Consider the following 57,671-nt stretch of genomic DNA (forward strand, 5'->3'; position numbering starts at 1 on the left):
TTCCTCCTAAACTAAAGAAATTATCAATTTCTTTAATCGTTGAAATACCTAAAACTGTTTTCCAAATTTCACGTATACTCGCTTCAATCTCAGATAGTGTAAACTCACTTTTCACTACTACTTCTTCCGTTGAAATACTTTCGTTTTGATTATTTTTTGACTGATTAAAGCGCTCTACTTCGTTCCAAAAACGCTCGCCAAATGGAATTTTAATAACTGGTTTAAGATAATGGACTTGCTCTAAATCAAAACGTGAAATCAGACTCCATTCATAGCCTTTAGTGAAAAATAAGTTCAATGAATTTTGGAAATCTACAAAATCAATTGGAGGTATGGCCGTATCACTCCCAAAATCTTTTTTATCGTCTAGTATTAACGTAAAGTTCATCGTTTTACCGTTGATTCCTTTTTGATTCAAATACCCAGCCATCGAGTCTAAATATTGATTCACAGCGCAGCATTCACTTGCAGATTTTGTACCCATTAAAGAAGAGATTGAAGAAAATAGGATAAAGAAATCTAATGGCTCTGGATTTAATTCCTTTTCCACTAAATAAGTGCCGATTACTCGGTTATGAATACCTTTTTTGAATTGACTAAGCGTTAATTCTTTTATCCATAGATGGTAAAGTTGTTTGACTAACATGAACGCTCCATTGATTTCACCAAAATCTTGTCTAATTTTCGCAAATGTTTCTTTAACAGCATGTTCATCTGTCACATCACACTGCAAGATTGTAACTGTAGAACCTCGACTTTCAATCTCCATAATTGACATCAGTTTATAAATCAACATTTCATCTTCTGGTTGATTATTCTCAATAATCTTTGCCCATTCCATTCGGTCTGGTAATAAATTTCTAGCTAATAAAATTATATTGACATTTTGCTTTTCACTTAAAAACTTCCCTAATTGAACACCTAAATATCCTGTACCACCTGCAATAACATAGTTTCCATTCGCTCTTACTATAATTTCATTGCCATTAAAGTCATCGCTTTGTCTTTCAATAACTTTTGTATATCTTTTTGATTTTCTAAATGCCACTAATTCTGGGCGATGATCTTTATCTTGTTGTAACTCTTTTAATAATTGTGTAGCAATGTCTTGAGAACTTCCGTCTAAATCATGATCGATCGAATAGGATGAAATAGTCGGCTGTTCCTGTGAGATAACTTTCGCTAAGCCAAAAGTTGTTACCCTAGCAGGAATTATTTTTTCATTGTCCTGAACTTGCTCTGTTAATGACGACATGACATTTAATTGAATTGGATGTGTAACTTCAAACTCTAATAACATCTTTGTTATATTGAATAGTGAGAAAATACCTTCTTCTTGGGATTTCTCCATATTTTCTTTTGTTTCCATTGTTTCATCTAAGTGCTTGAATGTGTAAGAATGGATAATCCCTTTTAAATTCCTTAATTCATCCACACCTATATTTTCAAACAGCTTATACATATCTTTTTCGGAATTTATGTCAATACCATATTGTTCCGTTGTATATTTTACAAATTTGTCTGATTCAAGTACTTCAATTATTTTTATACCTAAAGCAGCCATTCTATTTTTTAGCTCAACTATATTTTCATCATCTTTATTCACAAAGAAAAGCCAAGTTGATCCTGCTTTTAATGCTACATCAGTAGTCGTATTATCATAAGGATAATATAACCATTTCTTTTCGAAAAATAGCTCTTTCGTCTGATTTTGGAATGCCTCTTTACTAGATGGCCATATTCTTCTTGTATTAAAAATACTGACTGGCAACGGAAGTAATTGCCCATCTTTAAATAATTCGCGACATTCCTCTGTAACATTGTTACCTTCTAAGTATCGCTGCATTAGCGCTTTATCTGCTGATGATGAAGCGGTAAATTCATCTAGATTTTTAATACTATCAACTTGTGTTTCATGTTCATCAGCTAAAAATATGCCTTGTGTATAAAAATTCTTCGGGACCTTTTCAAATGTTCTTACATTTAATAATCTTTCGACTTTTCGAAGTAGTTCATGACAATCGCTTGCAAAAATACATACTCTAGACTGTTCATGGCTTCTTCTATTATTTAATGTATAGGCTAAATCTTGAATACTGTAATTTTCATTATTTTTAAGATGACTAGCTAAGGTTTTTATTTGATCCCAAAGCGCTCTACGAGTTTTACTTGAAATAAACAACGGTGTCAGTTTTTCAGTTACTTGCTCCTGTTTATGATGTCGATACTCCTCTAGTACCACATGAACATTCGTGCCACTTATGCCTATTGAATTAACACCTGCTCTTAAAATTTTATGCTCATCAAACGTTTTATTTTCTGAGCTGACTTTGAACGGTGTTTCTTTGAAGCTTATTTTAGGATTTTCTGCTACAAAATGATTAAGACCTGGAACTGTTCTTTTTTCGATGGATAGTACAGCTTTTATTAATCCTGCAATACCTGCAGCATCACCCATATGGCCAAAATTCGACTTAATTGAACCTAATTGACATTCAACAGTCTTATTTGATTTTTGTAGATAGGCCTTTTTAAGTCCCTCTACTTCGAGTAAATCACCTACTTGAGTACCTGCGCCATGCGCCTCAACAAAATCAATATCATTAAATGATAACTTTGCATCTTCCAGAGCATCCATGATTGCTTTAGATTGAGCGTCAGGATTCGGAACTTGCATCCCATTTGATGCACCATCGCTACTTATACTTGAACCCTTTAAGACAGTATGAATGTGATTGTTGTCGTTTATAGCATCAGATAATCTCTTTAGAACAATAGCAGCAACCCCTTCACCTCCGATAATTCCATCTGCACTTTCATCAAATGGTGAACATCTATATTTTGTGCTTCTTACAACATAATCAGGCGCTTCCTCTTCCCAATAAGGAAATAAATTCAAATTCACTCCAGCGACTACCGCTAAGTTACAATCCCCCTGCTTAAGCGCATTTTTAGCAACATGAACAGCGGCTAAAGAAGAGGAACAACTCGTATTAATTGTCATAACTGGACCTTTAAGATCGAATGCATATGATAAATGGTAGCCCAGATTAGCAGGTATATTTGAAATAAAAGCCCGCTCATCTTTTTCTTCAAATAAATTTAAATAATCAAATGCAGGATGAGGAGTATGCGCTATAAATACGCCAGTATTTGAATCCTTTAGATGATTTTCCTTGTATCCTGCCATGTACAAGGACTCTAATGCAACCTGTAAAAACAAACGCTCCGCTGGCCCCATAAATTGAGCTTCATGTTCATTCAATCCGAATTGTTCAGGGTCAAACTGTTCAATGTTCGTTAGCCATGAGCCATACGATCTTGGATCATTCGTTAAATTATTTTTCAAATGGTTATACATGTCATGCAATTTAGGGTTAGAATTAACAATTAAATCAAAACGCTCTTTTGAAAATTCAGTCACAAAATCCTTTTTATTTATGAGACCTGTCCATAGATCATCCAGGTTTGAGACATTAGGAAATCTTAAAGACATACCAACAATTGCGAGTGGTTCACTTGTTTCTTTTTCCATTTCATCTAGTAAATTTAATGCTAAATTTGTATCCAACTTATTTTCTTCTACTAAACTTAATATTTTTTTAGACATTGTGCTGTACATCATTTTCTTCTCTCCTATCAAAGTCTTTAATGTATTTTAGTTGAGCGAAAATTGCCACAGTTAATATAATTAAGCCTCCAGCTAGTAAGAGTAGTGTCCCATACACTCCTCGTTCTCCACTACCTAAATAAGGGATAATATTTACGTTTGAGGCAACTAATTTATCAGCAAGTATTCCTCCTAAAATGTAAGCGACGGGTAATGAAATCCAAGCGAATGTTCTAGCAATTGAAAAAACTCTTCCTAATAAATTGGGCTCCGTATGAAGTTGAATTAAAGTTAGTGTACCTGTATTAACCACTGGCAGTAATAACCCTAAACCACCCCAAAAAACGGCAATTAATAGCATATTATTGAATAACCCTGTTAACGTTATAAAAACACCAATACCAAAATTCGAAATTAGTACTAACCATATGATGTGTTTCTTCAATTTGATGAATGACATTAGTATTCCGCCTAATACCATCCCTCCTCCATATATAGAGCTTAGTAAACCAAATTGTTCAACAGTTCCAAAGCTCAATATATACGGCTGTCCAACTACTTGATTGAACCCTAGTGCAAAATTTAAAACCGTAAATAGTAACACTAACGTAAGAAGTGATTTATGCTTGATTAAATAATTGAAACCATCTTTTAGATCACCTAAAATGGAGTTATTTTCATTGCTATCTTCATTGTCACTGTTCTCTTTCACACTTAATTTTGTCCAAAGTATTAAGAGAATAGGAATGGCAATACAATAAGTAACTAGCTCTGCCCCAATGATATAGATAATACTTCCAAATCCCATTATTACACCACCAATAACAGGACCCAGAACATCACTAGTCGACGATGCCATGGAAAATACACCATTAGCTCTAGATAACTTTTCCTTTGGCACTAGGTTAGGTGCTAATGTTTGTAATGCTGGTGTTTGCATAGAGCTAACTATAGAAAGAGATATAGCACCAGCAATTACATGAACCATACTTATATTCCCTAGTAAAAGGGAGGAGAAAATTATTGAAGAAATAATTAGTCCAATAATATCTCCTAGTAATATTAATAATCGTGGACCTTTCCTATCTATCCAAATTCCTATAAAAGGCGATAACACAATTGCTGGTAGAAATCCTGCAACTAAAACGACCGCAAAACTAGATACTTGACCTGTACTTTGGTAAGCCCAGACACCAAGCCCAAACCTTGCAACAGAAGAACCTAATAAAGATATAAAATGAGTAGCTACAACCATTAAAAAGATTGTAAATCCTCTGTTTGTTGGTTTGCTAAAATAAGTTATCATGTACTTTGGGGCTCCTTTGCATTTCCACTACATTCAACCAAAGCTTCTTCAAACTTAGATAAGAGATGTTGAGCTTTTTCATTACTAATCACTTGTGTATCTACCTCTAAGCTTAGATTAAGTTTTCCATCCAAAATAAAGATGTTTATTTCCAAAATATTAGAAAGTTCATTATCAGGATGAATAGCAGGGGCCTGAGGAAGATTTGAGGAGTACTGTAGCACTCCGTTCCCTCCATTTTTACTATTTGTGGAAGTACTAATATCGTTATCAAAATCCCCTAAATAATTGACCAATATTGATGGTTGAATATGCGTAATGTTGTTATTTTCTTTGATCCACCTTGCTATCATAAAGTCCAGTCCACTGCCAATTTCGCTCAATGCTTGTCCAACTGTGTAAAGCATTTCTTCGACAGTATTTATTGTCACCTGTAGCGGATACATCGTAGTAAACCAACCTATTGTTCTACTAAGATCTAATGCTGATTGGCGACTATCTCGTCCATGCCCTTCAAAGTTAAATAACACATCTTTTTGACCAAATATTTGACTAAACGCTTGAGCAAATGTTACGGCAATAAGAACATCAGGTTTATAAATTTCTGAATGTTTTCTAGCATTTAAAAATTGCTTTGTACTTTCCTCACTTAGCGTTTTCGTTACATGATATCGATCCTTAAATAAATAATCTTTTCTGACAGGCTGAATGCATAATGGATGTACATTTTCCACATCTATATTTTCCCAATAAGAATAATTCGTGTGTAATTCTTTTTTATACAATTCTCCTATCCAATCCGAAAATTGCGTCATAGGGAAGCTGATCTTATCTTCACCATTTACAATAGCTACATAATTATTTTCTAATTCCTCTAATAGAACCCTCCATGAAACTCCGTCAACGACTAGATGGTGAATAAAGAATGTTAAAATAGGCTTCTTAGATGTTAGGAACACTACTGCTCCTATTGGTAATACCTTTCCAAAATTAAAGTTATTTTGTAATTGGAATTGAATCTTTTCAATTTCTTCTTTTAACATACTTGGAGGTGTTAATTTTAGATCTTTCACAATTAGCTTAAATTTGTTGACTAAGCTTGGTTCAACAAAAGCCTTTGGTTTGCTCTCGTTCACATCAAACCATGTCAGCAAGCTCTCATTAACTGAAATAATTGATTGGAAAGACTTTTCTAAAGCAGCCACATCCACTTTCTCAGGCAATTCTACTGACATTAATAAGTTCCAATAGTGGGCATGTTTAAATGTTTGTTGGAAGAACCATCTTTGCATTGGAGCAAGTGGAATCTCCTTAGAACTTAATTCCTGCCATTCTTTTTGAATGTCCATTTCTTTAGTAGTGTTCATAGCGATTTTTCGAATACTTCTACAATTAAAGATATGGTCAATTTTCAAATTAATATTTTTTTCCTTTGCCTTTGAGATAAACTTTAATGCCTTGATGGAGTCTCCTCCAATTTTAAAGAAATCAGAATCAATGTTAAATTGACGGTCACTTAAAATCCCTTTTAGTATAGACAGCAACTCTCTTTCAACCTCTGTCAAACTACTAATATCATCTGTCTGAACTATTCTGTCGTCGTATAATTCAGGGCTTGGCAGTGAAAGTCTATCTACTTTTCCACTATTAGCCATTGGAATTTTTTCTATTTTTTGATAATACGTAGGAATTAAAGATTCTGGTAAATATCGTAAAAGGTACTTTTCAATATCTCTTTGATTAATCTCTTGTTGACTGATTAAGTAAGCACACAGCTGTTCACCAGATTCATTTTTATATAATTTAACCACAGCATCTTTAATACTTGGGATTTCTCGCAAATATCTTTCGATTTCTTCTAGCTCCACTCTATGGCCACGAATTTTAACCATATTATCTTTACGTCCATAACAAACGATTTTACCGTTAGGCAATACTTGCCCCAAATCCCCTGTCTTATATAAATAGCCTGAGTGTAAATGATTAATATGATTAGCTATAAACTTAGTTCTAGTTAAATTAGGCTCTCCCAAATAGCCTAGGGCAACACTCTCACCACTTAATACGATTTCACCAACACCATATGAAGGGACTAGCTGATTCTGATTGTTCAAAATGTAAACAGAAGTGTTATGAATCGGTAATCCGATTGGCGCATGGATATAATCTGAATGTAAATCTTCTTCCGTTACTTCATGATAAATCGTTCCAACAGTAGCTTCAGTTGGCCCATATTCATTAATGATACGAGCATAAGGGAATTGATCTCTCAACGTTTTACATAATGATATATCTAAAGCTTCTCCCCCTAGGATGAAGCACTCTACATTTGGTGCAAATCTCTCATCCTCAATTAAATACTGGATCTGTTTAGGTGTGCCTTTTATCGTTATTGTTTCTTTTATTTTGGCTACACTTTCAAAAGCCTGATCGATTTCTCCTTCACAGCATATTATTTTTCCACCCGTTATTAACGGAATAAACATGGAAGTAATCGTTAAATCGACAGATATTGAAGTGAAAAATGGCATATTTAACGATCTTCCAGTAGGTGAATAGTATGCAGTAGCCCAGTTCAAATAATTATTAAGGTTTTTACCTGAAACAACTACACCTTTTGGTTTTCCAGTACTACCGGATGTAAAGAGAATATATGCAGGAGAAGTTTTAGCAAAAGAATTTAACTCAATCTCTACATGCTCGTCTAGATGAATTGCTTCACTTAGCATATTTTTAGAGCTGCTTTGTTTATATTTTGCGCTCTTCTCTTTAACAATGATGACAGCATCAAATCTATATTGATTTAGCTCATTGCTTACAGTGTATGTCTTCTCAGAACATTCAATTTGTATATCAGCACCGATATCACTGAGAAGCTCTTTTAAAATTTCTTCATTAATAAATAAATCTGTATCCCAATCTAATTTAGTATTCTTATCCATATTTTCTTCTTTAAATGCTTGTAAAGAAGAGACAAATTCATCTTTTTTATCGATATTTAATAAATCTCCCAAGAAGATGATTCCGCCCTCTTTTAAAGAGTCAATAGCTTTTTGAAGTACCACCTTTAAATAGCCATAGCTCGGGAAACAATGAATAACACTATTAATGACAACCGCATCTAATGCTGTTTCAAACTTCTTAAAGGCATGAGCCTTGGAAATGTCAAATTGAATATTGTTAAAGTTAGATTTTTGGGCAATCTGTTTATTCCTCTCGATAATGGAGGAAGATAAATCCATAGCTGTATATGTTTTCGTATATGGAGCAAGAGCAAAAGTTGTCAAACCTGAGCCACATCCAAGCTCTAATACATTTGAATCTTGAGGTAAATACTTTCTTATTTTGTTTACTGCATTTTCGGCATACTCTTGCATTTCTAAGGAACTGAAAGCTTCACCTGTATAACTACTATTCCAACCACTAGCCTCTATTTCTGTTTTCTGCCCTTCTGCAAAATAGTTCCACAAAGATTCGTTCATTAATTCACTTGAATCAACAACAGCACACTGATCTAAATCTGTTTCTCCTAACACCATAACCGTTTGAATATTGTCATTTTCAAATAACAGCCTATTACACAATGAATAGAATTTCTTTTCTGAAATAATAACGTTAGCTTGACTTTGTTTGATAATAGATTCAATTCTTGCTTTTGGATTTTTAGGTGATACAGGTATAAATGTGACATTACTCATTAAACAAGATAAAATACCTAAAATGGCTGTTCTATTATTGTCAGAAATAATGACAATATTTTTGATTTCACTGTTGCTGTTCAATAATTTTCTTGCTATTGATTTACTTCTATCTACCAACTCTTGATATGTTAATGAGCCTTCGTTATCTTCTAATGCTGTTTTTTGTGGGTTCTTTTCTGCCATCATTAAAATGGTATTTAAAAAGTTTCTGCCGTCTTCGACAAATTGACCATTTATAACACTTTTACTATTTTCTACATCGGTGTTATTTAATTCATGCTCATGTAAAACCATTTCTAGTATTTGTAAATACGTTTCAATTAATGAATCAATAAATTTAGATGAATATACACCGTCATAATACTCAAGGTTGCAGAATAACTCTCCACTTGGTAATTCAACGAATTCGAATTCAAGATCCCATTTACTAGTTTTGTGTTCAGAAACAATAGGTGTTAATTCTGCATCGTCAAAAGCTGATGTCGTATTTTTAAATTTAAAATTTTGAAGTGCCACGTTTATATTAAATAAAGGTGAACGACTAGTATCTCGAGGTAAATCTAATTTCTCCACTAATAAATCGAAAGGATATTCTTGATGCTTAAAGCTATCCAATAACATGGTCTTGACATTTCTTAATAATGTAAGGAAATCATCCTGTTCTTCATAATTAATCCTTAATGGGATAGTATTTGTGAATAAACCAATAATTTTCTCTAATTCTTCATTCAATCTTCCAGATACTGGTGTCCCGATCACCATATCCGTATCTCCAGTCATCTGATTAATAAGTTTAAATACACTTGAAACTAAAACCATGTATAATGTACTTTCATTTGTATTAGCAAAAGTTCTTAATTGATCTGCTAATGTAGCACTAATATCAAACCTTTTTAGCTTTCCTGTATAGCGGAAAGTACTTGGTCTTAATTTATCGCCTGTGATTTCGGTAATCGGAAGACTTCCGCTTAATGTATGAAGCCAGTAATCTTCATGTTGTTTAAATCTACCACTTTCTATATTTTCACGTTGCCATGCAGCAAAATCTACATACGTATTTTCTATTTGTGGCAATGTTTCATGTATATTATTACTACTATTGTACAAAGTGAAAAGTTCATCCGATAATAGCGATAATGACCAGCCATCTACTATAATATGGTGCATCATTAAAGCAAACAGACTTTTATCTTTTCCTGTTTTATATACAAATACTCTTAAAAGGGGTCCCGTTTCCAAATCATACGGAGTTTCTTTCCAACGATTTATTTGATCCATAGCTTTTGCTTCAGCATTATCTTCTAAATGAAAATCTTTGTATTCAAATAAATAGTTTGGTTTTTGCAGTATTTTCTGTTTATTTCCATTCTCATGCTTTACAAAAACTGTTCTTAACGATTCATGTCTCTGTGAAAGTAAATCGAATGTTTGGCGTAATCTCTCAATGTCAACTAACCCGTTAACTTTAAAAATAAACGGAGTATTGTAAACCATTTTTTGATCTGTTAATTGTTCTATAATGCTTAATCTGTTTTGACCGTATGATAATGGATATTCATGATTTTCTACACTAATTTGAGGTATTTCCTCTGTTGATTTTGAATGATCATTGTTTAATTGTTTACTTAGTTGTTCAAATGTAAGGAATACATCATCTAATACAAAGTCTCTCTTAAATTGTTTTTTCAAACGAGTAATAAATTGTAGCCCTGAAAGAGAATTTCCACCTACTGATATAAAACTATCCGTCTGCTTAATATTCTCTGTTTCTAGGATTATTTCTGCTAAACGAATGATTTCTTCAAGATTTGTTTTTCCTTTTACCTCTATAGCCTTTACGCCAGCCTCACTCTGTAACCAATAAGATTTCTCATCAAAGTAGTATGTAGGTAAAGAAATTTTATGATTCTTCTCATCTTGGAATTGTTTATGCCAACTACATTTTTCACCTGTAATAAAATCTTCTGCCAATTTTTTGATATTGTGATCGTCATGGGTTGTCATATCAATAATTTTTTCCCAATTAGCCATATCAAGATTGATTAAATTTTTACATGCGGCTATTAGATCGTCTATTGTCTCAGCAATAATGGCTACTCTTATTTCATGATGCTCCCTACCTGTACACATCGTATATGCTAAATCACTTATATTAATCATATCCCCAGTTAAATTGGAGAAATGTTCAATAGTCCCTCGCAAAGATAATTCAGATTTAGCAGAAAAAGGAATAACATATGCTTTTTTATTAGGATCTTTCTTATGGATTTCAGTCTTCGTTGGAGCTTCCTCTAATAGTAAATGTACATTTGTACCATTAAAGCCAAAACAACTTACACCAGCTACAATAGGTTCATTTTCTTTTTTATTTTTTTTAATATTAAATGGTAATGTCGGAATAAAAACTGGAGAATTGACAAAATCAATATGTGTATTTGGTTCAACTAAATTTATTGTAGGTGGAACTATTCCTTTTTTTATTACATGTAGCGCTTTGATTACACCCGATAAACCTGCAGCTCCATCAAGTAAGTGGCCAATATTTCCCTTCACAGAACCAATTGGCAAAAATTGTTTATCATTATTACTTCGTTCAACTGCTTCTTGAAGGCCTCGTATTTCAATAGGGTCACCTAAATGAGTACCTGTGCCATGCGCTTCAATATAGTCAATTTGCTCAGGCTTAATGCCAGCTAAATCCCAAGTTTCGGCTAATAAATCTGCATGTGCTTTAGGATTTGGTGCAGTAATACCTGCTGAAGTACCATCATTATTTACTTTAGAGGCAATTATAACAGCGTGGATATTATCATTATCTTCTATTGCTTGATCTAAAGGTTTTAATAACAGCGCTACTGCCCCTTCTCCTCTTCCTATCCCACTTGCTGAGTCGTCAAATGGCTTACACTTTTGTTGCTCAGACATAATACCCGCAGCATTCATAAAAAGTTTTTCACTATTTATTGGATAAGGAAAAATATTAACACCACCGACTAATGCCGTTTCACAATCATTATTCATTAAACCCACACAGGCTTCGTGAATTGCCAACATTGAAGAGGCACAGGTAGCATTCACAACATAAGACGGTCCTTTTAAATTAAAAATATAAGAAATTCTTGAGGCCGTAAAAGCAGGAATATTACCTGGAACACTTAATGGTGTGAATTCAGCCAATCCTTCAGAGTAATTGGTCATAGCTGCTGAAATGTAAACACCTGTATTTGAATTTTTTATACGACTCCCTGCATAACCAGCATCTTCAAAACATTGGTATGCAATTTGAAGGAATCTACGCTGTTGTGGATCCATCACTTTTGCTTCAGCAGCTGAAATATTAAAAAATCCAGCATCAAATTTATCAATTTCATCTAGCCATGCTGCATCCCAAAACGGCTTCTCCTTTGAAATTTTAAGTTTTTCCATATTATTAACAAGGAATCCCTCACACAACGCTTTCCTACTATCACTTAATTCTGTTATTTTGTCCTGTTCATTGCTTAAAACATTCCAAAATTCATCAAAATTTTTAGCACCAGGTAATTCCGCAGAAATTCCGATAATTGCGATCTTTTTATCTACTTTCGGTTTAGACTCACTTTTAATTTCATTCACCGATTCAATGATTTGTTTCGCTGCATTTTTTGTTAGTTCTTTATTTTTAAGAAGATTTAAAACTTGAGGTATTAATTTACTCATAATATTTATCCTCCTCTAATATCAGATTATTCAAAAAATATTTTTCTAAAGCCGAAAACTCTTTTATCTTTAGTTGTTGCTCTGATGGAAATTCATTCATTTTACTGCATACGGAAATTTTATAACCATTAATCAAGTTATATTGCTTGAAATAATAAGGATAAGGACTAATATTTTGTTCAATTGAAATTTCATTATTACTAGTCTCTATGGAGAAAGAATCTAAAGGAATGCTTAAACCTAATCCAATATTTTTCACAAAAGCTTCCTTCAAAGTCCATAAATCATAAAAATGTTCTTTTTTCCTTTCAGTTGGCGTTTGTTTGTACGAAGCGTATTCTATACGTGAAAAATAATTTTTAATTATTTCATCATCGTAATTAGCTTTCATCTCTTCAATATCAATTCCTACATCACAATTGCCAATGACACATATGACCCATTCACCTGAATGAGAAATGTTAAATTCATAATCTCCATTGATACAGTATGGCTTCCCATATGTATTCGTTTGGATATTTATTTCAGAAGGATGACATTTTAAATGCTTCATCAATAAATATTTCATCAACAATTCAGCTATTAAGGATCTATATGCATCTATTTTATTTAAGTAAGCTTCTATTCTTCTTGCTTTTTTTGTACATACAAAATTCATTAGTTCAGAATAATTTGAAATATGTACAGGTACTTTAATTAAACAAATTTCTATCACATATCACGCCCCCAAAATGTTCTCCACAACCCCAGAGTAAAAATTCCTTAAAATTACATTAAAGGATATTTACTTATAAAAACAAATCTATTTTCCAATTACAATATTAAACACCCTGGAATAAATAGTCAATAAATAACCTGCCTTATTTTATAAAAAATACCAATTATGTTATATTTACCATTCGTTGTTCTTAGTCTATGAGTATTTACATAGAGTCTTGTTAGAACTACTAAAAATCACAAAAAAAAAGGATTCTTCCCTATAGAAGTCCTTTTAAAACAAAATTATACTATGTTGATATGTATGTTTATTAGGAAGTTTTCTATACCCAACACATTCAATCACTCAGATTAATTTCCAATACAAATCAGCAGAAGAATATTCTTCATAAAGAAACACAACATACTAAATTGAACAGCTTAAAACATTCCTTCAATCACCTACTTTCAGTATCCTGCTAAAAAACTTGGACAAGTCCAACAATTTTTAAGGAAGCTTCAATTTATTATTCACAGATAACATACGGATGATCACAATCAAAATAACAATGACTGACAATTGAAGTGGGCTGCTCCACCCTGCCCAGATGCAAAGCCCACACAAAAATGTTAAGACAGCATGGATTTCTTCTCTTAGTGCGAGCGGCGTTCTCCCCGCTAACAAATCTCGGATCATGCCACCGCCAACACCAGTAAACATAGAAGCTAGAATAATAATACCTAGATCATGATGGAGGCTTTGCGCTAACAATCCTCCTTGTATTGCAAAGGAAGCAAGGCCAATCGAATCAAAGAAATAGCCCCAGCGGTTCCAGTGATGAATCCAATTCCTTTTGACAAATAAAATAGTCGTCAGCGTGACTAAAACAACTAATAAGGATTGCCGCTCCCATATATCTGATACTGGTATATCCAGTACGACGTTGCGAATAATGGAACCTCCATAAGATGTAGTAAGTCCAAGCACAAATATACCAATAAAAGAATATTTGGCCTGTAACGCAACAAATGCGCCACTTATCGCATAAGCAATAATACCAATGACATGTAATACTGACCAGGTCACATGATTCAACTCCTCTTTTTTATACCTATATACATAAAAAAGCCCATCATAAAATAGTTGCGTGGTTACTACGCAAGCTATTTTATGATGGGCTAATATTCTAGCAGTTTTACCTACTAATTTATCCATCTCACCATATATACGTTCAAAATTCCATAGAAGCTATGCAATATTACTATGACATAACGACCATAAAATTTCCCAGTAAAATTATAATCGATTTCGTTGTTAAACTCAATATAAAATTTTGATTACAGTGTTTCATACATAATTTGGCCCATTTGGGAAATGTCATAATCACCTAATGCAGCCACCTCAGCTTGGAAATCTGGTGCGTTTAAAATTTCCTTCACCGCCTCAATTAGTTGTTGATTTTCAGGCGTTTTTAATAACACAATGTCGTAACGCTCTCTGACAGCGGGTATAAAATCGACAGGGATGAGCTTGGCGATTTTTTCAATCCCAATTCCAACGTCTGCATATCCATTTGCTACAGCAGAGGCAACGTCGAGGTGGCTCATTTCTTCATGGGTATACCCTTTAATCATGGATGGTGCGATTTCATGAATACGCAATTGCTCGTCTAGTAAAGTGCGAGCACCTGAGCCTTTCTCACGATTAATAAATGTAAATGACTTTGTTTTAAAATCTTCAAATGTGTGGATTTGCAATGGATTCCCTTTTTGAACATAAAAACCTGCTCTACGTGATACAACATTGATGAGGACAAAGGCATGACTCACAAAGATTTTTTTTACATAAGGCGTATTATAATCTCCTGTATCTCCATCAAACATATGTAAACTCGCAATATTACAGTCGCCATGATACATCGCCATGACACCATTAAAACTACCTTCATGTGAACGTAATACTTTCATTGTTTGTCTTTTCTCAAGATATTTTGCTACTATATCCAACACTAAATCTTGCCCACTAATAATAATTTTCGACTGATTTTTAGGTGAAGTAGCTACAGGGGACATAGCTGGAGTGGTACCTGTTTTACGTTTTTGTATATAGGCTTGCAAGTCCGCACGATCTACTCGCATTTGCCGCCCCACACGGAAAACTGGCAAATCTCCCTTTTTCACCAAATCATAAATGGTTAATTTCGAAACCTTTAATAATTGTGCAACTTCTTCAATCGTATAGGATTGATCTTGTGACATATAAACATTCTCCTCCTATAAACCTCTCTTTACATGGTAACGCATTTATAGCTTGATGAACATCTTGAAATTTTCTTCCAACACTATCTTTCTTTTTTACTTATAACTGATTATAATTAGCTATGTCTTGTTATAACGAGTTATAAAAGGAGTACAATCATAGTGAAAAAATTTTATAGTTTATTTGCGACACTATTATTACTAGTTGGTCTATTAGTAGGCTGTGGTAACCAAGAAAAAGAGGTGGCAGCAAACAAACCCGTTGAATTAACAATTTCTGCAGCAGCAAGTTTACAGGATGCCTTAGAAGAGCTTAAAACAACTTATGAAGAAGAGCATGATACGATTAAAATCCTCTATAACTTTGGTGGTTCAGGTGCATTGCAACAGCAAATTTTACAGGGTGCTCCTGCAGATCTTTTCTTTTCTGCAGCGGAAGATAAATTCGATGCACTTGTAGAGAAAGAAATGATTGATCAAAAGCAAGGAATGGATCTTTTAGCGAATGAATTAGTCTTAATCGTGCCAAAAGACAATGAAAAACAAATCCAATCCTTCGAAGATTTACAACAAGCAGGGAAAATCGCGCTCGGTACACCTGAAACGGTTCCTGCTGGACAGTATGGTGTGGACACATTAAAGCATATGCAACTTTGGGATTCACTTGAATCTAAAGTGGTGTATACAAAAGACGTACGTCAAGTACTTACGTACACAGAAACAGAAAATGTGGATGCAGGAATCGTCTATAAAACGGATGCCCTAGTATCTGATAAAGTCGATGTCATTGCAACTGCAGATGATGCTACACACGCACCAATTATTTATCCTGTAGGTGTGCTAAAAGCGAGTAAGCATGCGCAAGAAGCAGAAGATTTTTATCACTTTTTACAAAGTGATGAGGCTATGAATGTCTTTAAAAAGTATGGGTTTAAAGGAGCTCAATAAAAAATGAGTACCGATTTCTGGTCTCCACTTAGACTTTCCATTGAGATTGCCTTCGTCGCAGGCATTATCGCGATCATAGCAGGTATTTTCATGGGCAAATGGATGGCAACCCACGATTTTAAAGGCAAGCTAGTACTAGAAACCGTATTATTGTTACCCTTAGTATTACCTCCTACTGTAGTAGGCTTCCTGCTCATCGTCATTTTCGGGAAAAATAGTCTATTAGGAAATTTTATTATTTGGCTATTCGATCAGCCCGTCATGTTCACATGGTGGGCGGCGGTTATCGCTTCTACCATTGTTGCCTTTCCATTAATGTATCAATCGGCTAAAACAGGCTTTGCCTCTGTTGATCGCGATATTGAACATGCGGCACGTGTGGATGGGGCTAATGAACGGCAGGTCTTTCTTTTTGTATCAATTCCTCTTGCATTAAAGGCACTCGTGTCTGGCGGGATTTTAAGCTTCACTCGAGCTTTAGGTGAATTTGGGGCTACCTTAATGTTTGCGGGGAATATTCCAGGGAAAACACAAACAACACCGCTCGCTATTTATATGGCGATTGATGCGGGTAACATGACCCTTGCCTGGACATGGGTTTTGTGCATGATGGCTATTTCCTTCCTTTTGCTACTTAGCATTCATCTTCTAAAAGTATAAAAGAGGTAGTTGGTTCAATCCAACTACCTCTTTTTATAGTGTTGAAAAACAAAATGATCTATAGAATTTTTGTGAAAGGTGAAAATGGATTTCCGTTGCAGGCTACTTGCTTTCCTGTGGGCGAGCGTCGAGCCGCTTCCTCCGCTACCGCTCCGTGCAGGGGCTCGCCTGTCTCGCTATCCCACGGGAGTCAAGTAGCCTTCCACTCCAATCCATAAAAATGTTTCTTTTGAGCAAAGGCAAATAAAGTGAAAGTATTCACTACTCTTTATGGAGGGTGTTGTCACTCATCACTTCTTCACTTTGGAAATAAGGAGCTATCCTTTCTCTCATCAGACAAATAAAGAGCGATTTTGATCGTGACGGCTCGTATGAAAGAGAAGGAAAAGACACTTTTGCCAAATGGTTGATTGGAGTGGAGCCAGCGTCACTCCTAGGGGATTTAGCGTCACAGCTGAGACCCTGGAGCGAACGGAAGTGAGTGAAGCGGCTCAGCGGACGCCCCCTGGAAAGGACGCTGGCGGAACGGAAATCACCCCCTCACCTTGCAAAGGTGCTTTTTCTGCCTTTGACATTATCTTTTTCTCATCCCCCACTGATAGGTGGAATAAAAGCGATTGTGTCACCAGACTTAATGATCGTTGTATCCGTTGCAAATTCCTCATTAATCGCTGTCATCATTTGCTGTAATGATAGCTGTGGATAGTGCTGTTCCATCCACTCTTTCAATTCAGCCACTGTCACATCTGACAGCTCTACAGTTAGCTTAGGCGCACCAACTGCTTCCTGCAAGTGAGCAAATAATAAGATATTAATCACGATTTTCCTCCTTCTGAATGCCTGGTTCCCCTTGCGGATAGGGGACATTTTCTAATTGATCGCCAATCCATTCCGTACCGTCCTCCCAATGCTCTTTTTTCCATATTGGCACAATTTGCTTAATACGGTCAATCGCATACTCATTCGCCATGTAAGCGACTTTACGATGTGGTGATGATACGGCAATGACTACAGCAATATCAGCAATATCTAAATGACCTACACGATGGGTAATGGCTACTTTCGCTTCTGGCCACTGCTCTTGTATTTCCTGCGCAATTTGTTCAAACATTTTAATGGCCATCGCAGGATAAGCTTGATATTCCAAGTGCAATGTTTTTTTACCATTTGTGATTTCACGCACGGTGCCAATGAACAGTGTAATGGCTCCAGCATTTCGACTCAGAACCTTTTGTCTAACTTCCTCTACATCAATGGGTTTATTGATAATTTCAAATAACGCTGTCGTCATGATTCTCTCCTCATTTCCTTCCATAAAAACTCCATATATTGCGCTTCTTCATGTATCGAAAAGGCTGGGACAGTGGGTGAGGAATCCAGTGGATAACTTGGCCAATAGAGCACACAAATGATCTGAGATACTTGCTGTAATAAAGCTTGATCCTGTGCAGTTCGTACAAGCACAACCTTCGGATAATGTTCATTTTTATACCCTTCAACCAGAATGATATCCATTGGAAGGGACGCATAAAGCGCAAGTATTTGAGACAGGTGCCAGCTATTTTGCTGAATACTCATACGTAAAGTACCCTCCCCCTCCACTGCTGTGACACTCGCACCTGCCAGCTCATGTCGACTACTATCCTTCGAAGCTTCTATCATCGGCACACCACCGTGACCATGATGTTTGATGGTTCCTACTCTTAACCCTTCCGTTGTCGCTCTCTTAATCAATTGCTCCATCAATGTCGTCTTACCACTATTTTGATAGCCAACTATCTGTAAGATTTTTCGATGTTGTCCCAAGGCCACTCACTTCCTTGCAAATCTTCTAACAATAAGACCGTTACTGACATGCCTTTTTCATAGCCACGCGAGCCACCTGGTAAGACGATGAACGCATTAGCTGATGCTAAAGAGGAAACTGCACTCGACTTATCAAAACCAGATGGCACAGCCACTAACTGACCTTTTTCATAATAAGCATGTGCTCTTACAAAGCGTGTAAATGGATTAGCCTTTGTGAAATCCTTACCTAAAATAGCTTGCTCTCTACGTAAATGGGGCTGTGAATTACTGTAGGCAGTGCGAATAATCGGACGTACAAAAAGCTCAAAGCCAACATAGCAAGCTGAAGGATTTCCAGAAAGTCCAAATAATAATTGTCCCTCTCGAGCAGCTACTGTAGTCACACTACCTGGGCGCATTGCCACTTTGTTAAACAATACCTTTGCATTTATCGCTTCATAAATGGCTGGTAAGTAATCGTAATCCCCAACGGAAACGCCACCCGTTGTAATTAACATATCAACTTCCTGTAAAGCTTTTTCAACATTCTCAATACATAATTCAAGATCATCGCTAAACTTGCCAAAATATTTAACTTCTGCTCCAGCGCGCTCAATTTGAGCCATCATCATATACGCATTACTATTGCGAATTTTGCCTGGCTGTAAAGGTTCACCGGGATCTAGTAATTCGCTACCAGTGGCCATCACACCAATGACTGTTTTACGAAAAACAGGTACTTGTTCATAACCAAAAGTAGCGAGTAAGGCCATCACCCCTGGATTAATATATTGACCTTTTTCAATGAGAACAGCGCCTTGCTGCACATCTTCCCCTTTATACGAAATATTGGTTCCCGCTTCAAAATTCCGTTTAATCGACATATACATTTGTTGATTTTCTTCGAAAGTATGGGTTAATTCTAGCATGACTACTGCATCACACCCTTGTGGGATTGGCGCACCTGTCATAATGCGGACAGCTTGTCGATCACCAACTACTTCGTCATAGACATAGCCTGCGCCAATTTCCCCCACAACCTGAAAGCGGACTGGATGTTCTGCGGAGGCTTCTTTACTATCAATGGAGCGAATAGCGTAACCATCATAAGGAGAACGATCAAATGCGGGCACATCATGATCAGCTCGAACAGCTTCTGCTATAAAGCGTCCATGGGCCTGTGTTAATGGTACAAGCTCTTTTTTTGCTGGTAAGGCATAGTCCATTACACGATGAACCGCTTCTGCCACAGGGATTGGTTGTCTTTTTTCTATCATTTGGCACACTCCTTTATCCTAATAAACGATAATAAATGCTTTTTGCTTTTTCTATATTTTGTATACCATGTATCACTACGCGCCCATCCTGGAAAATCACAATTCGGTAATCGTCAGCTTGGCAAGAAAGCAAATAAGGATTTACCTGAATTTCACCATAGGGACGAAGCTGATTTGCCAACTGCTCAAACGAATAGTGAATTGGCTTCGGAGGGCGTATTTGTACTGCGTCTCGTCCACAAAGTATCTGTAATTTAGTTTGATTTTCATAGGATAAATAAGGGTATGTTGGTTGATTACCACAAGATGGACAATCAGCTTGCCGTATTTTTTCCACATTGATTTCATAGTGTTGATTTTGCCAAACATCAAACGTTAAATAGCTTTTTCGCAAGGCCTTCTCATCACCAACGAGCAATTTTAAAACCTCTGCCACTTGATAAGCTGCAACGATTTGAACTGTTGGGCTAATAATACCTACCGTATCACAAGTCATTCCTGTATGTGGCATGACATGTAACAAGCAATGCAAACATGGTGTTTTGCCTGGTACAATCGTATAGGTCGCACCATAACTACCAACGCAAGAACCATATACCCAGGGAATACGAGACTTTTGTGCAAGGTCATTCATGAGAAAACGGACATCAAAATTATCAGTTGCATCGACCATCACATCGACATCTTCTAATAATGGCAGCAAGGACTCTGTACAAGCGTCCATAATAGCAGTATTGATTTCTATCTCTGAGTTGATGCTGTGAAGTCTTGTTTTAGCTGCGATGACTTTTGGCATTTTTTCTTGTGCATCTAGCTCTGTATATAATTGCTGTCTTTGTAAATTACTCCACTCTACGTAATCACGATCAATGAGGGTCAGCTTGCCAATACCAGCGCGCACAAGTGCTTCTGCGCTAGCACTCCCTAATGCACCTACACCAATGATTAGGACGTGTTTTTGTTGAATGGACTGCTGCCCTGTTTGTCCGATGGGATGAAATAATTGTTGTCTAGAATATCTATTTTGCATAAGTATGAGGCCTTTCTTTCTTTGAATTTTCGTTTGACCTTTTCATTTATAGCATTATAATAAAAGCAATGTTTTTCAGCAAAATACGTTTGAAGGAGGTCTTTTACTGTGCATCCCACACATCAACAGCAACTAATCCAAGTAGCTGTTTTAACGGTCAGTGATACACGCACTAAAGCAGATGATCATGCTGGTCAACGCATTCAATCCTTACTTCAAGAAGCTACATTTGAAGTAGTCGACTACCAGCTAACAAAGGATGAACCACTGGATATTGCCAATCATATCAAGAAATGGTGCAGTGATCACACAATCAATACCATTATCGTCACGGGTGGAACAGGATTTACACCAAGAGACCAAACCTACGACACCATTCTGCCTCTTTTTGAAAAAGAAATGATGGGGTTTGGTGAATTATTTCGAACTCTCAGCTATGAAGAAATTGGCCCAAAAGCAATGTTTAGTCGAGCCACTGCTGGAAGCCGTCAGCAAACCGCTATTTATGTTTTACCAGGTTCTACAAATGCGGTGACATTGGCTATGACGAAGCTCATTCTTCCTACTGTCCAACATTTTGTCGGTGAGTTGAATCGCCTATGAAAATTGCTGGAGTTGTATTAGCTGGTGGTCAATCCTCTCGCTATGGTCAGCCTAAAATGTTTGAGCTGTTTGCTGGGCAGCCTTTATATAAACATAGTCTCACAGCCTTGCAAAAAAATCGGCTAGATCCTATCATTATTGCTACGAACGCGCACTTACAACAGCAATTTGGGCAGGAAAACGTCCAATGGATCATCGAAAAGCAGCCACATCAAGGCCCACTGTTTGCTTTGCATTCTATCATGACAGCCTACCCTGATGTGGAATGGTTTTTTGTCGTAGCCAGCGATATGCCTTATATGAATACCAATTTTATCAAAAAAATGGTAGGGCTGATTGATGACGCCTATGATGCTATTGTTCCTACGCAAGCGCTACGGGATCAACCATTAGCGGCATTATATCGACGTACAGCTTTACCAAGGGCAAAGCAATTAACGGAACAAAACAAGCGAAGTATGAAAGTGCTGTTAGAGCAAATTCGTGTTTGCTACGTTCCTTTTGATGACAATAGCCCAACATTTGTCAATATCAACGCACAACAAGATTGGTTACAAACGAATAAAAAGGAGTTTAACGATGAATAATTTTACACATTGGAACGAAGAAGGTCGTCCTAAAATGGTCGATATATCCGCAAAAGAAATCACGACACGTACAGCTATTGCTCGCAGTACGATTATTTTATCGGATGCGGTCTATGAAGCCATCCAACAAGGTGGCATTAAAAAAGGTGATCCGACGCAAGTTGCTCAAATTGCAGGGATTATGGGTGCTAAAAAAACGGCCGATATCATTCCTATGTGCCACCCTATCATGCTACAGGGCACAGATTTCCAGTTTGACTATGAAAAAGCGGAGAATGGCTATGAGCTCCATATTCAAGCCACTGTCAAATGTAGTGGAAAAACTGGTGTTGAAATGGAAGCCCTTACTGCTGTGTCCATTGCTGCCTTAACTTTTTATGATATGTGCAAAGCCGTTGATAAAACAATGGTCATTAAAGAAACCTATCTTGTTGAAAAAACAGGTGGAAAAAGTGGCACCTTTGTGCATAAATAAACAGAAAAATTCGGCATCATTTTGCCGATTTTTTCTGTTTTTTTACACGCTACCCCCCAATGTGAGACATTTCAATTTTTGAATTTTTCCTTTTTGCCATTGTTTGTTCATTGCGTTCATCTGAATAACGGTCATTTCTTGTTTCCCAAACGTTCGTAATACATTTGATGATGGCTGCATCATCTTGCCCTGATCGTAACAGCTCTCTTAAATCAGTGCCTTCAGTTGCAAATAAACAAGTGTATAATGATCCTTCTGCTGAGAGACGAGCACGGGAGCAATTGGAGCAGAAAGAATCTGTCACAGACGAAATCACACCAATCTCACCTTGTGCATCTTGATATTGAAAGCGCGTTGCCACTTCCCCCCTGTAATTTGGAGCCACTGGCTGTAATGGAGAAAACTGATGGATATGCTCAATGATATCTTTTTTGGACACCACATCATCTAAACGCCAACCGTTCGAATTCCCTACATCCATATATTCAATAAAGCGTAAAATATGCTGTTTTTCTTTAAAAAATTGAGCCATTGTAACAATGTCTTGGTCATTCTTGCCTTTTTGAACAACCATATTAATTTTTACTTGTAAACCCGCTTCTGCTGCCTTTTCAATTCCCTCTAACACCGGCAATACCTTGCCCCGATGACCATTCATCTCGAAAAAACGTTCTTCATCAAGTGAATCTAGACTAACTGAGACTCGAGATAAGCCTGCTTGTGCCAATGGCTGTGCATATTTTTTTAATAAAGAGCCATTGGTTGTTAAAGCAATATCTTCTACACCCTCTATACGGTGAATACGGGCAATTAATTCGGGCAAATCACGACGTAGCAATGGCTCGCCGCCCGTAATTCGCACCTTTTTCACGCCTAATGAAACAAAGATTTTTACTAATCGTTCTATCTCATCAAAATTTAATATTTTATCAGACGGTAAAAATGCATAATCTGGACCAAATACCTCAGCTGGCATACAATAGCGGCAACGAAAATTACAGCGATCTGTTACGGATATTCTTAAATCTCTTAACGGTCTGTGTAATTGGTCTTGTAGATTCGTCATTTAATCTCCTTCTTTCAGTACATTCTGAGCTGGTAATAGGATGCGGTGTGGATGTGTATAAATATTCAATGAATGCTGTCGGATAAAGCCTACCGTCGTAATGCCAAGCTGCTCAGCCAATTGCAAGGCTAATTCAGTTGGAGCTGATTTAGACAGCACAATGGCACAGCCTATTTTGGAGACTTTGAGTAAAATCTCCGACGATATTCGTCCGCTAAAAACAATTATTTTATCTTGCATACGGATGTTATTGCGTAAGCAATAGCCGTAAATTTTATCTAAAGCATTGTGGCGTCCAATATCCATACGACTTAACACAATGCCATTGACATCACATAGTGCAGCATTATGCACACCACCCGTTTTCTTAAAAATGTCGGCACCATCCTGCATCGCATGCATTAAACGGAAGCAATCCTCAGTCGACATTTGCACCTGAACGTCTTCCATTTTTTTTGCTGCTAATGCATCATTCGTAAAAACAAATCCTTGTCGACTCATCCCACAGCAAGAGGTAATATAGCGTTTGTTTTGCGTCTGCTGATAATAAGGATTGACATGCTTTGTTTTAATATGCACAAAGCCTTCTTTTTCTTGGTGCCAAATTTCCTCAATATCCTCAAAGCTACGAATCACTCGTTCAGAAGCTAAATAGCCGATGACCATATCTTCTACATACTCTGGTGTACATACCATCGTGACAAATTCTTGCTGATTAATTTTTACGGTCACCGCGTATTCTGAGACGATTAAATCATCCATTTCTTTCACTTGCTGTCCTTCAACTCGCACAATTTTCCTTGTTATTGCTCGCTCCATAAGGCATCCCCTTTATTCACTGATATTCTTTTCAAAAACAAAGACGGAAATCGCAAAATCCTCTTCAATTTTAATATCTGAAAATAGGTGGAGTAGTTTGCTACCCATCAATTCTTCCATACCCTCTGGTGGTGATTGCGTATATAAATCCTGAATCATACTCGTCCTTGCAGCATGCACCATTTTTAACCCTTCTGGTGTACTGGCAATAAATTTTTCTGTCGGTGTGATATTACCGTATAAAGTAGATACAGCCATATTCTCGACAAAAACGGTATGAATACGTTCAGGTCCTTTACCAAATACTTCCTTGCGTAACTTTCGAATCATGTCATTAAATTCGTGTATTTTTTTAGACATAGCAACGATTCTCCCATCGTAATTAAACTTTTTTAGGTAAATGGTTATGAGGGTCACCCTTACAGTTTGTTAATGATATAGCAACTTTTAAAAAAATAAAAGAGAAAATACTTTTTGATAATAATTCTCATTTAATAAATTTTATGATAAATATTGTTCATTTTGAAGGAAAGAGCTATAATATTCATATCACAAATGGAATTGATTTATTTTGATCCCTATGTCACGATGTTGCATAGTGTTTTTAATAGTTAAATTCTATTGTTATTAAAAAATAAAAGTAGATTGAGTTTTTAGCAAGGCCTGCTAAGAATTTTATCCACCATGAATCATTAGCATGTCTTGGACATGTTATTTCATGGTGGATTTTTTATTTTTTTAAAAACCGAGACATGGATAACTTGTTATGATCTAGCAATTTGCCTATTTTGAGGTAGCTTCAAGAACAATGGGGAATTACAATGATAACAAGACAATCTTTTCAAAAATAACCAACTCGATTTGTTATTCCCTTTTTGTCTTAAGCTGCAACATGTTGTCCGATTAGTCTCAAAGTGCAAAAGGAGGAAGTTATCTTGACTCAAATTAATATTAATGGCGTATCGTATGATGTAAAAGAAGGAGCTACAATCCTTGATACCATTAATCAGCATGACATTCCACATCCACAGATCTGTCATGTGCCTGCTGTTGATCCAATCGAAACATGTGATACATGTATCGTGGAGGTGAACGGTCAATTAGTTCGTTCCTGCTCCACAAAGGCAGTAGACGGCATGAATGTTTTATTAACTTCTGACAAAGCAAAAGCAGCACAAACAGAAGCGATGGATCGTCTACTCGAAAATCATTTACTGTACTGTACAGTTTGTGATAATAACAATGGAAATTGTGCATTACACAACACGGCTGAAATGATGGAAATCGAGCATCAAAAATATCCTTACCAACCGAAAGTGGAACCTCATGAAGTAGACATGTCACACCCGTTTTATCGATATGACCCTAACCAATGTATCGCTTGTGGTCAATGTGTAGAGGTTTGTCAAAATTTACAGGTGAATGAAACATTATCCCTCGATTGGGAAGCCGAAAGACCACGCGTCATATGGGATACTGGCGTAGCAATTAATGATTCTTCCTGTGTAAGTTGCGGTCAATGTGTAACCGTTTGTCCATGTAATGCCTTAATGGAAAAATCCATGCTTGGAGAGGCTGGATTTATGACTGGTCTGAAACAGGATATGTTAGATCCAATGATCAGTTTAATTAAGGAAGTTGAACCGGGCTATAGCGGTATTTTTGCCGTTTCTGAAGTGGAAGCAGCTATGCGTAGTAAACGTACTAGAAAAACAAAAACAGTATGTACTTTCTGTGGTGTAGGTTGTTCATTCGAAGTTTGGACAAAAGACCGTAAAATTTTAAAAGTACAACCTTCCGAAGGTCCCGTTAACGCAATTTCTACTTGTGTCAAAGGGAAATTTGGTTGGGACTTCGTTAATTCTGAGGAACGAATTACTAAACCTCTTATTCGTAAAAATAATGAATTTGTTGAATCATCATGGGATGAGGCACTCGATTTAATTGCCACAAAGCTTGGTGGTATTCAGCAGCAATTTGGTCCTGGTTCTGTCGGCTTTATCTCATCTTCTAAAATTACAAATGAAGAGAATTACTTAATTCAAAAAATGGCACGTCAGTTATTTGGAACAAATGATGTCGATAATTGTTCCCGTTATTGTCAATCCCCTGCTACTGACGGTTTATTACGTACAGTAGGTTTAGGTGGTGACGCGGGTACGATCAAAGATATTGCCAAGGCTGGTCTTGTCATCATTGTTGGGGCTAACCCGGCTGAAGGACACCCTGTTTTAGCAACACGTGTGAAACGTGCACATAAATTACATGGTCAGAAATTAATTGTTGCGGATATTCGTAAACATGAAATGGCTGAACGTTCTGACATCTTTATGCGTCCGAAGCAAGGTACTGACCAAGTTTGGTTAATGGCCGTTACCAAATATATCATTGACCAAGGTTGGCACGATGAAGCCTTTATTCAAGAAAACGTCCTTCATTATGATGATTTTAAACAAGTACTTGAAACATATACACTTGATTATGCGCAAGAAATGACGGGTATTAGTAAAGAAACATTGATCGAAGTGGCTGAAATGATTCGTGATGCAGATGGTACATGTGTGCTTTGGGGCATGGGTGTAACACAAAATACTGGTGGCTCTTATACATCCGCAGCGATTTCAAATTTACTTTTAGCAACTGGGAACTATCGTCGTCCAGGTGCGGGTGCCTACCCTCTTCGTGGTCATAACAATGTGCAAGGTGCCTGTGATATGGGTACACTACCAACTCTCTTGCCAGGTTATCAAAAGGTAACAGATGAGGCAGCGCGTGCAAAATTCGAAAAAGCTTACGGTGTCCCAATTCAGTCGCAACCAGGTCGAACTAATATGCAAATGTTAGATGCGATTATGGAAGGTAAAATGAAAGCCATGTATTTAGTGGGCGAAGATATGGCGCTTGTTGATTGTAATGCCAACCATGTAGATGAGGTGCTTTCACAACTAGACTTTTTTGTTGTCCAAGATTGTTTCCTATCACGTACAGCACAATATGCAGATGTGATTTTACCTGCTGCGCCTTCCCTTGAAAAAGAAGGTACATTCACGAATACAGAACGTCGTGTTCAACGCCTCTATCAAGTATTACCAACACTTGGTGAATCGAAAGCAGATTGGGAAATCTTGCAAGCGGTTGCTCGTCGTTTAGGAGCAGATTGGCATTATGATCATCCAAGTGACATCTTTGATGAAATGGCTAGCCTGTCCCCCCTCTTCTCACAAGCCAACTATGATGTCTTAGAAGGCTGGGGTAGCTTCTGCTGGGGTAGCCATGATGGTAAAGATACACCTTTACTATATGAAGATGGTTTCAATTTCCCTGATAAAAAAGCTCGTTTTGCTTTAAATGATTGGGTGCAACCTGTGGAATATGAGGCACAGTACGATTGTCTTATTAATAATGGTCGTATGCTTGAACACTTCCATGAGGGAAATCTAACAAATAAATCGAAAGGTATTCAATCGAAAGTACCTGATATTTTCGTTGAAGTATCACCGGAACTGGCGAAGGAACGAGGTATTGCAGATGGAGCCTTACTTCGTTTAGTATCTCCTTATGGTGCATTAAAGCTAAATGCTCTTGTCACAGATCGCGTGCAAGGAAACGAATTATTTTTACCGATGAACTCCGTTAATAAAGATTCAGCTATCAACTTCTTAACGGGCCCTGCAGCAGATGTGAATACATCAACACCAGCTTATAAACAAACAAAAGTACGAGTTGAAGTGCTAAAAGCAAAAGGAAAATCACCACTTCCTCGTACGAACCCACGCTATAAAAAGCGTCATCCTCAAAATGGTGTTGAGGTTCATCGGAAATGGAATCGTCCTGGCTACGTTCACTTAACAACTATTAACGAAAGAGAGTGAGAGCATGGCTGTACCTATTACAAGCATTAAAAAACAACAATTGACGGAAGAACAACTAAAGGAACAAAAATTAGACAATCTAAAAGAACTGCTTTCTGATAATGAAGAAGCCGTTAATCAAGTGTTTAGTATTATGGCTGAATTAAATGATATAGGTGCACTAGAAGCAGCAATGAAGCTACTAGAAGCGAAAGAGGATGTGGCCCATATTGCACTTGGACAATTAACTCGTAAGCCTGTAACCAATATCATTAATAATTTAATGGGCGTTGCAGGAGCATTGACGGAGCTCAATCCAGAAACAACGACTAAGCTAATTGACGGCTTAAATTCAGGTGTAGATGAAGCGAGCAAAGCACTTGAATCCAATGAAAAAGTAAGTGCCTTTAAGCTTATGAAAATGTTAAATGATCCAGATGTCAATCGTGCGCTCAATTTTGGAGTCCATTTCTTAAAGGGACTTGGCAAAGGCTTAAAAGAATAAGGTGGTTCCGACATGTTAGTAAAAGAAGATGTTATCAACGCATTACAACAAGTAGAAGATCCAGAGCTTCATCAGAGTATCGTCAAATTGAATATGGTGCGTAATATTCAAATAAACGGCACCCATCTATCGCTGGATATTATTTTAACCATTCCAGGTTGTCCTTTAAAAGCGAAGATCCAGCATGATGTGGAAAAAGCATTACAAGCGATTGGTGCCTCCAGTGTTGCCATTACCTTTGGAGCTATGACAGATCAGGAACGTCGCACATTAACTGCGTCTCTACAAGCGAAAAATGTGACAGAGCAAGGAATGCCGAATATGCTACTGCTTAATTCTGGTGTGCAATTCATTGCCATCACAAGTGGTAAGGGCGGTGTTGGGAAATCGACTGTGACCATTAATTTAGCAGTCGCCCTTGCCCGTCTCGGCAAACGGGTAGGAATACTTGATGCGGATATCTATGGCTTTAGTATTCCTGCTATGATGAACATTGACCAAAAACCTACTATGCTTGACCAAACAGCTATTCCAGTAGAAAGTCATGGGGTTAAATTAATGTCGATGGGCTTTTTTACCAATGACAACCAGCCTGTTATGTGGCGTGGCCCCATGCTCAACAAATGGATTCGCAATTTCCTTGTCAACACATTATGGGGAGACTTGGACTATCTTCTGATAGATTTACCACCAGGGACAGGCGATGTGGCCATTGATATGGCAGCCATGATTCCTCAGGCACAGGAAATCATTGTAACAACACCACATCTTGCTGCTTCTCACGTCGCATCCCGCGCAGGCTTGATGGCTCAACATACGAAACATACTATTCTTGGTGTTGTTGAAAACATGGCTTATTTTGAAGGAGCAGATGGTCAAAAAAACTATCTGTTTGGACAAGGTGGAGCCGATCAGTTAGCAGATTTACTGCAAACACAAGTAATCGCCCATGTTCCTTTCGCTCAGCCTGAAGAAAATACAGGCTCATCAGTATATGAGGAAGAAACGATTATCGGTGAGATATTTACTAACCTAGCAGAAGATTTGCTTTACCAATAAAACAAAAATCCCTTGATTTGCTTTTACACAAATCAAGGGATTTTTCTGTCACAAATAGCCTGCCTTTTTTAACACTTGCATGAAATAAAAACGGTACGTATTTTGAACGAAGGTATCTAAAGGTAGTCCAACATTGACCTGATATTTCGTAAAAATAAAATAAAACCGTTTATCCCATTTTAAATGCAGGAGCTCCCCTGCCTCTTCACCATATTTCATAGTAAATTCCTCAATCAAAGGCTCAATCATCTCATAACAATAGTCTTTTAAATGGGCGAGTGCTTCAATATCTTTATCCCTTTGAAAGCGTATAATCCAATCCACTAATTGCTCATTCATGTTTGTACGTCATCCTTTTACATAGAGTTTCTTCCTATTAAATTATACTCCTTTTTTACAGAATCGAAAAATGAACAGTTTTTTCAAATAGATGGTTTTAACTTGTTGTCAAAAGGATAAGCATTGGCATTCGCCACTAATCAATAGGTCGATTCCACCGCAGATGATATTGAACATTCCTATTTTTCGTTTCTTTATCCAATACTAATAATCTGTCACCTGCTTGAATAACATAGGTCTCCTCTAATGTACGTATACCAGGTTGTTGTTGGTCAGGATTGATAACACCTATATTTTCTTCCCACAATACTTGATGATTATTCATATCATAAAACAAAACCATATGGTCAGCACTTTCCCGCTGTGTTTGACGATAAGACACGAGAGCTGTTTTTTTTGCGATATCCACATCAATCACTTTAGGTTCTAAATTTTGGTAGGCTTGAATGGCAGGCTCTGTTAGAACAGCCTGACTAAAATCTTGAATTACCTGATAGTCCTCTACAGACTGTGGGTGTGTGGCAAAATATCCAGGCAACCCTGTCTCAATGAAGAAACGAGCTGTTAGGAAATCTTGAGCTTTTGGGTTCTCACTTAAAGTTTCACCATCAAAGTGATAGAATTTGCCATCGACACCCTCCAAATATAAATTATTTTGTAAAATAACCATCTGATGTGCACCATTACTTAATTTATCTATTAATGGCTGATATTGCTGACGAAATTCTTGTTCAGAAAGTATTTCCTTTCCTGTTGCTATATCTAACAGTGACAATTGACCAAACTCATCATCACGATGATGAACAAGAAGACCACCCATAAAATTCCCAATCAATGTATCTTTATGGGAAGCTGATTTTGTCCATTGCTTTTCACCTGTCTCTAAATTCACAGCCACAATGAGATAATGAGCAAGCAAATGCGTAATGCCATTCGATGTTCCATTATTTTCAGAGCCCTGCACCATTTGGACAGCGATGTGTTGTGAATCATCTGTATAAATGGGCGAATCAGATTTTATAGGAAAGCTTCTCCCCGCTAAGCCAAAAACAATCATGACTAGATTGCTAACCACTATAAATACAACTAGTAAAATGCTAGAAATAACAAGGCTTTTACGTTTAATGACGATAAACAATAACAGTAAAAATCCTAATCCCAACACGATACATAAAAAAATATCATGCATCAGCCAGCCATTCAAACGCCATGAATACATATATCGTTGAAGAAATTGTTCCACCTCTCTACCTCCTCTAACAGCGATTAACTAAAATCTGAATAGAGCACATAACGGTCACATTCCAAGCACTGAAATAAATAGCCTTGATGATGACCATTGTTCATTAACGATGCTGAAAGCTCCTCTTTCGAAAAGCCTGTATAATTATCAAATTGATCCTCAATACCTAGCTCCACTATATCACTCCAGCCAACATAGCCGATAAACGCACAATAGTCCGAACAATGAGCTACCCAATTATTGCCCTGCCAGCTTACGTAGCCGGGCGTTCGATAGAGAATTTCTTGTACAAAGGCAGGGTTAGTAACCTGTTCATCATCCATTAAATCTTGCTGGAAAGAGCCATCATATTTTTGGGCAGCCTCTCCACTGTGGATGCAAGAAGGACAAAGATAATCTACATCCTCAATAGCGTAAATACCTCCTGTGTAATAGACATCCACTTGCTGTTGACAGCAATCACAGACAACGATTTCACCTGTTTCAAAAATTTTCGCCTCAAGCGGTTTAGGAACATATTTAAAGGTTGGAATGATTGTTTGAGTTGGCTGTTGGTCGTTTATTTTTCGTGGTAGCAGAGGATTCACCAAATTTGGTTGATTTATGTAGGTTTGCAGAACACCATATTTTTTTCGATCTTTTTTATCAGCTTTATTCATAATGGTCGTAAAAAGCTGATAAGCCTCTAGGTACATCCTAAGCAAGCAATAGACTTCTACTAGTAGCCTTAACGTTTCTTCCGTTTGCTGCTCCTGCTTTAATCGCTCTTTGAAAACATGCATCTGATTAATCGTTATCGGATCTGAAGGATGAAATTTTTGTCTTAGCTCATGCCATTCCTCAGCAATTGTCATAAAAAATAGACCTCCTTCTCACTCGTCATTTTATTTCACAAAAGAGTAATCTTTTATCATTTGGCAAATTTCCACCTTATAGTTCGCGTACCATTTATCTTGTCCCAAGTGTTGTGCGGTTAAATGTTTGGCATTATCTTTCCATGCTTGAATAGCCTCTAGCGATTCCCAATAGGACACCGTAATGCCTTTTCCTTCCTCGTTCCTGACACTTTCAACACGCAGAAAACCAGGCTGTTGCTGTGCTAGGGCATCGATGAGGTCAGCCATTTTGCCATAGCCCTCCCCATCCTGTTTAGTTCTTTGAGATGTAAAAATCACTGCATAATAGGTTTCCATTTATTTCTCCTCCTCTATTACTTTTATTGTAAACGATAATGAAATTAACTAAAATCAAAATATAGAAAACTGAAAGGATTGTGACATATGGGAATTAATCCAAACATGGCGGAGGTAGCGGCACTTCTTGGCGAAAGGTCAAGAGCAACCATTCTTGCTAGCATGATGGACGGGCGTTTTCATACAGCTAGTGAACTGGCGTATATGGCTGCCATTAAACCACAAACTGCTAGCTTTCATCTTGCTAAATTAGTAGAAGGAAAGCTGATTAAAGTTGAAAAACAAGGGCGGCACCGTTATTTTCAATTAGCTGGTGAGGACATTGCTCAATTTCTTGAGTCTTTTCTCGTCATCTCACCGCCACCTGAAGTACGTTCTTTAAAACAATCTAGCCAAATGAAATTATTGCAGGATGCTAGAACTTGCTATGACCATCTAGCTGGTAAATTAGGTGTCCAATTAACAGAGTCAATGGTGGATGCAGGCTATCTAAAATTAGAGGACAAACAATTTATCCTGACAGATGAAGGCACTTTATTTTTTACTACATTCGGGATGGATCTAGCTGCTTTAAAAAGAAAACGACGCTCCTTTTCACCTGCTTGTTTAGATTGGAGTGAACGACGTTACCATTTAGCAGGTGCACTAGGCAATGGTCTATTAAACCAATTATTAAACCTCGGCTGGCTTACACGTGTACCATCTATTCGCGCCATTAAAGTGACTGAGAAAGGTAAAAGAGGTTTTAAAGAGGTATTTCATTTAGACAGCTAGAAGAATAGAGGGCTTTTGGATTGCCCCACTAGCCCTTTATTCTACTAAAAGTACGATTTACTAAATAAATCCCACTAATGATAAATAACCCACCAACCACTAACGATTCATGTAACGTTTCGTCTAATACTACCCAGCCTGTTAGCACCCCAAAAAAAGGTGCTAAAAATAAATAGGCACTTGTTTTTCCTGGATCACTATTTTGAAGAAGATAGTACCAGCCTGCAAATTGAATGATGGAAGAAAAAATACTAAGCCATAACAAAATCAATAATGACTGTGGATTGACAATAAAGTATGGTTGCTCTAACACGACACTTCCTAGCAAAAGGAGTAAGCCCCCAAACAGCATTTGATAGGCTGATAAAACCCATGTATCAAAGAACATTCCCCATTTTTTCACTAAAAGTGTTGCAATCGCCCAAAATACAGCGGATAAAAGTCCAAATAGAAGACCTATTTTCAATTCAACTTGTGCCCCCATTGTAATGATCACTCCGATTAAGCCAAGCACAACCCCGATCCACTGATAGAAACGATAGCGTACTTTGGTAAAAATGGTGGCAAATATGACAACGAGTAAAGGGTTTGTAAATGTTAAAATAGATGATTCACTTGCTGTAATGGTGCGTAGACTTAAAAAAATACACCCCATTACACCAGCCGTTTGAAATGCTCCGATGATGCATAGCTTGAGCCATTCTCTCTTTGAGGTCGGATGAGGTCTTTTGAAAATCATGACAACAATGACCATTAGAATCCCTGCCAGCATAAATCGAAGGGCAGCCAATAATAATGGTGATGAATACGGTAATCCTAATTTTACGATAGCAAACGATGAACCCATTAAAAAGGTTGTTACTACTAGTAAAGCAATAAATTGATAGTTTTTCATACAAGATACTCCTAACCTGTTTCATTAATCACTACTATCTGATTATAAACAGGAAGCTATTCAACGCTTATCGAAGTATGGATTACATCCATGTAAAAGAATGGGACAATTAGATTGCTACTTAAAGCGACTTCATTGGGGGAGGTATTTTATTTTCATGAATTTCAATAAAAAATCTTACCTCTAACAACAAAGAGGTAAGATGCTATAACTATCAGTTATCCATAAATTCTTTTAGGTTTTCAACAATTTCTTGTGATCTTGTATGGTGTAAGTAATGGTCACCGTCCAATGTGATTACTTTTCCATGAACTGAATTTTTGACTTGCTCTTCATGCAATGGTATCCAATTTTTTTCAATGCCTTCACTTTTCGCCTGAACAAATAACAAAAGAGGTAAATCTTTAGGGAAAGTTACGTTTTTGGCAGCTATAAAATTCATTTCTATATTTGTTAATTCATTGGAAGTGCTCGTATTATAAAAGTTTTTGTTTGTAATCATCCGTATTTGTTCTTTTGTGTCATCATCATACGGTAGGCCAGCATATGGATCATCTGAAAATTTTATAAGAACTCTAGCGATCCCGGTTTTTTTGAGAAGTTGTAACGACTTAATTGGGAATTTTGTATCCATACCGTCTTGAGTAGGCACACTGCTATCAATCCCGACAAATGCAGTCACCTCATTCGGATATTGATTGACATAATCAAGTCCATAAATACCTGCTATAGAGTGTCCCATGAGCATATAGCGGTCAATTTTCAACGCCTGTAAAGCTTCATGAATCTCACTCACTATGTTGTCGGTGCTTCGTTCTTTATCGGTATCATCACTTAAACCATAGCCAAAAGGCTCTATTGAAACGACTCTGTAATGAGGAGTTAGTTCTTCGATAAGTGGCTTAAAATCAAGTGTTGGTGCTGCTGTTCCGAAGCCTGGTAGTAGGACGATTGTTTCTGCCCCCTTCCCTTGGATGGTAACATTCATTTTTCCTTCATTCACAGTAATGAGCTGACCATAGTGTTCTATTTTCCCTTGCTCTATTTTGTTGCAGATAATGTTTACAATAAACACAATAGCAAGTAGCAGTACTATCGTTAAACCGATAACAGCTATTGTTTTAAGTAAAATTCGAAAAATTTTTTTCATTTTTATGCACGAGGTTCATCTTTGCTCGTGCTTTCCTCCCTTACAACCGTTATTCCAGCTAGCTTACTTAGCTGTTATTGATCAGTGTAAAGGACGAAGATGTCTACTATATGACGGTAATATGAACGCAATATGAACAACAAAAAAATTTCGCTATCTCACGCATTTACTGTGTCATAAGAGGCAATTGGATAATGATGGTCGTCCCTTGTCCAAGCTTACTCTCTACTTGAATGTCTCCTTGATGCAATGATACGATTTGCTTAACGATTGCGAGACCCATTCCACTCCCATCATATTTACGACTATGTGAACGATCCGCCTTAAAAAACCGCTCAAAAATACGCTTCTGATCCTCTAAAGAAATCCCAATGCCCGAATCACTTACTCGTACTATCACATGATGAGCGTCCTGCTTCATACTGACCTCAATCATACTACCTTCATTGGAAAATTTAATACTATTAGTAAGAAGATTGGTCCATACCTGATTTAATTGGTCATAATCAGCCATTATATGAACAGCCTGTAAATGAAGATTAAACTGGATGTTGCGAGCAGACCATTGCGGCTGAATGGCAATAATTACTCGCCTAATTTGCTCATCCAGACTAAACGTCGCACATTGCATTGGCTGTGTCTTCGACTCGAGCAAACTTAGCTTTAACAGGCTATCACTCATCTTAGACATTCGCTTTGCTTCCGACATGATAATATCAAGATAGCGACTTTTCTCCTCGTCTGTAATATCTACTTGCTTCAATGCTGCTGCATAGCCTGATATGGAAGTAAGTGGTGACTGAACCTCGTGTGAGACGTTCGATACAAACTCTCTCCGCATTTGCTCCAATTGCTGTAACCCCTCCGCCATGTCCTCAAAACTTTTGGCCAAGGTACCTAGCTCCCCTGATTGTTTAATATTTAACTCGACATTGAAATCTCCACCTGCAATATGCTTTGTTGCTGTTGTCAATTTTTTTATTGGCTTGACGAGAAACCTAGCAGCCACTATAAACACGACACTGCCAATAACAAGAGCATAAGTAGCAAAATTCAATATCAATTTTATAGCAAAGGAAGTAGAAGGGAGGGAGATGGGTTCGATAAACATCGCCTTAGTCCCCATTGCAGTTTGTAGTGGCATTCCTACAAAAATAGACGAAACACCACCCGGATTAACTTGAATGACTTCCCCATCCAGTACACTTTGAACTTGTGTCATTGTTACATTGGCCAGTGGAACACCCTTTTGCTCTCCGTAGGATTTGAACTGCCCCTTTTCTTCATAAATGCGGATATAGTAGGATTCAAGCTGATGCATTTCACGAATAAATTGTTCTGCTTCATTAAATGGCAATGTCTCAAATATATGGACAATGTCCTGACCAAAATTCACTAGGGGGATTTGTAAGTTTTCATTCAATTTATCTTCAAATACCCATGTTGCCATAAAAAAGGATATAGTTGTGCCACCAATTACGGCAACTAGAAATGTTAAAACGACACGCGTATATAATGATTGAATCATTCGTTAACCTCAAGTCGGTAGCCAAGACCTCGTACTGTCTCAATCTGAAATTCAGTTGTTGCAGTGAAGCGCTCGCGCAGACGCTTAATATGTACATCGATCGTTCGATTATCGCCAGCATAATCCATTCCCCAAATTTGATCGATCAGCTGCTCTCGTGTGTAGACCTGCCCAGGTGTTTCCGCAAGCTTATATAATAATTCAAACTCCTTTAGCGGCAGCGAAATAGACTCTGTTCCATTTTTAATTTTATAGGTCTGACGATCCAGCATGATTTGACCAAGTTGAATGATCTGTGAGTAGCCAATCCTGTAGCGCTTTAGAAGAGCCCTTACTCGTACCGTCAACTCTAGTGGGTCAAAAGGCTTTGTCAAATAATCATCTGTTCCGAGCTCAAAGCCCTTCACTTTTTCCCATGTTTCCCCTCTTGCTGTCAGCATCAGTAAGGGAAGCTCAGCATTTACTTTGCGCAACTCCTTACATAATGTCCAGCCATCCATCGTCGGCATCATAATATCCAGCACAACAAGATCGACAGGCATTGAGTGATAGATGGCTAGAGCTTCTTTGCCATCCTCGGCCTCCATTGTTGTGAACCCGTCTTTGCGCAGAAAAAGGCAAACAAGTTCACGAATATTCGCATCATCATCCGCAACAAGTATAGTCGGCATACGTTCGTTCCCCTTTTCCAATGTATTATTCACATACATTATACTATATATCTGCTTCACTTCCCCTTTACCACACACTGTTATCAATAGCTGACGTCCCAAAAATAAAAAACCCCCTTCCTCTATACGAAAAAACGATAAAGGAAGAGGTTTCTATTCAAGCAATCAGCTGTGCAAACCACGCTACATAATGGGCGCCAGGAATCAATAATAGCTGTGCCACAATCGTTCCTAAAAATCTAGAGAACATCATCATAACGGAAGCTTTTTTTAATTCAAGATAACTTCCTCTCTTATTGATAACATCATCGGCCAGTATGGATATTTTAGGATCAATAAATAGAATCAAAAGTATCGTCGCTATGCCATTGATTAATCCAGATGCCATAACCGCAGTAGTCTTTAGTTCTGGTACTAACAAAGTGGCATACAAAGCAGATAAAACGCCAATGGTATAAATCGCTGTTATGACAATATTGATAACAAATAATTTCATTGGTATATCCCGTAAGCTAATACCTTTTAAATAAGTAAAATGAGGTTTATGAATGTGCTTCATACCTCGTCTTACATATTCAAACGTAAAGCCCTTTTTCAATAAAGCGGGGATTGAGCCTCTTTCCTCTGCCAAATGGACGATAGCCCTTGAAAAAATAGCTATGAAGGTTGGGATTAGTAAGATCCCTAGTAATGTTCCAAGTGATGCCGCTCCAATAATCAGTCGAAATTGGTTTTCTACATGTATCAAAGCCTGATCGGCTGGTGCTGTATCAACAAGACTTCCTGTAAATGGTTGCTGCATCATATTCGCCAACCTCGACACCATGACCATCACATTAAAAAGAGATAAAGCCGATGCTAGTAATTTAACACGTGCCCCTGATAAACGTACGGCATAAGCAAGTGTTTCAATAGCATGAATGATTAAAATGAATAAAGCAATCATGATTAATTTATCTGTGATTAACTCCACTTCTATACCTACTCTTCGCTTTCCTACAATTTAACATTGTGACGCTTCTCCCGCAAAATAGTTCCGATTGAAAAGATCTTACCCTAAAAAGATATGGGTAAGATCTAAAAAGCGCTTCTATACAATTGTACTACGCTGCACTTCTAAACCAAAATCACAGCTGGAACATTTATCTTTGTTCAAAGATGACGCTCCTTTTCGTATTTGGCATGATAGTAATGGCTATATATCAATGTTAAAAAACTAAGACCATTTGGTGTTGTAACAAGATGAATCGATTCCAAGGTGTTTTGCAACGCAATTAAAGTGAACGAACTTATATGCTAACCGTTCAAGTACTAAAGCTATAGGCGTTCAGTAGCTTATAGCAACCTCCATTGCTTCGTGAACTATCCACCACTTAATTTTCTAGGTGGAGAAATCACCTTATAAGGGATAATGGACTTGTCCTTTTTGTCATGTACAGCGTGACATCAACGCTAGTAAGAGTGGCAGGTCTAAGATAATACGCTTATATACGCTTATAAATACTGTTCGTATGATAATCTTAACGAATTAGTTTCCACGTATAGGCTGACATTTTGTCATTGAAGTTATAAGACGTTAAATTGAATAATTGTGCTGAACCAGTTGTGTTTGCTATCGTTACACTATTCCCTGTAAAATTACTATGCTCATATATAGTTATTTCTGTATAAGGTTTTAATAAAATGGATGACACTTGATCATTCCATTGAGAATGTGGAAGATAAGTAAAATCTATTCCCTCTCCATCTATATGCTCAAATAAGTGTGGCTCATCAGTTGGTAGATTGCGAAAATTAGAACGTATTATCTCTTCATGTAATTTCGGACTCCACCTCTCACCTATATAGTCCATAATGATCCATCCAGCTTTTGTTTCAAGATTCTTTAGATGCTCTAATCTCACTTTAGCCGCAGTAATGCTGTTCAAATAGGAAGCATAGTAATACGGACTACTCCAAGCCGTACCACCAGAAGACAAACTCGTGAAATTGATATGAATGTGATTTGGGTTATCTTTATTTAATGCTGTCTCTTTTAGCATACTATCAATTGCTGCTTTCTTCTCCTCATAGTTCACATTATATTTATCTTGTACCGTTATTTTCACATTACCATTTGTCATAGAAGTAAATGTTGCGTTATCTTTCCACGCAAAATTTTTATATCCACCAGTCATCGTACTACCAGAATATCTTCTTAAGAGTACGATTTTTCCACGAGAATCCCCTAAAGTTATATTCCCTTCTGTCTTCAAGAAAATAGAATCTCCAAAATACTTATTTTCAAAGGTTCTAGCAAATGACTCTTTTGCTCCTGGCATGGATTCATACTCTTCTTTTAGAGACATTATAATGGTTTCACTTGGATGACTTTTTAAAAATTCTTTGGCTTCATTAATAAATTGCTGGAGTGTTACATAAAGATAAACAGGTCCATGATGTAGAACAATTGTATTATCATCCGTTACACGTCCTCTGATGTCAAAAAATCTGACACCTTGATCCATTTGAGAGCGAAAGTCATTTTCTTGCGTTTTTGCCCATACGGATTTTATAGGATCCTCCAGTCTGAATGTACCACTATCATGGGTTCCTGGAATAGAAATTTCTGCTAATGCGCGAGAGTTAGGTATTTCTCTCATCCACTCTGATAAATTTAGATTATTTTGTTCGGAAGCTGCCAGAGAAGTTAAGTGGACACCACCTAAAGAAAAAAGCATTGTAAAGAAAAAACATATACTTGCGATTACTTTCTTACTTTTTAATATCACCATAAATACTATCTCCTTCTCTTTCACTCACTAAAAACTACCATTTATCCAATTTTAGTTGAGGTGAGTATGTCAGATCTAACAAAAGCATTCTATTATACTCCATTATCCAATGTTTTTTGAAAATGGATGGACAAGCTATAAAGAGTAGCTTCAAAAAACGTTTTTCCCAATCTACCTCTTTTAAAATACAAGTCTTATTAGATGGAATTAACAGGTGCATTGCATCGTTTTTTATAATCATAAAAAACGATGCAATAGAAATTCATGCCAATTATCAATAGCAAAAAGTAAAGTAATCTACTTTGAAGATTCTAGATTTAATTCTTTTATTCCCTCTTTTAATGTGACTGCATCTATTTTTAATGTTTTCCAGCTGTCTTTAGCTGCATTCAAGTTAGGAAGTAAAAATTTAAATTTATTTTGTTCGGCCTTATCAGCTGCATTCTCAATATGTCTGAGTACTCCTGTATATTGAGAATCTAAGTCATTCCATTGTGCAGACATAAAAGTGAGAGCATTGATCGCATCATCAAGTGCATTATACATCTCACTAATACTATTATGCGCAACTCCAACTACACGATTTAATGTTAATTTATAATCAACTGTCTGTTGTAATTGTTTTAATAACGGTTCTAATTGACTTAAATTCTCTTTTGCAATCCCCAACATAATACCGCCGGCAATTAGTGTAGGAATAGTAGGCACCGCTATTGTTATTATTCCATCAGATTCTAATTTTTTATAATAGTTTACTGATTCTAAAACTTCATTTAAGCGTTTTTGATCATCCTCAACTGCTGCCCCTTGGTTTTTTAAAATTGACTGTAAGAGCTCTTTGTTACTTCCAAATGCTCTGACATCTTTTCCAATATTGTCTCTTAATTCCGTTAACGCTTCTATTAATTGTTGTGCACATTTTTGATTTTCTTGAATTTCTTCTCGTAAATCTGTAATTCCTTCTATTAATGTTTCTCCATCATTTGCATTTATTGCATATACAATAACATCATAATAATTTTCAAATTTAGTATCGTATTCAATAATCCCCGTCAATGTATCGATCAACTGTTTTTTTACTTTTGTATCCCATGTAAGGGCGTGTGCTCTTGCATCCTTTTGGTCTTGTACAATTTTACCCGGTAAATCCTCGTATCCATTAATATTTATTCCTTCAAAGTTCACATCTGGATTTTTGATCAACATATACGAATAAGCATTCATAGATTTTGCGAAAAGCCCAGCCTTTTGCAAGGTTTCTCTCATTTTGGCTTCATTTGCTGAAAGAGACGTATCATCATAGTTCGTTTGCTCCATTTTGCTTGTAGTTGCATAAGCGGTTACTGGTGATACTATAGAAGTGGATGTCAGGGTTAAAGCGGCTGATACAGCAAGTAGATTGTAAAGAAACTTATTATTCATTTTATATTCCTCCCTATATACTTTTTAAGTTTTTGTGCATTAGTCTTGTGTGAAAGCAATGTCTTTTGCAATAAATTCCGCATCTTTATGAATATCATTCCAACTTTGTTTAGCTGCTTTTAAATCATCAGGTATTAAAGAGAGCTTATGATCTTGCATTTGATCGATATTATCATATAAGTCTTTATAATTTGCCCCCATTGTATTCCATTGCTTTTGGATGTTTGTTAGAGACATGATTGCTTGATCCACTGTTTGATACAAATATGTCAACGTGTCTTTTGTGTTATTAAGTGCAATAACGGCTTGGTTAGCAAGATCAGCTTTCGTGCTTAATTCCCCTATTTTATGGGAAATTTCGTTATAGGCATTCATATGATTAGATGCCATAATACCGGATGCTGTCCCTAAACCAATACCAGCTGCACCGAGTGCTGTAAGGCCACCAACAACAACCGGCGTTGCTGTTCCACCAGTCACAACAATTACTACCCCTCCTGCAATCGTCCCAATAACTAAAATAGCTGCTCCCAATCCTCCTCCAATTGACCATGCCAATACATTGTTAAAATGGTCTTTCTGAGTGGAAGATAGCTGCTGAATTTCAGCATGAAGTTGTGGAATCAATGCTTCTTTTCCAGCTAATATGGCTGTTAATCCACCCTTCCCATCTGGACCACCGACATTATTTTTAAAATCAATTGAATTTGTATAGAGTTTCGTTTTGAAATTTTCTAATATGTTAATTACTTCTGTCACTTCTTTTGAATTTGTATGAATTGAACTGATTAGATCACCAATGCCTTCTTTTAGCCCCTCCCTATCTTTTTTTTGGACAATGTCTATTAATGTGTCGTAATAATTATTAAATTGTTCATCGTAATTCACGATATTACGTGCTGTCTTTTGAATTTTTGGCTTCGCTGTATCTAACCAATAATTTGCATTGATTCGAGACAGATCCTGATTAAGGTGAATATTTTTGATTAATTCTCCCCCTTCTGACCCTAGATCAATATTGGAGAGATTTACATTCGGTTGCTTAATCATTGTTTTTGCGTACAAATCCATTACAAGAATATGAGATCCCGTTTCCGCTAACGCCTTCTTCAGTCCCTCAGGTCCTAATTCATAATTATCCTGTTTTTGAACGACCTCTTTTTGAGCGCTCCATTCTTGTGCAAACGCATGAATAGATGTACTATTATTAGCAGTTAAAAGCGTTGTCAATGCAGCCAAGGTTAACACCTTATACGAAAATTTCTTCATATTTTTTCCTCCCTACTTTTCGATAGGTTTTTACAAATTCTAAGCATCAAAATTTATTAACCTGTTCCTCAAGTTGATTGATTATATTTTTTAATCTTCTTAATGTATCTTGTTGAGACAGTTGATTCGCCGCATCAGCATCAGTTGATAATTTTGTTATATTATTTTTTATTAGGTTCAAATCTGCTTTATAGCGTTTCAATAGGTCAATTTCTACATCTACTTGACTAGCAAATGTATGCAAATCATGCTGCATAAGAAGAAGCATGGATTGTTGTAAATCTGCTATTGTTAGTTTCTTTGTTAAATCATATAGTTTTTGATTTTGGATCTCTAAATCATCTAAATATGCTCTTTGTTCAGCCATTAGTTTGTTAACTTCAGCGAAGGTATTATATGTTTTTTTGATTTTTTCTGGGTCAATTGTTTTCATAAGGTCATACTCTTTTGATTTTGTAGCAGCGGCTGCAGCAATTTCAGCTTGTTTATCTTTCTCAATTTTTTCACGAGCCTCTTTTTTAGCTGCTTCAATCTCTAGAATAGATTTCCCCTGTTCTTTTGCTTCTTGCTCTGCTTTTTTCTCTGCTTCTAGAATAGCGTTGTTAATTTCCTTTCCTTTGTTATAGGCTGCCACCGCTATTTGAGCTGCTGGTTCAATGATATCTTTTGAAAGACTATAAATCTCTTGGAAAATATTGAGTCCCTGTTCATTTAAAGCTCCTGGTATCAATGCGATTTGCTGTAAATCATTGTGAATTGATTTTTTTGTATTTAATAATTCAGCCTTTAGCTTGTCTATTTTCCCTGTTCCCTCTGCGCTTAGTACCTCCTGCGCTTTTATCACATCAGTATCGAGATTTTTTAGTTTTTTATCAAGCTGTAATTTAAGATCTGTTAGCTCATTCATTTGATATTGAACACTTTCTTCGTTTGTCAGAACCATTTCTTGAAGAACTTCCAATCTATCCAAAAAGCCTTCCTTATTTTCCTTAGTGTCTACAAATTCTTTTAATGTAGGATAATAGGCCTGAAATTTTGTTACAAAGCCTTTACTTTTTGAATTGAGTAAAATTAACTTTGGATAAAGTTCCACTGCCCACTCTTTCATATCTTGTTTTATTAGAAATTGCTCTGTATTTAAAGCTGGTACTTCCTCTAACTGTACATTAGGGTTCATCAAAGCTTTGTCTATATACATTTGAATCAATTTTGATTGTGCACCTAATTTTCTTAATGATGAGGACAGAGCCACGTTCTCTTCTTGCATTTCTACTTGCACTATAGGCGTTGCAAAAGAATGGATAGGACTCACTCCAGTAGCAACAATCGATGTTATTATCAACCCTGTAATTATTTTCTTTTTCATTGTTTGTACCTCCCTACATAGATTGCCACACTATTTTTATTACAATTTATTCTACATTTGTACACCTCTAATCTACTATTGATATTAGGAAAGTTCTGAATAAGAATAGACATCCCTAATAACATAAATTTTAGAGAAAGACACATATTTTGGCAAAAAACAACATAAATAGGCTATTTAATGATGAAAATAGATTTTTATGTCGTTTATTTTTTTGAAAAACCACTAAAACAAACTAAATAAGTCTATATTTGTTACATTTTTCTAATAATGAGTGGATTTAGGGATGAATATTGACATATTTTTTACTGAAAAACTATATTTTGTATGAATAGATAAACTTAGAAATTCTAATTTTTTCGCTTATTTTATAGAGTTCACGCTATTCACATTTCAACTTCTTCCATTTCCAACTAGATAAAAACTTTTGTCCCCATAGAAAAACACCTTCACGTTGATTTGATAAGTTTATCAACGAAAGGTGTTTTTATTTGTCTTGTTAGATTTTTACTTTGAAAAATGAGAGGTACAGCTTTCGTCTGCTTTTTCACCATTAGCAGCCATTTTTTCTTATTAAAATACTATTTATCGAGAAAGAAAATAACTATAGGAAAAGGTTCACTTTTCTTTGAAGCAACTCTTTAAACTTTGAAACTATCCCCAAACAAGATTGTTTCGTAACCAATGTAGTTTATACTATGCTCAAGCTCTTTTAGACCAAATCACTACGGGAATGAGCAGTAAAGACAATAGCCCTCCTGCTAAGGACAATGCCGCATAACTAGCATTCGCTACGACCATTCCTGATAGAGCACCACCAGATGCCCCCGCTAGTGCAACTAAAACATCCATTTTCCCTTGTGTTTTTGCACGTGTAGACGGCTCGGTCGCATCAACAATTTGTGCGGTACCACTAATTAAACCGAAGTTCCAGCCTAACCCCAGTAAAGAAAGTGCTATTATTAATAAAACCATCGAATCGCTTGGAGCGAATGCCGCTAATAAACCCGCTAGTAGCAAGGTAACACCGGCGGCGATACTCATGGCTGTTCGTCCAACTTTATCAACAAGAATACCTGTTACAAGCGATGGCAGATACATAGCCCCTACATGAAATCCAATAACAATGCCTACTTCCGATAATCCATGTCCATGATGTTTCATATGTACTGGTGTCATCGTCATGATTGCGACCATGACAATCTGTGTCAGAACCATCACCGTTGCCCCTACTGCTAACCCTCTTTTATTGCCAGCTGTATACAAGGATGGTGCTTTATTATCTTTGTTCATTTTTTGCTTATATTTCTCAATGGCCTTGGCTATTTCTAAAGGATCAGGACGTAACATAATAAATAACACAAGCCCTGCGACAATAAAGGCAACCGCAGATAATAGAAAAGGACCTGCAAGAGCTGGAACACCAATGGATAGCGCCACTCTCCCCATCATTTCTACTAAATTCGGACCTAAAACAGCACCGAACGTTGTCATCAGCATAGTCGTACTAATCGCCGTGGCACGTTGTTTATCATTGGCTAAATCCGTCCCAGCATAGCGAGCCTGTAAATTCGCCGCAGTGCCAGCACCATAGATTAATAGAGAAGCGAACAAAACGATCACACTATTCATTATAGCGGCCAAAACGACACCTATGGCCCCTATTCCACCGACTATAAAACCTGTTGCTAAGCCTGTGCGACGGCCATATCGCTGCGACAGTTTCCCTACAATGAAAGCTGCCCCTGCAGAGCCTAACGTAAACAATGCAGACGGTACACCTGCATAAGCATCTGTCCCTAGCATTTGTTGGGCTAACAGAGCACCTACTGTAATACCTGCCGCAAGCCCAGCTCCACCAAAAATTTGAGATAGACTGACAACGACCAACACACGCCTATATAAGTTTTTTAGTTTCTCTGGAGACGCTATATAGGATTCTATTGAACCTTGATCTTTTACAACCATTTTTCAACCTTCCTTCTCTAAATATAATGTATTCTCTATGTAAATATCCCTTTTAAAGTGCCATCATCTTCAAGGTATTCTATGCATACCAATCAAGATTAATTGAATCTATAAAATAAAGAAGGAACCGTCCTCATTTCATAGACAGTTCCTTTCATCTGCCACCACCCTTATATCGCTAGAGGTATTGGTGTAGAGCATGGGTTACATTGAATTAATACGCATGCATAACCACTTTCTTCTTTTTAGAATAGAGTAAGAAAGTAGTTGTTAAACCTAAGCTAATAATCCCGAAAATAAGCCCCATGCCACTTAAACCGATTAAATCTAGCATCATCCCTGTAGATAAGAGCACGACTTGGAAGACGACCGAATCAATCATATTACGGAATGAGAAAAAACGTCCGTGGAACTGTTTCGGTACTTGTTTCTGGAAAATAACCATCGTTGTCGGAAAAAAACAGCCAACTGAAAAGCCAAAGACCCCAAATGCCACTAAAGCAAAAAAAGGAATTTCCGCCAGTAATAATAATAGCTCCATTGAGCCGATAATAAAGGCTAATGAAAAGAGCAGTGTGCCCATGTGTACACGTTCAGCAATTATTTTTAAGCCTGCAGCACCTAGCATAAAGCCAATGCCTTCGACTGTATATAACAATCCTGAGATGGTTGTTGATTGATGGATTTCAGAAATTTTCATAATGACTAAATTGAAAGAGCCTAAAAATAATGTGGGAATTAACATTAAGACGAGTGTCATCAGGACGACCGGATGCTCCTTCACCATAGGCCATACTTCTTTAAAGTTTCCTTTATCTTTGTGTGTCAGTGTTGCATTTGTCGTTTCATCTAATTGCAGTAAGCTTGTAATAACAAACATGATCACATAGACAATAAATGAAATAATATATAGCCATTTTAAGTCAAAGAAGCTTAACATAAACCCTGCTGCGGCTGTGCCAACAATTCTTGAAATGGTTCTGGCATTCATTTGCCAAGCATTAAGCGTAATTAAATCTTGTTCCTTCGCAATCATTGGAATAATCGATTGCAAGGCAGGCATATAAAATGCGGCTGCTATTTGCAACGTAATTAAAAAAAGAATCATCCAAATAACCGAATTGGTATAAAGTGCGATAAACATAAATAAAACACTAATGATTCGTCCGATACTTGCCATTTGGACAACCGTTTTTTTCTTCGATTGGTCAATGATGCGCCCTGCCATTGGACCGACGACCAAGCCTGCTAAAATACCACAGGAAATAATTAATGATTTGTGAAAGTCTGAAGGTACTACCTCTTGCATAAAGGCTAGATTTCCAATAATGCCAGCCCATAGGCCAAGTCCGACGACAAATTCACCTAATAAAATAATCCATACGTTTCGATTTCTCCACATGCTGTTCTCCTTGTTGTTTCTTCAATAAAATTTATCGTAACAAACTATTAAATATTCGTACATAAAAATATAGAAAAATTTGTTAGAATCTAAGCCTTCTCTTTCTAGCATTTCTTAATGAGTATACTATTTTTCCTAACTGAAATACTCATCCAAAAGGTTGAACTTCCATCTAAAAGAAAAAACACCGTTTGATGAGCGCATCAAACAGTGTTTTTCGTTAAGACATTTCTAGCTTATGAACAAGTGCTTTTTTTCTGCGTTCGATTATTTTTTGGCTGATGAACGTCACAATAAATATTAACCCTACCGTTGTCGCCATCATACCAGCTATAGAAGTATCCCAAAACTTCGCTAAATAATAGCCGATAACAGAAGCAGCAGCACCAAAGAGCATACTATAGACAAACATTTGCTTAATCGTCTTACTAATTAAATAGGAAGTGGCGGCTGGCCCAATCAACATGGCCACTACTAAAATGGCCCCTACACTATCAAATGCCGCAACAGTCGTGAACGAAATGGATGTCATAAAGCCATAATGAAGAAATACAACGGGAATCCCAATAGTAGCCGCATACACAGGATCAAAAGTGGCAAGCTTCATTTCTTTAAAGAATAACAGCAAGAAGGCAATATTAATTACTAGGACGAGTAACAACATCCACACGGCCTTAGGCATCGCTAGCCCAAGCAGTGACCATTTATCCCAAGGTACAAAAGCAATTTCCCCCATTAGAACATGTTCAACGTCTAAATGGACATTGCCGGCATATAAGGTGATCAGAAGGACACCTGCCGCAAACAAGGAGGTAAAGACCACCCCTATTGCGGCATCTTCTTGAATGCCAGAAGAATGCAATAGTTGCACAAGGTAGGCTGTTAAAATTCCTGCAAACGCAGCACCTACAAGCATCCAAAAGCCATTTAATGTCTGGGTAACAAGATAGGCCATCACAATACCAAAGAGCACCGTATGACTGATGGCATCTGCGATCATGGACATTCTACGCAAGATGAGGAAGACACCTGCAATCCCACATGTCACACCAACTAATAATCCTGTGAATACAACCCAAAATTCGATCATCCTACATCACCCTGCTTTCGAAATTGCATTTTTCTACGATATTTACTAATTTGACCTGCAGGACTAATAAAATACGATATAAAGAATATTCCTGCTGCTACTAAGACGATAATCGGACCAGTCGATAACCCTGTTCGAATCGCACTAATAAAAGTTCCTGTTATGCCCGCAATTCCTCCAATCGCGGCACTCAAAATAAGCATCGTGCTTAATTTTTGTGTCCATAGCTTGGCACTTGCAGCAGGAATAATTAATAAAGCAGACATTAATATGACGCCGACAGCTTGTATACCTGTGACAATTGTCATCACAATTAAAACTGTTAAGGTTGCCTTTAAAGCCTCAATCGGTAAGCCAATCCCTTTTGCATATACAGGATCAAAGATGAGTAGCTTCCATTCCTTATAGAGTAAGAGGCTAACCATTATAATAATGGTTGCACTAATAAACAGCCACATTAAATCCGCTTTGGTCATCGTCGCTGCCTTGCCAAAAATAAAATTATTCAGACCGCTTTGATTACCAAGTGGACTACGGTTGACAACTGTTAAAAATACTACACCAACACCAAAAAATACAGTGAGGACTAAACCAATGGCAGCGTCAGCCTTCATTTTTGAAAACGATACAATCCATTGTATACAATACACAGATAATGCAGATGTGATGCCCGCTCCTAGCATTAAAACCGGCAATTCCTTTTGACCTGTTAGCAGGAATGCGAGCGCAATACCTGGTAATGCTGCATGTGCCGCAGCGTCACCAACTAAGCTTTGTTTTTGCAAGAAGGAGAAGGTGCCTGTTATACCAGCTGCAATGCCCAATAGCATTGTTCCACTAAGTACCCACAATAAATTACCACTTAACATTGTGTCCCTCCTTACGCATGCTGCATCATGAATAGTTTACCACCATACGTTTTTTGTAATTGTTCTGGTGTAAAAACATCTTCTGTTGCACCTGATGCTAAAATCGTTTTGTTTAATAGAATCGTATAATCAAAGTATTCTTTGACGGTTTGAAGATCATGATGGACGACAAAAATACTTTTTCCCTGTGCCTTTAAATCTTTTAAAATATCAATAATGGTTTTTTCAGTCGCAGCATCTACACCTGCAAATGGTTCATCTAAAAAATAAATATCTGCATTTTGAGCAAGTGCTCTAGCTAGGAATACACGCTGCTGCTGACCTCCTGACAATTGTCCGATGGAGCGCTCTGCAAAGTCCAGCATCCCAACGCTTGCTAACGCTTGTCGCGCAACAATTTTATCTTGCTTGGATGGTCTTTTAAATAAACCCGTATGGCCATAACGTCCCATGAGCACTACATCCAGCGCATTTGTAGGAAAATCCCAATCCACAGCATTACGCTGAGGGACATAGCCAACAACTAAACTTTTCGGCTCAAACACCTTCCCTAAAATTTCAACCTTTCCTACTTTATTAGGAAGTTGATTTAAAATGGCCTTTAAAAAGGTTGATTTCCCTGCACCATTCGGACCAATAATGGCCGCTAGATGACCTTTAGGTACCGTCACACAGGCATTCTCTAATACTGTTTTTTTATCATATGCTACTGATAGATTTTCTACTGTTAATGCATCCATACCATTCACCTACTTTAATGCATCGACGATTGTGTCGATGTTATGTTGATACATACCAATATATGTACCTTCCGTTGTTCCTTCAGCACCCATGGCATCTGAGAATAATTCCCCACCGATGACAATGTCGTGACCTTTTTCTTTAGCCCCTTCAATAACAGCCTTCATCGCTTTATCGGATACACTCGATTCTATAAAGAGAGCTTTAATCTTATTTTCTACTAAAAAATCAACCATTTCCTGAACATCCTTAACACCATACTCTGAATCTGTACTAAGCCCTTGTAAACCACGTACTTCAAACCCTTGGCTTCTACCAAAATAATTGAACGCATCATGAGCAGTTACTAAGATTCGTTGCTGTTGTGGTATTTCGTTCACACGGTTTTGAGCATAGCTTTGTAAATCATCCAGCTTCTTTAGATAAGATGCTTCATTCGTTTGAAAATCATCTTTAAATTCAGGGTATTCTTCCTGAAGTTGTGTACTGATTGCTTTGACAACGCCTTTCCATAGCTCAATATCAAACCATATATGCGGATCATGTAGCATCGAATCATCGTCACTTGCAAGGAGCTGCTTTTCATCTAATGTCTCGCCCACTGCTAAAACCGTTTTGTCCTTCGCCATTTGTTCAAAAATATCGAGCATTTGGCCTTCTAAATGTAAGCCATTGTAAAAAATGACTTCTGCTTTATCCAATTTCGATAAATCACTTTGTGTCGCCTTGTATAAATGGGGATCTACCCCTGGGCCCATCAATGCTGATACTTGTAAATGATCGCCACTAATTTCTTTGATTGCATCGGCTATTTGTCCAGTTGTTGCGACAACAATGCCTTCTTTCTTTCCCTCTGTTTCAGTTGAACAACCGAATAATAGAAGGGAGAGTGATAGTACCATTACACCTAACCATTGTTTCATTTTTTTACCTCATCTTTCTCTTTTTTAGTGATTGCTTGAAAAATAGCTAATATGTACGAAGTAGTGAGTTAGCGGACAAGCCATACCTTTCCTGTCATGCCCGCCTTTTAGCAACTGCTGTCGTTCACATCACCGATTTTTCTCATACAATCGCTTAATTTATATTCATTTTCCTAATAAGCTGGCGCCAGCTCATCCAGAAAAGTATTAACACTATGCCTGCCCCTACAGAATCTGTGAGTTTCCATAGTATTGCCAGAAGGATTAAAATGACCATTGGAAAAATTGTCAGTTTGATATCACCTAAATCTTTCATACACGCACTCTTCTTTCTCTGCAGATATTTTGTTTCCCTTAGGAAAAATATATGCTTAAAACAAAAATAATTCAACCTTTTTATGAAAATTTCTTTTGAAAATTTTTTTCATTAAGAAAATATAATTTCGCCCAAACAAAAAAATCCCTAATTATTTCATTAGAGATTTTTTATAAAAATGCAAAATATATTATACAAACCTTTCACTCTTCTTTTTCCAGTGGCTTCCCTATAAATTCAAATGCATAAATATGAGTTTTAGTTAGTTCGATAATATCCTTAATTAAAGCGTCTTCCGATTTTTCATAACCACTTGCAATCCATTGCATCATCAATCCATAAAAACCGTATGAAGTATAATGCTTGAACATGTCCATATTGACTGGCTGCTGATTGATCGTTTCAAATTTAAATTGCTCTTGATATATTTTTGTAATGGTTAGGGGCATACGTGTATGCAATCCAGGAATTGTATCTTCAACATTCAGCAGCTCGAAAAATAGTCGATGCTTGTAAATATAATGAATAATATTAAAGGACGGTGCTTTCAATTTCGTCGTATACACCTTTTCCCCATATAAATAAGGTTCACCTACTGCGACTTCCAGACCATTCAACATCTGTTCGAGCAAATTTTCCGCTAACTCAAATTTATCTTGAAAATGCACATAAAAAGTACTACGGTTATAGCCAGCTCGTTCCACAATATCCTTCACTGTCAAGGCTTGAAACCCATGCTTTTTAATTAATTCGACAAACGCCTCATAAAAATGACGACGGGTTCTTTCCTGTCTTTGTGTCCATTTTGGCAATTTTACTTCCTCCCTTTTAGACATTTCGGGCAAATATGTCTACTAGTTAGACACTTGCTACGACATTAATGATTGTTTCCAATTTCAAGCGTTTTACAATAAAAGTACACCGTCATTTACGCAGTGTGCAAGAAAAAATTATAATTTAAGGGAGTGTCATATATGGGGAAATTACAAGATAAAGTCGCAATCATTACAGGTGGTGCTTCTGGTATTGGTGCCGCAACCGCTCAATTATTTGTAGCAGAAGGCGCAAAAGTAGTACTTGTGGACTTAAACGAGGAAAAAGGCCAAGCCTTTGCTGCCGAATTACAGGCAGCTGGTGCAAAGGCTATATTTATCAAAGCAAATGTAACAGACGAAAATGAAGTAGCAGCTATTTATCAAACAACAATTGAGACATTTGGCAAAATCGATGTCCTTTTTAATAATGCTGGAATTGGTCGTGTCACACCAACTGAGGAGCTTCCTTATGCGGAATGGCGTCAAACTGTCAATGTAGATTTAGATGGTGTATTTTTAATGGCGCAGGCTGCCATTAAAGAAATGCTGAAAGTGAATAGCGGTACAATCGTTAATACGGCTTCGATGTATGGTTGGGTTGGCTCACCAGGATCAGCCGCCTATAATGCAGCAAAAGGGGGCGTTATTAATTTAACGCGTTCATTAGCATTGGAGTTTGCTACTCGTGGTATTCGTGTCAATGCCCTATGCCCGGGTTTTATTGATACACCGATTATTCCAGAAGAAAGCAAAGAGCCACTACGTCAAGTAACACCTATGCAACGCTTAGGACAACCAGAAGAAATGGCAAAAGCTGTTTTATTCATGGCTTGTGATGATTCAACCTTTATGACAGGTAACACATTAACTGTAGATGGTGGCTACACAGCCCAATAATTACATCGTAAATAATCGCTTCCCCACAAGGGACAGCGATTATTTTTTGTGCTAGAAAAATTTGCAGTTTTTATCCATTTCCTGCAAACTATTACTAAAGCGAGCAAGAAAGGATGAAAACGACGAATGAAAAAATTAGTATGTACCTTATTATTTTCCATTCTGATTGTTGCCAGTGCAGGCAATGTACAAGCTTCTGGCTTTCGAGATGTATCAGAGGATCATTATGCCTATGAAGCGATTGTATGGGCAGAAGAGTATGATATTGTCAACGGCTTTACAGATGGTACATTTAAACCAAATGCCACGATTACTGAACAGCAGTTGGCCAAATTGCTAGCTAATTTTTATGAGCTTGAATCACCCATCGATGAGTTAAAGAAACAGACCCCTACGGCAAACTGGTCGGATGAATTTTATAACCAACTCGCTAGCTATGGTGTACCTTTAAATGGTTATTTTGATAACCGAATTCGAGCGGCTACTGTGAAGCGCGGTGTCGTGGCACAAGCAATTGCTCATTTAGCTAGCGGGAAGAAAGGGTTAGATCAATCTATTCAATTTTTACTTGATACCTATATTTCTTCAGGGCAAAATCCACAGTATGAAGATCGAAATTTACAGAAGTTTTATGGCGTAATGAACAATATGACACGTGCACAAGTTGTCACGATGCTCTATCGCATGGATGAACGAAATTTTTATGAAATTTCAGCAGACGCACAGTCCATTCATGATAATGCCAACAATGTATCTTTAAGTACAAGAGCGAAAAATGCTCAAAACCAGCTCGATAAATCATTACAGCAAAATACCCCTAGCAAAAGTGCCTGGGAAGGCGTTTATACGTATTATTATAAATGGGGAAAAGGAACAAATGATTTTAATCGCCGCGATGCCATCATTTCCAATGCCACAAACAACAGCTTTTCTCTTGCTTTAACGGCGAATGATGGCACCGCTTCAGGTAGTGTCAATGGTACCGCCACAATCACAAGCAGTACAAAAGCCATCATGAATAAATCCTCTAATGGCAATCGTTGTGTCGTCGAGGTAGAGCGTTTATCTAATAACGCCCTGAAAGTGTCCGAGATTGATTGCCGTGCAGAGCGTAATGAAAGCACTAATTTCTCTGGTACATTAAAGAAGCAATAGCTTGCAACAGAGTCTGATTCATTCAGGCTCTTTTTTCATTGCCAAATGCTTCATAGCTAAGCTTGGCTATAGCAATAAAATCCTGTAAATAGGCATGCATATGCTTATCTTTATGCCATGCAATATCTGTATAAATGGGCGCTAGGTCGATTGTGGACGGTAGCTCCACTAAATTTCCACTTTCCAACTCTTTTTCTACAACCATTTTAGGCAAAAACGTGATACCTAAGCCTGCCATCACACATTGCTTTATCGCCTCAATACTGGCAAACTCAATCATTTGTGAAGGCAAGACACCTTCTTGCTGTAGCTGTGCTTCTAAATGATTCCGATAGGAGCACCCCATTTCTGTTAACAGCATAGTTTCAATTGATAGTTGTTGAGCAGATAAAGGCTGCCTGATTTCTTTAGAGGCACTGACAAAAACAAGCTGTTCTTGAATCAATCGTTCTCGCTGTAGCATGGCGGTTTCCTGATACGTATCTGTTATAAATGCAACGTCGAGTTTGCCTTTTTGTAATAATTCCTTCGCAATGTCTGTCGTATGCACTGGCTTAAAAATGATTTTCACATGCGGGTGCGCTTGTTGAAATTGTTGTAAAATAGTTGGCAGTCGATAGACACATTGGCTCTCCTGTGCCCCCACTTTTAAGACAACTTGCACCTGTTCATTGGACATCGCTTTTTTCATATCATGATCTAGCTCTAGCATTTTTTTTGCATACTGTTGGAGATGTTTCCCCTCCTCTGTCAGGACAATGCGTTTTCCTAGCCGCTCAAAAAGAATAACACCCAATTCTTGTTCTAATGTTTTAATTTGGGCTGTAATACTGGACTGGGCATAGTCGAGACGCTGTGCTGTCTGGGTAAAGCTTAATGTTTCAGATGCCGTTAAAAACGTTTGGAGCTGCTTCATATCCATTCACTTAATCCCCTTCATTCGGATTTTCCGATAGATTTTACCGAAACATTCATAAAAATCGATAGTAAAATTCAGTTTACACTAGTTAGTAGTTGAAAGAAAGAAGTTGCGTCTCATGATTCATCGCAAATTCTGGACAACAAAGCAATGTCGAATAATGAACAGATATCATGTTAGCAGGTGTACCACACGACAATTTATATAGCCAAGGATTTAACATTGAACCTATCTATGATTTACGTCACGACGTTATGACTTTCTGATGCTCGAGAGAATTTTAAAAAACATGGTAATCGATTTTGCCAAACCGAGCGACAACAAAAGAACCTTTAATCAAATAAAAAGAAACGGATTTGGAAGCTACATATCGTCCAAATCCGTTTTTAAATCGCGGGAGAAAATTTTGTTCTATTCTTTATATGTCTTTAACATAAGAGCATAAATGATCTTTTTTAGTAGCTAACATACATCAGAAACAAAATGCTATTGTAATTCTTTTCGAAGACATTCAGCTGCAGACAACGCTGTTAAATCTTGAAGGATATCTCCTGGTTTGTTTCCTTCTCCTAAAATATACCCTTCAAAGGTTGTGCCAATAAAGTCAAAGATATGTTGAAACTGCTGAATCATTGGTAAACCTTTCATATAAGGTTGATCTCCACCAACTGCAATTACATAGGCTTTTTTAGAAGACATCATTGCTTTGAAATTAGGATAATTTGGGTCTCTTAAAGTTTGTGACCACCGATCAATAAAGTTTTTCATCGCCCCTGTCATGCTATACCAATAAATAGGGGTCGAAAAAACAAGAATATCATGCGGGAGTATACGATCTATGATGGCGTTATAATCATCGTTTACTTCGGAAAATCCCCCCTCTTCATGTCGCTTATCTATTATTGGTTGAATGACATAATCCTTTAGATAAACTTCTTCAACATTTAAGCCTTGCGTGATTAATTTTGTCAGTGTCTCTACATTCCCATTCGGACGATTTCCACCGTAAATAACTGCTATTGACATATTGATTATCCCCTCTTCCTTAAAATTCCCTACTATTGTTTCCGAATGCTTATATCTTATTATGATTTTACAAATCGATAAAGATGATTATTTCGATAAAATAGATCGAAAAAATTGATTATAAAGAGGTTGCTAAATGGAAAAGAAACAAGTATTACTTTCAAGCACGCTAAAAGGAGAGCTTTCACCCTCCCCTTTTAAAATCAAATCATATTATGAAGCCTTTGTTTTGGCTATTTTTTAATGTGAGTCGTTCTCTAACATTATTTATTGAACCTTACAATGTGATCAATTGAAAGACGTGAAGAGCCATAAGCTGGTGCAGCTGCTTCACCAATTGCTAATAATAGTATAGGTACTTCATTCGCAGGTAATTCCATGTACTCAGCAAATTTAGCTTTATCAAACCCACCCATTGGAACTGTATCATAACCCATTTCTTTCGCCAATAGCATTATTTGCATAGAAACTAAGCCAGCATCAAAGTGTACGATATTTTCTAATGTTTTTGCCGAAGCTGAGCCATACATTGTTAATGCGTCTTGAGCAAGCTTATTGGCAATTTCTTCTGGCATATAGCCTAATTCCACATTTTTTGCATAGATTTCCTTTGCATTTAAATACATTTCAGTATCACCAATGACAGCAATAATGGCAGAGGCGGTTTCGATTTGCTCTTGATTAAACGAAAAGAAATTAATATTCTTTTGAATTTCCCTATCATCAATGACAATAAATCGCCATGGTTGCATGTTACTTGAAGAAGGCGCTGAAGTAGCATCTTGCAACAGCTGCACTATTGTTTCACGAGAAATTTTAGTATTAGCATTGTATTTACGAACTGATTTTCGCTCCTGCATAATTTGTTTTAATGGTGTAGTTGATAACATGTCATTTCCCTCTTTTTCAAAAAAATTTAAACTGCTTTAATTATTACATTGATATTTCCCATTGTTGCCTTTGAATATGGGCACACTGTATGTGTTA

Annotated in this window: 48 protein-coding genes and 1 pseudogene (2 of these 49 only partly in view); 11 read left to right on the forward strand and 38 right to left on the reverse strand. The window is 37.1% G+C overall.

The annotated features are described in order from the left end of the window. The 6 genes from MKY46_RS13235 to MKY46_RS13260 form a co-directional block, all read right to left on the reverse strand. On the reverse strand, positions 1 to 3,625 hold the 5' portion of the coding sequence (locus MKY46_RS13235; protein ID WP_340834462.1) for a beta-ketoacyl synthase N-terminal-like domain-containing protein. Its footprint begins 224 nt before the window's first position; 3,625 of the gene's 3,849 nt are visible here — the first part of the coding sequence; the start codon lies at positions 3,623 to 3,625; the stop codon falls past the left edge of the window. Continuing rightward, positions 3,603 to 4,916 (reverse strand): MFS transporter, encoded by a 1,314-nt coding sequence (locus MKY46_RS13240; RefSeq protein WP_058844580.1) that lies wholly within the window; start codon positions 4,914 to 4,916, stop codon positions 3,603 to 3,605. The genes MKY46_RS13235 and MKY46_RS13240 overlap by 23 nt, the downstream gene beginning before the upstream one ends. Next, positions 4,913 to 12,316, reverse strand: a complete 7,404-nt coding sequence (locus tag MKY46_RS13245) for a condensation domain-containing protein (protein WP_340834463.1) — start codon at positions 12,314 to 12,316, stop codon at positions 4,913 to 4,915. The genes MKY46_RS13240 and MKY46_RS13245 overlap by 4 nt, the downstream gene beginning before the upstream one ends. Then, entirely contained in the window at positions 12,309 to 13,031 is a 723-nt protein-coding gene (locus MKY46_RS13250; RefSeq protein WP_230593783.1) for a 4'-phosphopantetheinyl transferase family protein, read from the reverse strand. Before MKY46_RS13250 ends, MKY46_RS13245 begins: the two co-directional genes overlap by 8 nt. Before the next feature lie 489 nt (positions 13,032 to 13,520). Continuing rightward, positions 13,521 to 14,099 carry a trimeric intracellular cation channel family protein gene (locus MKY46_RS13255; RefSeq protein WP_036120593.1) on the reverse strand — a complete coding sequence of 193 codons (579 nt, stop codon included), beginning with the start codon at positions 14,097 to 14,099 and terminating at the stop codon, positions 13,521 to 13,523. A 251-nt stretch (positions 14,100 to 14,350) separates the two neighbouring features. After that, positions 14,351 to 15,271 (reverse strand): helix-turn-helix transcriptional regulator, encoded by a 921-nt coding sequence (locus tag MKY46_RS13260; protein ID WP_036120596.1) that lies wholly within the window; start codon positions 15,269 to 15,271, stop codon positions 14,351 to 14,353. Positions 15,272 to 15,433: 162 nt separating this feature from the next. Here MKY46_RS13260 and modA point away from each other — a divergent pair, with 162 nt between their 5' ends. Then, a complete protein-coding gene (gene modA, locus MKY46_RS13265; protein ID WP_340834467.1) occupies positions 15,434 to 16,219 on the forward strand; it encodes a molybdate ABC transporter substrate-binding protein in 786 nt (261 codons plus the stop codon). 3 nt (positions 16,220 to 16,222) lie between these two features. After that, positions 16,223 to 16,879: a molybdate ABC transporter permease subunit gene (modB, locus tag MKY46_RS13270; protein WP_340834470.1), complete on the forward strand. Its 657-nt coding sequence runs from the start codon at positions 16,223 to 16,225 to the stop codon at positions 16,877 to 16,879. Between the two features lie 585 nt (positions 16,880 to 17,464). Here modB and moaD read toward each other — a convergent pair. From moaD to MKY46_RS13295, 5 genes are read right to left on the reverse strand one after another with little or no spacing between them, the layout of a single operon-like run. Further along, the gene (moaD, locus tag MKY46_RS13275; RefSeq protein ID WP_141903735.1) at positions 17,465 to 17,698 is read right to left on the reverse strand and encodes a molybdopterin converting factor subunit 1; all 234 of its coding nucleotides are present in this window, start codon (positions 17,696 to 17,698) and stop codon (positions 17,465 to 17,467) included. Then, complete coding sequence (locus MKY46_RS13280; protein ID WP_058844577.1) at positions 17,691 to 18,170, reverse strand: molybdenum cofactor biosynthesis protein MoaE; 480 nt, start codon at positions 18,168 to 18,170, stop codon at positions 17,691 to 17,693. Before MKY46_RS13280 ends, moaD begins: the two co-directional genes overlap by 8 nt. After that, positions 18,167 to 18,685, reverse strand: a complete 519-nt coding sequence (mobB, locus tag MKY46_RS13285) for a molybdopterin-guanine dinucleotide biosynthesis protein B (RefSeq protein WP_445299952.1) — start codon at positions 18,683 to 18,685, stop codon at positions 18,167 to 18,169. Before mobB ends, MKY46_RS13280 begins: the two co-directional genes overlap by 4 nt. After that, a complete protein-coding gene (locus MKY46_RS13290; protein ID WP_340835676.1) occupies positions 18,655 to 19,941 on the reverse strand; it encodes a molybdopterin molybdotransferase MoeA in 1,287 nt (428 codons plus the stop codon). The genes mobB and MKY46_RS13290 overlap by 31 nt, the downstream gene beginning before the upstream one ends. Before the next feature lie 16 nt (positions 19,942 to 19,957). After that, positions 19,958 to 20,974, reverse strand: coding sequence for a thiazole biosynthesis adenylyltransferase ThiF (locus tag MKY46_RS13295; RefSeq protein WP_036120630.1), 1,017 nt, complete (start codon positions 20,972 to 20,974; stop codon positions 19,958 to 19,960). A 108-nt stretch (positions 20,975 to 21,082) separates the two neighbouring features. On the opposite strand from MKY46_RS13295, the gene MKY46_RS13300 reads away from it, so the two are divergent. Genes MKY46_RS13300 through moaC form a run of 3 tightly spaced genes read left to right on the forward strand, consistent with a single transcriptional unit; the run spans position 21,083 to position 22,639 of the window. After that, positions 21,083 to 21,577: a MogA/MoaB family molybdenum cofactor biosynthesis protein gene (locus tag MKY46_RS13300; RefSeq protein WP_340834475.1), complete on the forward strand. Its 495-nt coding sequence runs from the start codon at positions 21,083 to 21,085 to the stop codon at positions 21,575 to 21,577. Then, on the forward strand, positions 21,574 to 22,164 hold the full coding sequence (gene mobA, locus MKY46_RS13305) for a molybdenum cofactor guanylyltransferase (RefSeq protein WP_340834477.1): 591 nt from the start codon (positions 21,574 to 21,576) through the stop codon (positions 22,162 to 22,164). Before MKY46_RS13300 ends, mobA begins: the two co-directional genes overlap by 4 nt. After that, positions 22,157 to 22,639 carry a cyclic pyranopterin monophosphate synthase MoaC gene (gene moaC, locus MKY46_RS13310; protein WP_036120641.1) on the forward strand — a complete coding sequence of 161 codons (483 nt, stop codon included), beginning with the start codon at positions 22,157 to 22,159 and terminating at the stop codon, positions 22,637 to 22,639. Before mobA ends, moaC begins: the two co-directional genes overlap by 8 nt. A 49-nt stretch (positions 22,640 to 22,688) precedes the next feature. On the opposite strand, the gene moaA is transcribed toward moaC, so the two are convergent. The 3 genes from moaA to MKY46_RS13325 are packed head-to-tail and all read right to left on the reverse strand — an operon-like array spanning position 22,689 to position 24,884. Beyond that, entirely contained in the window at positions 22,689 to 23,705 is a 1,017-nt protein-coding gene (moaA, locus tag MKY46_RS13315; protein WP_340834479.1) for a GTP 3',8-cyclase MoaA, read from the reverse strand. After that, on the reverse strand, positions 23,706 to 24,524 hold the full coding sequence (gene fdhD / locus MKY46_RS13320; protein ID WP_036120647.1) for a formate dehydrogenase accessory sulfurtransferase FdhD: 819 nt from the start codon (positions 24,522 to 24,524) through the stop codon (positions 23,706 to 23,708). A gap of 12 nt (positions 24,525 to 24,536) precedes the next feature. Continuing rightward, the gene (locus MKY46_RS13325) at positions 24,537 to 24,884 is read right to left on the reverse strand and encodes a DUF2294 domain-containing protein (protein ID WP_036120650.1); all 348 of its coding nucleotides are present in this window, start codon (positions 24,882 to 24,884) and stop codon (positions 24,537 to 24,539) included. A gap of 575 nt (positions 24,885 to 25,459) precedes the next feature. Here MKY46_RS13325 and fdhF point away from each other — a divergent pair. The 3 genes from fdhF to MKY46_RS13340 are packed head-to-tail and all read left to right on the forward strand — an operon-like array spanning position 25,460 to position 29,939. Next, entirely contained in the window at positions 25,460 to 28,396 is a 2,937-nt protein-coding gene (gene fdhF / locus MKY46_RS13330) for a formate dehydrogenase subunit alpha (protein ID WP_089932618.1), read from the forward strand. Between the two features lie 4 nt (positions 28,397 to 28,400). Continuing rightward, positions 28,401 to 28,880, forward strand: coding sequence for a DUF1641 domain-containing protein (locus MKY46_RS13335; protein ID WP_058844573.1), 480 nt, complete (start codon positions 28,401 to 28,403; stop codon positions 28,878 to 28,880). A gap of 12 nt (positions 28,881 to 28,892) precedes the next feature. Continuing rightward, positions 28,893 to 29,939 (forward strand): Mrp/NBP35 family ATP-binding protein, encoded by a 1,047-nt coding sequence (locus MKY46_RS13340; protein ID WP_058844572.1) that lies wholly within the window; start codon positions 28,893 to 28,895, stop codon positions 29,937 to 29,939. A 48-nt stretch (positions 29,940 to 29,987) separates the two neighbouring features. Here the strand turns inward: MKY46_RS13340 and MKY46_RS13345 are convergent, their stop codons facing one another. The 4 genes from MKY46_RS13345 to MKY46_RS13360 form a co-directional block, all read right to left on the reverse strand. Continuing rightward, complete coding sequence (locus MKY46_RS13345; protein WP_036126901.1) at positions 29,988 to 30,278, reverse strand: hypothetical protein; 291 nt, start codon at positions 30,276 to 30,278, stop codon at positions 29,988 to 29,990. A 136-nt stretch (positions 30,279 to 30,414) separates the two neighbouring features. Beyond that, positions 30,415 to 31,521 (reverse strand): PA2928 family protein, encoded by a 1,107-nt coding sequence (locus tag MKY46_RS13350; protein WP_036126903.1) that lies wholly within the window; start codon positions 31,519 to 31,521, stop codon positions 30,415 to 30,417. A 23-nt stretch (positions 31,522 to 31,544) separates the two neighbouring features. After that, a complete protein-coding gene (locus MKY46_RS13355) occupies positions 31,545 to 32,375 on the reverse strand; it encodes a CbrC family protein (RefSeq protein WP_340834483.1) in 831 nt (276 codons plus the stop codon). Positions 32,376 to 32,405: 30 nt separating this feature from the next. Continuing rightward, a complete protein-coding gene (locus MKY46_RS13360) occupies positions 32,406 to 32,714 on the reverse strand; it encodes an antibiotic biosynthesis monooxygenase family protein (protein WP_036126906.1) in 309 nt (102 codons plus the stop codon). A gap of 87 nt (positions 32,715 to 32,801) precedes the next feature. Here MKY46_RS13360 and MKY46_RS13365 point away from each other — a divergent pair, with 87 nt between their 5' ends. Continuing rightward, on the forward strand, positions 32,802 to 33,488 hold the full coding sequence (locus tag MKY46_RS13365; protein WP_089932610.1) for an ArsR/SmtB family transcription factor: 687 nt from the start codon (positions 32,802 to 32,804) through the stop codon (positions 33,486 to 33,488). 28 nt (positions 33,489 to 33,516) lie between these two features. Here MKY46_RS13365 and MKY46_RS13370 read toward each other — a convergent pair whose 3' ends face one another. From MKY46_RS13370 to MKY46_RS13445, 16 genes and pseudogenes are all read right to left on the reverse strand, one after another. Beyond that, a complete protein-coding gene (locus tag MKY46_RS13370; protein WP_036126914.1) occupies positions 33,517 to 34,383 on the reverse strand; it encodes a DMT family transporter in 867 nt (288 codons plus the stop codon). Positions 34,384 to 34,597: 214 nt separating this feature from the next. After that, positions 34,598 to 35,533: an alpha/beta fold hydrolase gene (locus tag MKY46_RS13375; RefSeq protein WP_340834486.1), complete on the reverse strand. Its 936-nt coding sequence runs from the start codon at positions 35,531 to 35,533 to the stop codon at positions 34,598 to 34,600. Between the two features lie 166 nt (positions 35,534 to 35,699). Continuing rightward, positions 35,700 to 37,061, reverse strand: a complete 1,362-nt coding sequence (locus MKY46_RS13380) for a sensor histidine kinase (RefSeq protein WP_340834488.1) — start codon at positions 37,059 to 37,061, stop codon at positions 35,700 to 35,702. Beyond that, complete coding sequence (locus MKY46_RS13385; protein WP_340809828.1) at positions 37,058 to 37,732, reverse strand: response regulator transcription factor; 675 nt, start codon at positions 37,730 to 37,732, stop codon at positions 37,058 to 37,060. The genes MKY46_RS13380 and MKY46_RS13385 overlap by 4 nt, the downstream gene beginning before the upstream one ends. A 157-nt stretch (positions 37,733 to 37,889) precedes the next feature. Beyond that, positions 37,890 to 38,678 carry a lipid II flippase Amj family protein gene (locus MKY46_RS13390; protein WP_036126929.1) on the reverse strand — a complete coding sequence of 263 codons (789 nt, stop codon included), beginning with the start codon at positions 38,676 to 38,678 and terminating at the stop codon, positions 37,890 to 37,892. Positions 38,679 to 39,525: 847 nt separating this feature from the next. Continuing rightward, positions 39,526 to 40,506: pseudogene (locus MKY46_RS13395) on the reverse strand (phosphatidylinositol-specific phospholipase C domain-containing protein); the annotation flags it as partial. A gap of 297 nt (positions 40,507 to 40,803) precedes the next feature. After that, positions 40,804 to 41,928 (reverse strand): HBL/NHE enterotoxin family protein, encoded by a 1,125-nt coding sequence (locus tag MKY46_RS13400; RefSeq protein ID WP_036126924.1) that lies wholly within the window; start codon positions 41,926 to 41,928, stop codon positions 40,804 to 40,806. Positions 41,929 to 41,967: 39 nt separating this feature from the next. Continuing rightward, positions 41,968 to 43,197, reverse strand: a complete 1,230-nt coding sequence (hblD, locus tag MKY46_RS13405) for a hemolysin BL lytic component L1 (protein WP_340811405.1) — start codon at positions 43,195 to 43,197, stop codon at positions 41,968 to 41,970. A gap of 46 nt (positions 43,198 to 43,243) precedes the next feature. Beyond that, the gene (hblC, locus tag MKY46_RS13410; RefSeq protein WP_036126937.1) at positions 43,244 to 44,563 is read right to left on the reverse strand and encodes a hemolysin BL lytic component L2; all 1,320 of its coding nucleotides are present in this window, start codon (positions 44,561 to 44,563) and stop codon (positions 43,244 to 43,246) included. A 702-nt stretch (positions 44,564 to 45,265) separates the two neighbouring features. Further along, the gene (locus tag MKY46_RS13415; RefSeq protein ID WP_340834490.1) at positions 45,266 to 46,531 is read right to left on the reverse strand and encodes an MFS transporter; all 1,266 of its coding nucleotides are present in this window, start codon (positions 46,529 to 46,531) and stop codon (positions 45,266 to 45,268) included. 214 nt (positions 46,532 to 46,745) lie between these two features. Continuing rightward, positions 46,746 to 47,933, reverse strand: a complete 1,188-nt coding sequence (locus MKY46_RS13420; RefSeq protein WP_036126945.1) for an MFS transporter — start codon at positions 47,931 to 47,933, stop codon at positions 46,746 to 46,748. A 220-nt stretch (positions 47,934 to 48,153) separates the two neighbouring features. After that, entirely contained in the window at positions 48,154 to 49,023 is an 870-nt protein-coding gene (locus MKY46_RS13425; RefSeq protein WP_036126947.1) for a metal ABC transporter permease, read from the reverse strand. Next, complete coding sequence (locus tag MKY46_RS13430; RefSeq protein WP_036126949.1) at positions 49,020 to 49,892, reverse strand: metal ABC transporter permease; 873 nt, start codon at positions 49,890 to 49,892, stop codon at positions 49,020 to 49,022. The genes MKY46_RS13425 and MKY46_RS13430 overlap by 4 nt, the downstream gene beginning before the upstream one ends. Positions 49,893 to 49,903: 11 nt before the next feature. Further along, positions 49,904 to 50,632: a metal ABC transporter ATP-binding protein gene (locus tag MKY46_RS13435; protein ID WP_036126951.1), complete on the reverse strand. Its 729-nt coding sequence runs from the start codon at positions 50,630 to 50,632 to the stop codon at positions 49,904 to 49,906. 9 nt (positions 50,633 to 50,641) lie between these two features. Further along, positions 50,642 to 51,556 carry a metal ABC transporter solute-binding protein, Zn/Mn family gene (locus MKY46_RS13440; protein ID WP_036126954.1) on the reverse strand — a complete coding sequence of 305 codons (915 nt, stop codon included), beginning with the start codon at positions 51,554 to 51,556 and terminating at the stop codon, positions 50,642 to 50,644. A 519-nt stretch (positions 51,557 to 52,075) separates the two neighbouring features. Beyond that, positions 52,076 to 52,684 carry a TetR/AcrR family transcriptional regulator gene (locus MKY46_RS13445; protein WP_089932598.1) on the reverse strand — a complete coding sequence of 203 codons (609 nt, stop codon included), beginning with the start codon at positions 52,682 to 52,684 and terminating at the stop codon, positions 52,076 to 52,078. 162 nt (positions 52,685 to 52,846) lie between these two features. Between MKY46_RS13445 and MKY46_RS13450 the strand changes: the two genes are divergently transcribed. After that, on the forward strand, positions 52,847 to 53,584 hold the full coding sequence (locus MKY46_RS13450; RefSeq protein WP_089932596.1) for an SDR family NAD(P)-dependent oxidoreductase: 738 nt from the start codon (positions 52,847 to 52,849) through the stop codon (positions 53,582 to 53,584). 126 nt (positions 53,585 to 53,710) lie between these two features. Then, positions 53,711 to 54,739, forward strand: coding sequence for an S-layer homology domain-containing protein (locus tag MKY46_RS13455; RefSeq protein WP_036126958.1), 1,029 nt, complete (start codon positions 53,711 to 53,713; stop codon positions 54,737 to 54,739). A gap of 22 nt (positions 54,740 to 54,761) precedes the next feature. On the opposite strand, the gene MKY46_RS13460 is transcribed toward MKY46_RS13455, so the two are convergent. The 4 genes from MKY46_RS13460 to MKY46_RS13475 all read right to left on the reverse strand — a co-directional run. Beyond that, positions 54,762 to 55,661 carry a LysR family transcriptional regulator gene (locus MKY46_RS13460; RefSeq protein WP_340834493.1) on the reverse strand — a complete coding sequence of 300 codons (900 nt, stop codon included), beginning with the start codon at positions 55,659 to 55,661 and terminating at the stop codon, positions 54,762 to 54,764. A 483-nt stretch (positions 55,662 to 56,144) separates the two neighbouring features. Beyond that, positions 56,145 to 56,684 (reverse strand): flavodoxin family protein, encoded by a 540-nt coding sequence (locus MKY46_RS13465; RefSeq protein ID WP_089932594.1) that lies wholly within the window; start codon positions 56,682 to 56,684, stop codon positions 56,145 to 56,147. A 263-nt stretch (positions 56,685 to 56,947) separates the two neighbouring features. Further along, positions 56,948 to 57,574, reverse strand: a complete 627-nt coding sequence (locus tag MKY46_RS13470; RefSeq protein WP_340809157.1) for a nitroreductase family protein — start codon at positions 57,572 to 57,574, stop codon at positions 56,948 to 56,950. Between the two features lie 26 nt (positions 57,575 to 57,600). Then, on the reverse strand, positions 57,601 to 57,671 hold the end of the coding sequence (locus MKY46_RS13475; RefSeq protein ID WP_036126965.1) for an Ohr family peroxiredoxin. It continues 334 nt past the right edge of the window; the window shows 71 of its 405 coding nt (coding positions 335-405); its start codon lies off the right edge, out of view; it ends in the stop codon at positions 57,601 to 57,603.

The organism is Lysinibacillus sp. FSL M8-0355, from assembly GCF_038008985.1.
GTDB lineage: Bacteria > Bacillota > Bacilli > Bacillales_A > Planococcaceae > Lysinibacillus > Lysinibacillus fusiformis_D.

What these genes read in the sequence shown, in the direction of transcription:
- MKY46_RS13240 (WP_058844580.1), bottom strand. Translation starts at nt 4,916, where the DNA reads ATGATAACTTATTTTAGCAAACCAACAAACAGAGGATTTACAATCTTT.
- MKY46_RS13245 (WP_340834463.1), bottom strand. Translation starts at nt 12,316, where the DNA reads ATGAGTAAATTAATACCTCAAGTTTTAAATCTTCTTAAAAATAAAGAA.
- MKY46_RS13260 (WP_036120596.1), bottom strand. Translation starts at nt 15,271, where the DNA reads ATGTCACAAGATCAATCCTATACGATTGAAGAAGTTGCACAATTATTA.
- modB (WP_340834470.1), top strand. Translation starts at nt 16,223, where the DNA reads ATGAGTACCGATTTCTGGTCTCCACTTAGACTTTCCATTGAGATTGCC.
- MKY46_RS13280 (WP_058844577.1), bottom strand. Translation starts at nt 18,170, where the DNA reads ATGACGACAGCGTTATTTGAAATTATCAATAAACCCATTGATGTAGAG.
- MKY46_RS13295 (WP_036120630.1), bottom strand. Translation starts at nt 20,974, where the DNA reads ATGCAAAATAGATATTCTAGACAACAATTATTTCATCCCATCGGACAA.
- mobA (WP_340834477.1), top strand. Translation starts at nt 21,574, where the DNA reads ATGAAAATTGCTGGAGTTGTATTAGCTGGTGGTCAATCCTCTCGCTAT.
- moaC (WP_036120641.1), top strand. Translation starts at nt 22,157, where the DNA reads ATGAATAATTTTACACATTGGAACGAAGAAGGTCGTCCTAAAATGGTC.
- moaA (WP_340834479.1), bottom strand. Translation starts at nt 23,705, where the DNA reads ATGACGAATCTACAAGACCAATTACACAGACCGTTAAGAGATTTAAGA.
- fdhD (WP_036120647.1), bottom strand. Translation starts at nt 24,524, where the DNA reads ATGGAGCGAGCAATAACAAGGAAAATTGTGCGAGTTGAAGGACAGCAA.
- MKY46_RS13325 (WP_036120650.1), bottom strand. Translation starts at nt 24,884, where the DNA reads ATGTCTAAAAAAATACACGAATTTAATGACATGATTCGAAAGTTACGC.
- MKY46_RS13335 (WP_058844573.1), top strand. Translation starts at nt 28,401, where the DNA reads ATGGCTGTACCTATTACAAGCATTAAAAAACAACAATTGACGGAAGAA.
- MKY46_RS13340 (WP_058844572.1), top strand. Translation starts at nt 28,893, where the DNA reads ATGTTAGTAAAAGAAGATGTTATCAACGCATTACAACAAGTAGAAGAT.
- MKY46_RS13345 (WP_036126901.1), bottom strand. Translation starts at nt 30,278, where the DNA reads ATGAATGAGCAATTAGTGGATTGGATTATACGCTTTCAAAGGGATAAA.
- MKY46_RS13355 (WP_340834483.1), bottom strand. Translation starts at nt 32,375, where the DNA reads ATGACAATTGCTGAGGAATGGCATGAGCTAAGACAAAAATTTCATCCT.
- MKY46_RS13360 (WP_036126906.1), bottom strand. Translation starts at nt 32,714, where the DNA reads ATGGAAACCTATTATGCAGTGATTTTTACATCTCAAAGAACTAAACAG.
- MKY46_RS13365 (WP_089932610.1), top strand. Translation starts at nt 32,802, where the DNA reads ATGGGAATTAATCCAAACATGGCGGAGGTAGCGGCACTTCTTGGCGAA.
- MKY46_RS13370 (WP_036126914.1), bottom strand. Translation starts at nt 34,383, where the DNA reads ATGAAAAACTATCAATTTATTGCTTTACTAGTAGTAACAACCTTTTTA.
- MKY46_RS13375 (WP_340834486.1), bottom strand. Translation starts at nt 35,533, where the DNA reads ATGAAAAAAATTTTTCGAATTTTACTTAAAACAATAGCTGTTATCGGT.
- MKY46_RS13380 (WP_340834488.1), bottom strand. Translation starts at nt 37,061, where the DNA reads ATGATTCAATCATTATATACGCGTGTCGTTTTAACATTTCTAGTTGCC.
- MKY46_RS13385 (WP_340809828.1), bottom strand. Translation starts at nt 37,732, where the DNA reads ATGCCGACTATACTTGTTGCGGATGATGATGCGAATATTCGTGAACTT.
- MKY46_RS13390 (WP_036126929.1), bottom strand. Translation starts at nt 38,678, where the DNA reads ATGATTGCTTTATTCATTTTAATCATTCATGCTATTGAAACACTTGCT.
- MKY46_RS13400 (WP_036126924.1), bottom strand. Translation starts at nt 41,928, where the DNA reads ATGAATAATAAGTTTCTTTACAATCTACTTGCTGTATCAGCCGCTTTA.
- hblD (WP_340811405.1), bottom strand. Translation starts at nt 43,197, where the DNA reads ATGAAGAAATTTTCGTATAAGGTGTTAACCTTGGCTGCATTGACAACG.
- hblC (WP_036126937.1), bottom strand. Translation starts at nt 44,563, where the DNA reads ATGAAAAAGAAAATAATTACAGGGTTGATAATAACATCGATTGTTGCT.
- MKY46_RS13415 (WP_340834490.1), bottom strand. Translation starts at nt 46,531, where the DNA reads ATGGTTGTAAAAGATCAAGGTTCAATAGAATCCTATATAGCGTCTCCA.
- MKY46_RS13420 (WP_036126945.1), bottom strand. Translation starts at nt 47,933, where the DNA reads ATGTGGAGAAATCGAAACGTATGGATTATTTTATTAGGTGAATTTGTC.
- MKY46_RS13425 (WP_036126947.1), bottom strand. Translation starts at nt 49,023, where the DNA reads ATGATCGAATTTTGGGTTGTATTCACAGGATTATTAGTTGGTGTGACA.
- MKY46_RS13430 (WP_036126949.1), bottom strand. Translation starts at nt 49,892, where the DNA reads ATGTTAAGTGGTAATTTATTGTGGGTACTTAGTGGAACAATGCTATTG.
- MKY46_RS13435 (WP_036126951.1), bottom strand. Translation starts at nt 50,632, where the DNA reads ATGGATGCATTAACAGTAGAAAATCTATCAGTAGCATATGATAAAAAA.
- MKY46_RS13440 (WP_036126954.1), bottom strand. Translation starts at nt 51,556, where the DNA reads ATGAAACAATGGTTAGGTGTAATGGTACTATCACTCTCCCTTCTATTA.
- MKY46_RS13450 (WP_089932596.1), top strand. Translation starts at nt 52,847, where the DNA reads ATGGGGAAATTACAAGATAAAGTCGCAATCATTACAGGTGGTGCTTCT.
- MKY46_RS13455 (WP_036126958.1), top strand. Translation starts at nt 53,711, where the DNA reads ATGAAAAAATTAGTATGTACCTTATTATTTTCCATTCTGATTGTTGCC.
- MKY46_RS13460 (WP_340834493.1), bottom strand. Translation starts at nt 55,661, where the DNA reads ATGGATATGAAGCAGCTCCAAACGTTTTTAACGGCATCTGAAACATTA.
- MKY46_RS13465 (WP_089932594.1), bottom strand. Translation starts at nt 56,684, where the DNA reads ATGTCAATAGCAGTTATTTACGGTGGAAATCGTCCGAATGGGAATGTA.
- MKY46_RS13470 (WP_340809157.1), bottom strand. Translation starts at nt 57,574, where the DNA reads ATGTTATCAACTACACCATTAAAACAAATTATGCAGGAGCGAAAATCA.